This window comes from Ferdinandcohnia jepli (assembly GCF_047246645.1).
In the GTDB taxonomy this organism is placed as follows: domain Bacteria; phylum Bacillota; class Bacilli; order Bacillales; family Bacillaceae_L; genus Ferdinandcohnia.
Genome location: NZ_JBFOKR010000009.1, coordinates 1 through 57,671 on the forward strand (window position 1 = coordinate 1; position 57,671 = coordinate 57,671).

Consider the following 57,671-nt stretch of genomic DNA (forward strand, 5'->3'; position numbering starts at 1 on the left):
GCATGTATTAGGCACGCCGCCAGCGTTCATCCTGAGCCAGGATCAAACTCTCCGAAGAAAGTATTGATTGCTCAATAATTTGTTACTTGAATTAAACGTTGACGCTTGTATTGTGTTCAGTTTTCAAAGAACTTTTCGATGTCGAATTTTGTCGACTTCTTTATAGTAACATAATGTTCATTTTATTGTCAACATTTTTTTAAAATGCTGTACAACGCAGTTTGTAACTTGGTAGTTCCCTCCGTCAGAAGCGACATTGACTATAATAGCATCTATAAAACTATTAATCAATTGTTATTTTCTTCTAAATTCGCTTTAGTAATCCTAAGTATTGGATTCCACTCGGATTACTTCCTTCATTTAATACATTTTCTAATATGAAATAAAGCTTAAGGAGAGTATCCCTAAGCTTTTGCTAGATATTATTTTACTTCTGCAACTCCTGTTACAGTACCATCAATAACAGCTGAAGCTTTTACATCTTCATTTGCAAAATAGATATTCCCTTCAACTGTTGCTGTTTCATGTAGATTAAAGCCATTTGCGTCAACTACTACATCACCTTTAACCGTACCACCTTGAATACGTAAGTTTTCACTTTGAACGGTTAACTTTGGAACCGTTAGCGTGTATTTAGCTGTAATATTATGATCCTCATCTTGTGCATATAATCCTATTTTACGATAGATGTCACCACTAGCTTCTCCTTTATCTCTAAACTCACCTGCTATTACGACTTCACTATCAATTGTTACGTCTCCTAGTGTAGCAATAATCCATGTTCCATTTTCACTTACTGCATTTACGAATGCATCTGCATCATTTACTAGCGAAGCTGTTGTTACTACATCTGCTACTCCAGCAACTTCTGTTGTCCCAGTAACTTTTCCATCAATTACAGCTGAAGCTTTAACTTCTTCATTTGCAAAATAAAGATTACCATCGATAGTAGCTGACTCGTGAACATTAAATCCATTTGCTTCTATATATACATCACCTTTTACAGTACCACCTTGAATACGTAAGTTTTCACTTTGTACTGTTAATTTTGGAACAGTAAGTGTATATTGCGCAGTTATGTTGTGATCCTCATCTTGTGCATATAAAGCTATTTTGCGGTAGATGTCACCATCAGCTTCGCCTTTATCTCTAAACTCACCTGCTACTACAACATCTTCATCTATTGTAAGATCTCCTAGTGTTGCAATGATCCATGTTCCATTTTCACTTACTGCATTAATAAAAGCACCAGCTTCGTTAACTAAAGAAGCTGTTGTTACTACGTCTGTTGCAGTTTCCGCTGCAGTTGATGTTTCCTCTGGTTTTTCAGTTTCCTCTGCTCCACACGCTGCTAATAATGAAGCTGAAATTGCTAATGCTGCTAATGCTTTGATTTTCATGATCGTATCCTCCTGTTTGTGATTTCTTTCACAAAAAAATATTATCATATCGTTTAACAAAAGCGTATGGATATTCTGTGAAAAAGTGAGCAGCTTTTTAGTAAAAAATAGTGAACTTTTTCATATCTTATTGAATTTTTATCTCTCTATATTTCTCAATATGATTATTTGAAACTTTCTTGGGTAGATTATAACCGAGATTATAGGAAAGTGAGTTGATGATTTATGTCTAATCAAGGTCGCCAAAACAAGGAACAAACAAGGGAACAGATAGAAAAACATGACCATAAAAACGATGTAGAGATGGGTTCTGAATATCGAATCGGAAATGCGAAGCATCAAAGCCAAAAGAAAAGCGGAAGACAAACTAACAAAAAGTAATTCGTTAAAATGACACTATATTGCCCTAATATGGCTTTCACATTAGGGCCAAAATTAATAAAGAATCGTTTCATACATTAAAAAATACACACGGCATAATCATCATGCCCGTGTGTATTTTTTCTATTTTTATTCGAAACCTGCTGACATTACATCAGGGTTAGAACCTACTCTTTCGTTCTTGTTTAATCCACTTATTCTATCCATATCTTCTTGAGATAGTTCAAAATCAAAAATATCCGCATTTTCTTGTATTCTATGTTCTTTAATAGACTTTGGAATAGTTACAACTTCTGTTTGAAGATCCCAACGTAAAATAATTTGAGCAGCACTCTTGTTATATTTCTCTGCAATTTCATTAATAGTAGGTTCACTTAATAGTTGACCTTGTTTAAGTGGTGACCAGGCTTCTAGTTGTATTCCTTCTTTTTTACAAAATGCACGTAATTCTTCTTGAGCTAGATGAGGATGATATTCAACTTGATTAACCATTGGCTTTATTTCAGAGTTTTTCATCAAGTTTTCAAGATGATGTACATGGAAGTTACTAACACCGATTGCACGTACTCGACCGTCTCGATATAATTTTTCTAATGCACGCCACGTTTCAATGTATTTATCTTTTCCAGGCCAGTGAATTAAGTATAAATCTAAATAATCAAGACCTAGTTTATTTAAACTTGTCTCATATGCTTGAAGTGTAGTTTCATACCCTTGGTCAGCATTCCAAACCTTCGAAGTAACAAATAGTTCTTCTCTAGCAATGCCAGATTCTTTAATGGCTTGTCCTACACCTTCTTCATTTTGGTAAATAGCCGCTGTATCAATGCTCTTATAGCCATGTTTAATCGCGGCCTTAACTGCATCAATTACTTCTTGACCTTCTTTAACCTTAAAAACACCTAGACCGAACCATGGCATTACTACTCCATTATGTAATGTAGTTGTTTCTTGAAGACTCTTCACCATTTTTTATCCTCCTAAAAAATGAAAACTTTTACCAATATAGTTTCTCATACCAACTATTATTTTTCAAATTCTGAGTTTGAATTGAGTAACAAAACTTGCCCTTTAGAAAGCTATACATTTTTAAAAGAAATAGAAAAACATGTACTGAACTAGCACATGTTTTTTCTACTTCTTACATTGAGATTTCAGTTTGTCGCGTTTGATTTCTATATTTTATTAATAATGTACCTATTGTTAATGTAGCAAATATTAATCCAAATCCAATTAATATGGCCAAATTGAACATAGCATTTCCAAAATCATTTAGAGAAATTACTGATTTTAGCCCTTCTATAGAGTAAGTAAAAGGCAGGTAACTACTTAGGCTGCGTAATCCTTCAGGAAGCATTTCAATCGGTAAATTAGCACCTGTGATAGAAAGCTGTAAAACGACAAATGCTAACGCAATAAATCTCCCTATGTTTCCGCCAATTGCTGCTAAGAATAGCACTACACTAGCAAATATTATACTAACCACATTAGTAAATAAGATAAAACCTAAAGGATTAGTCACATTTAGTTTTAAAACAAACAACACAACAAGTAATAGTAAAAATGCCTGAGCAATAGCAAGTGATGCAAGTTTTAAAAATTTTACAGTAAACCATTGAATACTTGAAACCTGTTCTGGCCTTTTAAAATTGATGAATAGAGACATGATTAGGATTCCTACGAATAACCCTAGTGTAATAATATAAGGTGCAGTTGAGTCACGATAATACTCATAGCCATTTACTTTTTCGGCTACTAGTTCTACAGGTGACGAAAACATGTCTATGTTTTCCTGTTCAGTATTAAGACCGCTTGTCTTTTCTGCTCCATCTTTTAAACCTGTTGCAAGTTCTTCACTACCTTCATTCACCTTTTTAGCACCATCATTTAGTTGTGTTGTTCCCGCAGCTAAAGTTTTCCAACCTTGATTGACCTCTTGATTTCCGCTTGCTATTTGACTAGCTCCACTGTCAAGAGTGGTTACCCCATTTGTTAAGTCTGTCCAACCCGCTCGGACTTGTGAATTTCCATCAGCGATTTGTTTAGCACCAACCTCTAGTTTCAAAACACCATCAACAATTTGGTTTTGCCCGCTTACTAGCTGCTTTAACCCGTTATTTAACTTAACAATCCCTGGCGATACACTAGTTTCTAATCCATCAGCCACTTTATCAGCTCCGTCTGCCAAGCCAACTGATGAAGTTGATAATTTAGTTAAACCAGCTAATATTTCATTAGCTCCATCGACTATTTGCTGATAATACGGTCCCACTCTAACTGTAACATTCACATTCCGGTAAGACTCTAACCCATCTACTAGCTTTTGGGCACCTTCAGCTAATGCAGCTGCCCCATCCTTAACTGCGATGGTTCCATCCGCAACACTTCTACTTCCATCTACCAATCGTCCATTAATACCGTCTACTAAATCTTTGCTGCCTTTTTCAGCTGCTAATAGACCATCTAAAAGATCATTTGTACCTTTATTAAGACTTACTAAACCTTCATGTAATTCTTTTGATCCATCAGCTAGTTTTGAGATATCTCCTGATTTACCTTGTAGATTATCTAATAATAATGAAGTTCCTGCCTTTAGTTCCTTTGTTCCATCAGCAAGCCTTGAAATGTCAGACATTTTTTCTGTAACTGATTGGTTTAGTTCACTTGTTCCTGTGTGGAGTTGTGTTGTTCCATCTGCTAATTGTTCCGATCCTTCCGCAGCTTTTTCAAAACCTTCTGCCACTTCATCCAAACTATTAAATACTTGTGAAGTATATTGCGCAGTAATTGTGTTCGCCAACGTTTCTCGGATTTTTTCCGTAGCACTATTGGTAACTTGTGATGCTAAAAAGTTTAGACCTTCATTCTGAATATACTCTAATTCCAGCTTTTTCGGGTCTGCATCCATAACAGTTGTAACCCTCTGTGAGAAATCTTCTGGTATGACAACAACCATATAATAATCATTGTTTTGAAGTCCGCGCATGGCTTTACTTGAATCAACAAAATCCCACCCAAGCGATTCGCTTCCCTTTAAACTATCAACCAATTGGTTCCCAACATGTAATGGCTCTTCACCATTAATTGCCCCTTTATCATTGTTAACAACTGCTACCGGAAGATTTGATAAGTTATCATATGGGCTCCATTTTGGTGATAATAAGATTCCTCCGTAGACAAAAGGTACTAAAAGCGCAAGTATAATAGATGCTAAAATAGCTTTGTTAGCTGTTAACTTGGCGAATTCAGTAGAAATCAGCTTACGTAATCCCATGTATAAACACCTCCATAAAAAAGATTTTTAAAAATGAATACTTATTCATTACTGCTATAGTAATCATAATATTATGAATTATGAAACATATATAGCTAAATCTTTTAAAATGAGGTAATTTACTAATTTGGGAGTAATACTTTATTCACTAAAGAAGTAGGCATTTATAGACTTAGTAGTAGGTTAAATATATAAATAGAATTAGCGACAAACGGTTACGTAACTTACTTGAAACACCTCTATATTACTTAGTAGCATTAAAAAAAGTGATTCAGTTAAGTGAATCACTTTCTAATCAAACCAATAATCAGTTTTTCCATCTACAATTCGTTCAAGTTCCATTTCAAAATTCAGTTGCAAAGGTCCAGGTAACTTTGTTTGAACCTCTTGTATTTCAGTTACCTTTTCAGCCTCTTCTATGGTTTTTGGTTTTTCATCAAGCAATGTAAACCATTTTTCAAATTCTTCTATAAACACATAAAAATCACGTTCAAATCTTTCTGCCCAGTCTGCACCCTCATCACCAACTGTTTTTTGCATCATTCCCCAATCGTCCATTGCATTCTGAAGAGCAATTCGAACATTCTCAAAACTCATCTCTCTCCCCCTTACTTAAACCATCCCTTTTCCTTGGACTGTGTGATCGCCTCTATCCGATTTTTTACTTCTAACTTATCTAATATTGTAGATATATAGTTTCGGACAGTTCCAGCTTTAATTCTAAGTTCGTCTGCGATTTCTTTTGTATTTTTTCCATCTGCCACAAGCTCGAGAACCTCTAATTCACGCTCAGTTAACGGGTTTTCTTCAGAATAAAGGTCGTCCATTAATTCAGGAGCGTATACTCGTTTTCCACTCATAACAGTTCGAATGGAATCGGCCAATTCTTCACTTGGACTATCTTTTAACAGATATCCTCTTACGCCAGCTTTTAATGCACGCTGAAAATAACCAGTACGAGCAAAAGTTGTTAGAATGATAACTTTACAGTCCAAGCTCTTAATTTCTTCTGCTGCATCAAGGCCAGTCTTTCGTGGCATTTCAATGTCCATGATACAAATATCTGGTGTAAGCTTTTTAACTAAAGAAATAGCTTCCTCTCCGTCGCTCGCCTTGCCGACAACTTCCATATCATCTTCTAAATCAAGGAGTGAACCTAATGCACCGAGTACCATCCGTTGATCCTCTGCAATAACTATCCGTATCATAAAAGCCCCTCCACTTCTACTTGCTTTTTAACATTTGGTATTTTTATAAGTAGTGTAGTACCATCATCAGATAATATCTCTAAGCTGCCATTTACAAATTCTAATCTTTCTCTCATTCCTTGCAGGCCATGTCCATTTATGACAACTTTTTCAGGAATTATCCCAATACCATTATCCATAACTTTTACAATTATTTCATTATCAATTTGTTTTATATCTATATTACAACGTGTTGCCTTGCTATGTTTAACGACATTGTTCACTGCTTCCTTAATACACATACTAATGATATTTTCATGAAACAAAGAAACATCTGTAAATGGTTCATCCTGAGTAAATTCAAATTCAATTTCGGCTGCACGAAGGATTTCCTTAACACGGATGATTTCTTCTTTTACTCGTATCCCTCTCATTTGAGAAACCATTTTCCTTACTTCATTAAGTGCTGTTCTAGCCGTTTGTTGCACATCCTTTAATTCATTTCGGGCCTGTTCTGGGTCCTTTAGAATCAATTTTCTTGCCAAATCACTTTTGAGACCGATAAGTGATAATTTTTGTCCTAATGTATCGTGTAAGTCCCTTGCAATACGTTGACGTTCTTCCTGCTTTACGAGCTCTTCAATCCGGTTGTTTGCATGTTCAAGTTGAGCTTCTAACCGATCTTGTTTCTTCTTATTAAATATATTAAACGGCAGTAGAATCACACTAATCCAAATAATAATAATAAACGGCAGTTGCTTTAAAAAGAGGGCGTCCTGTAAAACAAGATTATAGTTAATTGAAAACGTAGTACTGATCAAATGAATGATATATAACGTTAAAAAGGCTGCACGATTTCGTATATTTCCATTATAATACGCTATATAAAATGCAAAATAAATAAATTGAAAAAGAATCGTCATGGTTAGTGAAATTGCTATAAGAATTGATGTCCACAGGTAAACCGGCCAACTTTTTGATGCAAATGCGAATCTTAGTGATATAAAAAATATAATTGTTAATGTAATTCCTATAATAATTTCGGGCGTCGAGGATGATTGAAAAATAAAATAGAAAGGTAATATACTAAAAACCGTCCATATATATGGTGAAATACCCGACCCCTTTTGAAACATTAAGTACCTTTTCATAGATAGATTCCTCTTTTTGCCTTAAGTTAATTTGTATCATATCATAATATGGTACAAACAGGTAATAATTAAAAATAATACCAGGTCGTTAAAAACCCAGCTTATTTTTCTAAGCTGGGGATTTTTTTCATACTCTTTTGTTCTGACACTAACTCTTTAATATCCTTGTAGCCAAGGAAAACCTTGTTTTGATCATCCCATAAACGGAATTTCAAGGACTTTAGACTTGTTTTCAGGGTAATTGTTGGCACATTTTGTAGAGGAGCTGTTTGGTTATGAACTTCCTCTAACTTATAATTGGGAACTCTTGGGCTAAGATGGTGCACATGGTGATAGCCGATGTTTCCAGTAAGCCATTGAAGTGGCTTTGGAAGTTTGTAAAACGAACTACCTTCAACTGCAGCTCTTACATATTCCCAATTTTCATCTTCTTCCCAATATGTGTCCTCAAACGTATGCTGGACATAGAACAACCAAACTCCAGCGGTTCCAGAGATCATGAAAATTGTTCCTTGTACAATAAGGAATGCCTGCCAACCAACCGCCCATGATACAAGAGCAGCAAGAACAACGATCCCTACATTTGTTAGATATGTGTTAAGGCGTTCTTTTGATTTAGCGCGTCTTTTATTAAATCGATTTTCAATAAGAAATACATAGATTGGTCCTAATACAAACATCACAAATGGATTTCTGTAGATACGGTATGCAAGTCTTTTCCAAATGGAAGCCTCTAAATATTCTTCAACCGTAAGAACCCAAATATCACCAGTACCACGCTTATCGAGATTTGAACTTGTTGCATGATGGATAGCATGATCATGCCCCCATTTACTATATGGGAATAAAGTTAACATCCCAAAAAATGTCCCAATAACTTTATTTGCAGTCCTATTCTTGAAAAAAGAATTGTGACAGCAATCATGAAAAATGATAAACATCCTTACAAGAAACCCTGCTGCTACCAAACTAATGATAAAGGTTAAAAGATAAGAAATTTCTAAAGCTTTATACGCAAGTACCCATAGAAGTAAAAACGGTAGCAATGTATTAATTAATTGCCAAATACTTGCCCTCAAATTAGATTTTTCAAAAGGAGCGACTTGTTTTCGTAAGCTTTTGTGATCTAGATTGTTCATTAAATCCCATTCCTTTCTTTAACTTTTAGGATAATACGTATATTTTTATCCTTATAAAGTGGAACTACAATCGCAACTTTTCAATAGGAACCAAGGACAATAAAACTCTGGTCTATTAAAGCTGCGTGGCACATAAATTGCCGGTTTTTTTACTACTACCATAATGTTAACGAAGTAAAAAAGAAAAAGGTAGACATGAGTGTCATGTGATTTATATGATAAATGTCATATGTGTTTGTGGATTTAGAAAATAGAAAGCAACTATTTTATTGGATTTATTGCTTTTTTACCTTTCTGAAGGGAAATTAATCTTTTTAAAATATATTTTCACATGGGTGATTGGAGCGCATAGCAAACCAGACTCCAAAAAATGCTGTACATTTGCTCCGTACGTTAATTATGTCGTCGAAGCATTGCTTGTCCTGTACAAGTCTGGTGAGACCGCTCGCTAAGCGAATGCCAGGAGCGGAAATCACCAAACTTTGTAATACGCACCGAAAGAAAAAGCAAATAACAACAAACTTTTAGAAGAGAAACTAAAAGAAATACACAGAAATTTAACATATCAAATAGAAAAATTAGGCATTTTTATGCTATACTTAAATAACAGAATATTTTTACTACTAGATCAACTTATATAAAGGAGGTAACTTATGTATCAATTAAAGGATAAAGAAATGCTCTTTATTTACACAGGTCCAGATGGATCAGGACGAAAAACACTGGCTAGAATGGTTGCTACTGCATTCGATATGGAAACCGTTCCCTCATTCACAACCCGAAGTCCCCGCCCTTTTGAAAACAACGGAGAAGATTACCACTTTATTAGCAAAGAAACATTTCAGCAAATGATTGAGCAGAATGAATTTTTGGAAAGCGTAGAAATTGATGGATATTTCTATGGTATACGTGAAATTGACATAGTAAACATATTTAAAAAACATAAGGTGGTCTATTTAACGTTAAATCCTGAAGGGGCAGAAGTATTAAAAAAGATGTATGAAGATAAGGCAGTTCGTATATTTGTTTTTGCTGATCGACATACTGTCCATGAACGCCAAAAACAACGCGGAGATAGTGAAGAAGATATTGCTCGCCACATGAAACATTATGATGAAACAATGGCATACAAAACTTCATGTGAACATGTATATGAAAACTACGATTTGCCACAGGTTTCTTATCAAATTAGTGAAATGATTGAAACATACTTAGATAGACAATTGATTGCGGATGATTATTAAAATCAAAAAGCACCGTTCACAAGAACGGTGCTTCCATTTTTTTATAGGCTATTAAATGCTTCAGTAAGTACAGGAACCACTTGCTTCTTACGAGAAACAACACCTTTTAACAAAGCAGTATTATTGTCAAGTGTAACATTATAAGCTCTTTCAACTGCATTTGCTTTAGAACCTACAGCTACACCTACAGAATCGTTATTTAATATATCAGTAACAACAAGTAAGAATAAATCTAAACCATTTTCATTAATTTGCTTATTCATTTCCTCTTCAAGCTCACCTTTTCTAGCAAGAAGTTCTTCTGTATCAACAACGTTAACCTGTGCAATTTGCACTTTGCTGCCATTCATTGAAAATTCCTTAGAATCTAACGAAATGAGTTGTACAGCTGATTTATCACTTACGTTTGCACCAGCTTTTAACATATCTAAGCCATATTTGTCGGCATCTACACCAGCAATTTCAGCTAACTCTCTAGCAGCAGTGATATCTTCTTCTGTGCATGTAGGTGATTTAAATAGAAGCGAATCAGAAATAATGGCTGATAGCATTAAACCAGCTGTTTCTTTTGAAATTTGAACATTATTTTCTTTATATAATTTATTGAGAATAGTTGCTGTACATCCAACTGGCTCAACACGGAAGTATAATGGGTCACTTGTCTCAAAGTTTGCAACACGGTGGTGGTCAATTACTTCTTTAATTTGTACATTTTCAAGACCGTCTGCACTTTGTTGACGTTCATTGTGATCAACTAAAATTACGGCTTTTGTTTCATTCCCAACGTTCTCAACTAAACGAGGTGCAGAAACCTTAAAATAATCCAACGCATATTGAGTTTCACCATTTACTTCACCTAAGCGAACTGGCTCAGTATCTAAGCCAAGTTGTTTTTTTAACTCTGCATAAGCAATTGCAGAACAAATTGTATCAGTATCTGGGTTCTTATGACCAAAAACAAGTACTTTTTCCATTTCAATTACTCCTTATTACTTAAAATTAGTATGTATCGTTAACTACTTTCTCATTTTACACAAGTTTGCTAAAGCAATAAACTATTTTATTCATTTTCACTTTCATCAAGGTGATCCTTACAAAACTCATGTACCATTGCTTCTTCATCTTCTTCAAGCTCAAAATCAAGCACCTTATTGTTTCCTTTTTCTAAAAAAGAATAAGAAGCAATTCTTGGCCCCTTGTTGTCTACAGCATAGATAACTTTAAGCTGAACACCGCTTTCTGTGAACAAATCGTCATCTTCTGGTATATCTAGGTTTAGAAAGAATTCATATCTATCGCCTTCTAAAATTCCTGTTGGGTCCTTTAATTTTTCAACTGTGTATTCAACAATTTCCATAACCTATAACCTTCCCTTCAATGTTCCAACTCTTTCCTATAGAACTCCGTAACTATTATACACATTGTTTCCTTTTTCGTGAAAATATTTCTAATTATTGAGTGGAAATGTTTATTTTATGAAACTTTTGGTAAGTTCAATTCTTATTTATATCCCATACCCACCAAAACTTCTTAAAACATACTCATTTACATACGTTTCAGATGCTATAAGCGTTAATTAATTTCTATAGGCAATAAATCAGTTTTATAAGCGTTATTTCATTTCTATAGGCGTTAGCTATAATTTGAGCTGCATTCCAAAATAAAAAGGTGACCCAATACCGATTGGGACACCCCTGACACTAGTTACCTTTTACCAAGGAAAACGTCTTTTTCTATCATCGTCTTGTACACCAAGTACATCACCACGGTCTCGGTCATGATCACGATCTCTTCTGCGGTCTTCTACACCAGCAACATCTCCAGAATGGTCTCTTTTACGTCTTCTGCGATCGTTTGCTTCGATTACAATTACTTCATCAGCGTTGATAATGACTGTATCCGCATTAATAACTCTACGTCTATTATTTTCTGACATATCCTCTTCACTCCCTTCTACTGTATACAATAAAATATGTAGAAGCATAATCAGTGATTGGATGAGTATAACAGTATATCCCCCTATTTTGTTCATATTTAAATTCATAGGACTACCTAAGAGATTAATATGATAGTATAGAATCCCATTTTAAAGGAGTTGTGATCAAATGACGGTCTTTAACAAAATTGCTTTATTTTTTGTCATTATATACTCCGTTATAATTCTGTTGAATACGTATCTGGGGGAGATAGAGCGTGTACAGTCTAATGTTGTGATCTTTGTCTTAAACGGGTTTGCATATATTGTGTCGGCCATAGAAATTGAAAAGGAAAAAATTCAACTTAAAGAAAAAGGCGAATCTACTGCATAGAACACAAAGACGACCACCTCACTGATGGAAGCGGTCGTCTCTTTATTTGATCGAAAGCATGTGGTTTTTTAAGTGAGCTGCAAATTCCTCTAAAAGTTGGACAGAGTTAATATCTGTTTCAAATAATGGAATATAGTATTTTTGCTGCTTAGTAAACTCCTTTTCAATCTGAGAAATATATTCTTTTTCGGTTTCCTTGCGTTTTCTCCAAAACTCCCCTTCAATATCCTGAGTTAGTACCTTATTGATAAACAGGGTGTTCACCTCTAAATGATGTTTTCCAAGTAGCTTAATCGCATTTGCTGTTTCTATTATAGGTAATCGTTCTGGATTAAGTATAAACAAGAACCCTGTCTGTTTGTTATCTAACAATATATTCCGTACCTTAGCAAATCGCTCCTTTCTTCGTTGTAGGACTTTAAAAATAGGATCCTCGATCGGTTCCCCATCATTCAACAGCTGTGTATATGTTTCGTTTCGCTTCTTACGACGATCCAACATTCCGTCAATCCATACACTCATTAATTCAGGTAATGTTAAAAGCCGAATGGTATGACCGGTTGGTGCCGTATCGAAAATAATTGTATCGTAATTTACTGCATCATCTAGAATAATAGAAACAATACGGTCAAACAAGGCTGCCTCTTCTGCGCCTGGAGAAGAACTTGCTGCATCAATCTGCCGGTTTACTTCCTCCTGCATATGAGAACTAACAACACCTTGTATATTCTCCTTCACAGTATTAATGTATTTTTTAGATTCTAAGGTTGGATCGATTTCTATTGCATCCAAACCTGGATAAACTTCAATAGCGTGGTTTTTTAACGATTTATGAAAAATATCACCAACATTATGTGCTGGATCAGTTGACACAAGCAGAGTTTTCTTTTTTTCCTGAGCATGTAAAAGAGCAAGTGCAGCTGCACTAGTGGACTTTCCTACTCCTCCCTTACCACCTACAAATAATACTCTTTTTTCTCCAATCATAACGTTACCTCCATTAACAACACCGTATTCCTGTCAGAGGAGACTTTTCCATCCCCATACGTAAATGCCATTCATGAAACTTCTCTATAATATAAGGATATAACTCTAATGTGTAATAGAATGCAGGATTTGGAAGGCCCAGTGTTTCAGATAAACATAATAGCAAAAACAAGTCATCCTCATCACGTAATTCTCTAGCAATCTCTGTACGATGGTTAACTGATAAGATTTCATCGTACAATTGCAGCAATTTCTTTAAAGATTCCATCCCTTTCATTTATGACACCCTCTTGAATTTCTATTTTCATAAGTGAAAAAGGAAACCCAGATATAACCGGGTTCCTTTACTAGGTAATTACATATTTGCATCCAAGTTTGGCGGTTTGTCTTTTTTATTTAATTCTCTAAATGCCGTTAATACAATCCAAATCGCAAATATTAAAATGATACTACCAAGAATAAAGAGCAGCATATTCGCATCCGTTGAACCTGCACCTGACCATTCGAAGACTACCTGTTGCACCATTGCCCAAACAGTCATTACTAGAAGGAAAACCATCGGAATAATAGTTACTAAGTAATTTCTACCTTGACGTTTTAACCAAACAGAGATTAAAAGTAGGCTGATCGCCGCAAGTAGTTGATTTGAAGTTCCGAATAATGGCCAAAGTACATATCCACCTGACCCGAAACCATTTGGTCCTTTCGGTAAAAGAACCAATGCAGCACTTGTAACAACTGCAACTGTAGTTGCAACGTTTGCTTTTTGAAGTGAAGGTACTTTGTATTCGGCACCTAACTCTGCAATGATATATCTCATCAAACGAACGGAAGAATCAAGTGTAGTAGCAGCAAAGCTAACTACAATTATTGCTATAATTGTTGCAGCAATATCTGCTGGAATCCCAATACCTGTTGCTAACTGAGCACCACCAGCAATGAAGTTTCCTAATCCACCTGAGTTTGCGGCAGCAAAACTATTGTATGCTTCCTTAAATTCACCAGCGTTCGCAAATAAAGTTACACAAGCAATAATTGAAATTAAAGCTAAGAAACCTTCTCCAACAGCACCAAAGTAACCAACGAATTTAGCGTCTGTCTCTTTATCTAACTGCTTTGAGGAAGTCCCCGAGGATACAAGGCCATGGAAACCAGAGATTGCTCCACAGGCAATTGTTATAAACATTAGAGGTAACCAGGATTTATCTGCAGCATCACCATTCATCATCGGAGCTGCAATTTCCGGGTTCAAAAATATTAAACCTAGATACATAATACCCAAACCAACAACTAATTGATGGGAATTTATATAATCTCTAGGTTGTAGTAGTTTCCAAACAGGAAGAGTAGAAGCAAAAAAGCAATATACCATTAAAATTATAATCCAAACAAAAAACGCCATTGATACACCATTTAACCCAAACAATGTCGTTGCTTCTGCTCCACCAAAATAGCTTACCAAATCAATCTGTAGTGCAGGTACTTTACTCGTTAGCACAGCAGAACCGTACATGACAATAAGAGCGACTATAGATGGGAACAACATACTTCCCTTCTTCTTATAAACGGCATATCCGATCCAAATTGCAAGTGGAATTTCAATAAACACCGGAATTACACTTGCTGGGAATTTAATAAATAGATTTGAAATAACCCAAGCAAATACTGCGTTTACCATCAACACAAGAATCAGAATAATAAATAAGAATAATAGCTTTGCTCGCTTACCGATTAACTTGTCGGCAAGTGTACCTACTGACTGTCCTTTATTTCTCACCGAAAGGACAAGCGTTCCAAAATCATGCACACCAGCAGCAAATACAGTACCTAATACTACCCATAACAAAGCTGGACCCCAGCCCCAATAAACCGCTATTGCCGGTCCAACGATAGGTGCAGCACCAGCAACTGAAGTAAAGTGATGTCCCCATAAAACCGTTTTCTTTGTTGGTACGAAGTCAACTCCATCATTAAACTCATGGGCAGGTGTTACAAAATTTGCATCTAGCCGATAGATTTTCTCTGCCACAAACTTCGCATAGTACCGATAACCCAAAATAAATACGACTGTTCCAAAGACAGCTAACCAAATTGCACTCAAGTAAATCCCTCCAATACTTTTTTATTAGTAGGTCTTAAACTTTGATGCTCTTTTTTATGTTAACCGCCATTTGTAAGCGTTGTCAATATAATTATCTAAAGAATCTATATATTCAAAAATCGACAAAAGAACAAAGGAAAAGGGACTTTTTCAGTCCCTATCATGTTAGCAAAGCTCTATCATTTGCAAGCTTTGAACCTCTAATTCTTTGAAATTCATTTAAAAGTTGATCAATTGTTAGATTTTTCTTTTCGTTTTCGTCTACTTCCAAGATAATTTGGCCCTTATCCATCATAATAAGACGGTTTCCTAAATCTAATGCTTGTTGCATATTATGTGTAACCATTAATGTTGTAAGATTATATTTTTCTACAATTTTTTTTGTTAATTGTGTTATTAATTCAGCACGGGCAGGATCGAGTGCAGCAGTATGCTCATCCAGTAACAAAATTGCTGGTTCGGTAAAAGTAGCCATTAATAAAGATAAAGCCTGTCTTTCCCCACCCGATAATAAACCTACCTTTGCTGATAATCGGTTCTCTAATCCTAAGTGAAGTGTCTCTAGTACTTCCTTAAAATAATCCTTACGTTTTTTCGTAACACCTTTTCGCAATGTTCTATTTTTATTACGAGAATAAGCCATTGCAAGGTTTTCCTCAATTGTCATATTAGGGGCTGTACCAGCCATTGGATCTTGAAACACTCTTCCAATTAATCTTGCACGTTTGTATTCTGATAAGAATGTAACGTCTTTTCCATCAATCGAAACTGTACCAGCATCTGGAATTAAAACACCGGAAATTACATTCATTAATGTAGACTTTCCTGCACCGTTACTTCCGATAACTGTCACGAAGTCTCCTTGCTGCAGCGTCAGATTTGTCCAATCAAGAGCTATCTTTTCATCAGGCGTTCCCTCATTAAATATTTTATGAATTTGATTTAACTGTAGCATTCGCCTCACCCTTTCGCTCAGAATGGACATGAACATTTACAATTTCACGTTGTCTTTTAGCTCTTCTTCTTTTATCACGTGTACCATCCAATATTTTTGGAAGTACGAGAGCAATTATTACAATAGAAGCAGTAATTAGCTTCATATCACCAGGCTGTAAGAAATCGACACGTAATGCCAGTGACACAACGATACGATAAATAATCGCTCCGCCAATTACCGCAAGAGTTGCTCTCGCAATTGTCTTTGTTCCAAATAAAGCCTCCCCGATAATAACAGAGGCTAAGCCGATTACAATCATACCAATCCCCATGCCAACATCAGCAAATCCACCTTGTTGCGCAATTAAAGCACCTGAAAAAGCTACTAACGCATTTGATAAACCCAGTCCAAGTATTGTCATAATATTTGTGTTCGCAGAAAAACTGCGAATCATTCGTTTATTGTCTCCTGTAGCTCTAACAGCAAGGCCAATTTCTGTCCGGAGAAACAAGTCTACTAAAATCTTAATAATAAATGTAACAACAATCATAAATAGTAAAATACCCCATGTTGTTGGTGGGCTATCCCCTAATCCTATTGTTGATAACAGTGAGTTAAAGAATGTATCAATACCAGTTGAAGATGATACATTTGATACATGAGTAAATGATGTATCAATACCTAATAGAGAGACTGTTGATTTCCCCATAATTCTCAGATTGATTGAATATAGGGCAATCATCATTAATATTCCGGATAGTAAAGCATTTATTTTTCCAACCGTGTGAATTAAGCCAGTAATACTACCTGCAACAAACCCAGCAACCAATGCGAGCAAGGTCGCAATAAAAGGATTTGTTCCTCCAGCAATTAAAATACCAGAAACAGCAGCTCCGGTTACGAAGCTGCCGTCTACTGTTAAGTCTGGAAAATCAAGTACACGGAATGACAGGTAAACACCAATTGCCATAATGGCATAGATGATTCCTGATTCAAATGCCCCAAAAACCGCTGTAAACATGTTGAATCATCCTCTCTTATTCTCCTTCGTAGATGTCAGCAATTTCTTCCCATTCAGGTTTAATTTCTAATCCTTGTGCTTCTGCTGCCTGTTTATTAATTACAAGTTGTAAACTATTTGGAAGCTCAACTGGGATTTCGGAAGGCTTTTTCTCACCTTTTAATATTTTTGCTGCCATAAGACCAGATTGATATCCAAGATCAAAATAATCAAAACCACTTGCAGCAATTGCTCCAGCTTTCATTGAATCTAGCTCCCCAACAAATAGCGGAATTTTATTATTGTTCGCAACAGAAATAATTGCATCTAATGCTTGAACAGCTGTATTGTCTGTAGGAATATAGATTGCATCAACTCGATCTACAAGTGATTCTGCCGCTTGCTTAACCTCTGATGTATTCGAAACAGAAACCTCAACAAGCTCTGCTCCACCACTTTCGGCAAGTTCTTTCACTTTTTCAACTTGAACAACTGAATTTTGCTCTCCAGAATTATAGATAACGCCAATCTTTTTAGCCCCTAATTCTTTCGTAATAAAATTTATAGTTGTACTAGTTGCTTCTGGGTGATTGTCAGTGGTTCCTGTAATATTAGGACCTGGCTTATTAAAATCCTCGACTAGCTTTGCTCCTACTGGATCAGTTACAGATGTAAAGATAATTGGAATCTCCTTTGTTGCGTTTAGTGCAGCCATTGCACTTGGAGTTGCATTGGCAAATATGAGATCTACTTTATCACCAACGAAATTTTGTGCGATTGTAGCGGTATTACTTTGCTCACCTTGCGCATTTTGGAAATCGTACTTCACGTTTTCCCCCTCTTTAAATCCTTCATCTTCTAGTGCCTTCTTAAATCCTTCAGTTGCAGCATCTAAAGATGTATGAGGAGCATATTGTGTAAGCCCAATAACATATTGCTTTTTATCCCCGCTATCTGCATTATTATTGGCTGCTCCACTACTACAACCTGCTAATGCAAGAAAACCAGCTAGTAAAACTCCCATCACTTTACTTGATTTTTTCATTCATATCCCCCCGGACTCTATTTTTCTTTAACTAGTTCTAGCTATTCTTTACAATGCTAGCATCAGTTTGTACACATACACTTTAAAGCATAAAAGCTTAAAAGCGTTAGTGTATGTAATTAATCGTTATATTATCATCTACATTGATTTACGTCAATTGATTTTTCAGAAAAATTAAGCATCTGAACAATAGAAAACACGATTACACCCAAGAAGGGATTCTAAAACCGTTTAAGTCATGTATTAAAAGTACAAAAAAAGATAGATAAGTTTCACCTTATCTATCTGTACAAAAACTATCTGTATCTTTCCTCTTTAAATGGGTTCGCCGTCATTGAGTACCCTAGTTCCTCCCAAAAACCTGCAGAATCTTCGGTCATGAATTCAATCCCTGTTGCCCATTTTGTACCTTTCCATAGGTAGAAGGAAGCAGGAGGTATAAAGCGTAATGGATACCCATGTTTAGGAGAGATATCTCTCCAATCTTGTCCCTCTTCTTTCCACCGGAATACAAATAATGCGTCATTCCCTAACAAATCATCCAACGGCAAATTCGCAGAGTAGCCGTATGGATCACCATTATAATACCCATAAATTTTAATGTACTTCGCTTCCTTTGAAACATCTACAAGCGTAAGCAGTTCTCTAAGCGGAATACCTTCGAATGTTGTTCCAAATTTTGACCATGTTGTTACACAATGCATATCTATCGTAGAAATTGCTTTTGGCAAGCTCATGATTTGTTGATATGTAACCGTTCTTTCTTCTTTTACTTCTCCGAACAGCTTGAAACTCCATGTTTCTTCATCAAACTTATAAATATCCCCTTGATGTAAAATCGGCCAGGAATCAGTTTCAAATTGGCCTGGAGGTAATTCATTTACCATATCTATCATCACCTATTCCCAAAAATGTAATTTTTACTAATACAAGCAATTATACATAATAGTATATACATGTTTATGAGCATTATAGTAATATGTAAACTCATGGGTTGCTTTTTTTATCTTTACATATTGAAATCCAACTAACTATTTATAGCAACGAATTCACAAAATTAATGAGGTGTTTTTTCTTTGAAGCAATCAGAACAATGGTCTTCAAAATTAAGTTTTATTTTAGCCGCAGCAGGTTCTGCTATTGGCCTAGGAGCTATATGGAAGTTCCCGTATGTGGCAGGAACAAGTGGCGGTGGCATTTTCTTTTTTATATTTCTTATATTTACATTACTTATAGGGTTACCACTCTTATTAGCCGAATTTATTATTGGTCGGAAAACTCAAAAGGATGCGATTCAATCTTTTAAAGAATTAGCACCAAATACTTCTTGGCACTTTATTGGGCGGCTGGGTATCGTTACTAACTATATCTTATTATCATTTTATAGCGTTGTTGGTGGATGGATCATCATTTATCTTTTAAATGGCATTATCGGTAATTTAAACGGACTAACTGAAGCCGAGTACGGAGAGCTATTTGGAGAAACGATTGCAAATCCAATCCTTGTGGTTGGGGCCCAATTTCTGTTTATTCTTATTACTATTATTGTTGTTGCACAAGGTGTACAAGCAGGAATTGAAAAAGCAAGTAAATGGATGATGCCTGCTCTATTCATTATTTTTATCTTTATTATCATGCGATCAGTTACACTTAAAGGCGCATCTAAAGGAATTGTATTCTTTTTAAAACCTGATTTTTCTAGCATAACTTCAGAAACTATATTATTTGCTCTAGGGCAGTCCTTTTTTGCATTAAGTGTTGGCGCATCTGTTATGATAACGTACAGTTCCTACCTATCTAAAAAGGAAAATTTAGTTCAGTCTGCATTTTCAATTGTATTTTTAAATATTCTTGTTGCTTTATTGGCAGGATTGGCAATTTTTCCAGCTGTTTTCTCATTTGGTCTTGAACCAAATGCAGGTCCAGTACTTTTATTTAATGTACTACCAACTGTCTTTAGTAAGATGCCTTTTGGAATGCTATTTTTGATTGCCTTCTTACTTTTATTCTTATTCGCAACGTTAACTTCAGCTTTTTCAATGCTTGAAATTATTGTGGCTACCCTTTCAAAAGGTGACCAAGAAAAACGAAAACGTTTTGCGTGGATTGCTGGTTTATGTATTTTCTTAATTGGAATACCTTCTGCTCTTTCGTACGGAATATTAAGTGAAGTTAACTTGTTTGGCAAATCAATTTTTGATTTAGCAGATTACTTAGTAAGTAATATCTTGCTACCAATAGGCGCGTTCCTTATATCACTATTTGTTTCATTTAAGATTCCACGTAAGGCCTTATTTGATGAACTTAGACTGGGAAGCAATTTATCGATAACTCTATTTCATGCGTGGTTTGTGTTAATTCGGTATGTAGTGCCTGTTGTCATTGTGATTGTTTTCTTGGATACAGTTGGTATCATTTAATATAAAACCCACGGAGATAAACCGTGGGTTATTTTCACTTTAATAAAGTCTTTTGGTATAGCTTTCTTCTAGACCCTTTTTAATGGATTCAACGCTCGTATTTGGAAGCTTGGCATGCTCAAATATAATCTGTGCAGCATAAGGTAATGTTTCTTTGTCTTCCCAGGTGTCAGGACTCCAAAGTTCAGAACGTTTAAATGCTTTAGCACAATGAATAAAACACTCCTGAATCTCTACTACAATTCCTAAAAGCGGTTTTTTCCCTTTAATAATCATTTTTTCTAAAATGTCATCATCTCTTACAAGTGTAGCCTTTCCATTTACTCTTAAGGTTTCCTCTAATCCAGGTATTAAGAACAGCAATCCTATTTGGGGGTTTGTTAGAATATTTCTCATTGTGTCCATTCTTTTATTTCCTTGTCTTTCAGGAATAACTAGGTGTTTTTCGTCTAAAACATGGACAAAACCTCGTTGATCTCCTTTTGGAGAAGCGTCACAGTTTCCATATTCATCTGCAGACGAAATGATTAAAAATGGTGATTTAGTAATAAAGTTTATGCAGTTATGATCAAGAAAAGAGATTGATTTGTTACGTACTAACTCATTTGGAAAACCAACTATATCGCGCAATTCCTGCTCCGTTTTTAACTCTTTTTGAAAACGTAAACGATTACCCATTTTCCCCACCCCTGTTATATTTCTTGAAATGCTCCAACTCCCAGTCTACCATATTTATCCACAGGAATATTGCATGAGGGAAACTCAGCGAATACCGAGAGACTATAGATGACAGCAAGCCGTAACTGTGCTTATGCGTTTAGGAAAATATTATTTACTCCTTTAAGCTAAAAAAACGCCCCGTATCACGGAGCGTTAATTCTGTTATACAGTTTTTGTTGTTGCTGTTTTAACTGCCTTTACTTCGTACAATCCACCTTCAGAATCAATGATATACTCTGGTTTAGGTTGTCCTAACTTTGCTTTATGACCAGCGATATGAGCATCACTTTTTTCCCATTGCTTCCATTTTTCTTCAGATTCCCATCTTGTTGTGATGACAACTTCTTCATCGCCTCTTCTTACTTTTTTCACCATAATTGTTTGGTCTATAAAACCTTCTTGTTCTGCAACAAGTCCTCTTTTACCGAAGTTTTCTACAACCTTATCTGAACTGCCTTCTGTAACCACCATTTTTCTCATTTGAACAAACATATCTACATCTCCAATCGTTACCACGTTGCTTTTTATTTTAGTGATAATGATTATCAGTGTCAACAAATTTTATCTTATTAACTTTTGTCTAAGCTTCCCTCTTCATCCTTTTCAACGACGATTATTCTCATGATTCGTTTTTCATCCATTTCTTCCACTCTAAAAATATAATTTTCATAAACAATTTCAGGATACGAATCTGTTGAAGGAATATAACCCAACTGACCAATTATAAAACCACTTAATGTATCAAATTCATCAGTTGGTAACGAAATCTTTAAAATATCTTCCACTTCGTATAGATTGATCGTCCCAACCATTGAGTAGGTTTTATCATCAAGTTGAGTAACTTCTTCATCAGCAATCGTATATTCATCATATTCATCAAAAATATTACCAACAATTTCTTCAATCAAATCTTCAATTGTGACGATGCCGTCTGTACCACCGTATTCATCAATAACAATCGCCATATGGATATTATTTTTCTGCATTTCCTTGAAGAGTTCGTTCGTATGTTTAGATTCTAATACAAAATAAGGGTCACGGAGTAATTCCTTTAGATTAAATGTATTATCTTCACAATTCTCAACAAACTGTATTAATTCTTTTGTATGTAAGATACCCACAATTTTGTCGATACTTTCATCATAAACAGGAAAGCGCGTATATTTTTCATCCATAACTAATTTTATAATTTCCTGAAGAGAATACTCTAGTGGAACTGCAACAATGTTTGTTCGATGTGTCATAATATCGGAAACAGTCTTATTATCAAATTCAAAGATATTATTTATCATCATCTTTTCAGATTCTTGAATAGTTCCTCGTTCTTTACCAACGTCGACCATCATCCGTATTTCCTCTTCCGTAACATTTTCATCCTCGGCATTCGGATCAACACCAAATAAACGAACGATTCCATTTGTTGATAGAGTCAAAAGCTTTACAAACGGAGCAGTTAATTTTGATAAGATAGTCAATGGCGTAACCGCGATCATAGAAATCGCTTCAGCTTTTTGTAAAGCAAGTCGTTTAGGAACTAATTCTCCAATAACAAGTGTGAAATACGATAATACTAATGTGATAACTACGACCGAAATTGAGTTAATCAAGCCTAAAGGTATTGGAACCCCCATGTCTATTAACCATTCAGATAAGTATCCTGCAAATGTTCCTGCTGCAAATGCACTGGCTAGAAACCCGGCAAGTGTAATACCAATTTGAATGGTTGCAAGAAAGTTGCTAGGATTTGACAATAACTTATGAAGCATCTTTGCTTTTTTATCACCACTGTCGGCCATCATTTTGACTTTGTTATCATTTAAAGAAACCAATGCCATTTCAGATGCTGCAAAAAAGGCATTTAGTAACATCAACAATAGTAATACAATAATTTCAAAAACCACTGATACTTACCCCCTAAAATATTATATAAATTAACTATACCGTTTTTTAAGAATTGAGAGAAATTTTACCTATTGATTTTCACCATTTTTCTTTAAAGTCCCCTTATCATTTATTCATTATGCTAATACCTTAATTAGAGCGAAGGAGTTACCAACTTCATCGGTAACTCCTCCACTATCAAACGCCCTCTTGGACTCCATCATCTTTTTTCTTTGACAACAACCAACCACCTAAAGCGATTAAAAGTAAAATCACATAAAATGTAATTTTCCATTCTGGAGACTTAGCAAACCCTTCTGGCAGGATTGCCAGTTCCGGGTGGGATAATGTATAAACAGAGAGTTTAACTCCCACCCAACCAACGATGAGGAATGCTGCAATTTCTAAGCCAGGTCGCGAATTTAACAGCTTAACAAAGACATTAGCGGCAAAACGCATAATAATTAATCCAATTAAGCCCCCGGCAAATATGACTAAAAACTTTCCACCATCCAAACCTCCAATATTAGGTAGGCTTGTATTCGGTAGCGTTACAGCAAGAGCAACTGCTGCAAGAATAGAATCAATTGCAAAAGCAATATCAGCTAGTTCAACTTTAAAAACCGTTCCCCAAAAGCCTGATTTTTTCTTTTCCTTTTTATGCTTCTGCTCTTCCTTTTTAATATATATTTTTCGGATGATATGATTTGCTGCTATAAACAACAGATATAGTGCTCCAATCGCTTGTACCTGCCATACATTAACAAGAAATGATATAGCAAAAAGCGATGCAAATCTAAATACAAACGCACCTGCAAGTCCGTAAAACAATGCCCGCTTTCGTTGATCCTCTGGTAAATGTTTTACCATAATTGCTAACACTAGAGCATTGTCAGCTGCTAATAACCCTTCCAGTCCAATTAATAATAATAATACCCACCCGTATTCCACTAATATTGATAATTCCATCGATTATCCCCCAACTCTTATATTTTTAGTTAATACTTTTCTTGCCTATCCTCCTATCTAACAGAAAAAAGCCTTTACCATAAGTCGGTAAAGGCTTAAAAACAAAAAGACCTTTACCAATTAGTTATGGTAAAGGTCTTGCTAACAACGTAAGGTTGCCAACAAAGCCGAGAGATAAAACTCCGAAATGACGACTTCGTTGTAAAAGCTACTCCCCTTTAGGGATATTTAACTGTAAATATACTATATTTCATTCTTGAAGTTCAGTCAATCAATTATTTATCTTAAAGCTTTTAAAAATTAAAATTTTATTATTGACAATATGTTTTTCAGGTTCTATAATTTATCTTAAAGTTATTTATCTTGAATTTAAGATAAATGAACACAAACTACTTTTTGGGGGATTTAAAATGACAAAAGCTAAATGGGCAGTAGACGCATCTCATAGCAGTATTGATTTTTCTGTAAAACATATGATGATTGCAAAAGTAAAAGGTTCTTTCCAAAACTTTGAAGCTTCTATTGAAGCAGATCCAACTGATTTAACAACAGCTGATATTGAATTTAAAGTAGACCTTGCAAGTGTTGACACAAAGAATGCTGACCGTGACAACCACCTTCGTTCAGCTGATTTCTTTGACGTAGAAAATCATCCTTCAATGACATTTAAATCAACAACTATTGTGAAAACAGATGATGGTGAATACGATGTTACTGGTGATTTAACAGTCCGTGGTACAACTAAACAAGAAACTTTCAAGGTTGTATTTGAAGGTCAAGGGAAGGATCCATGGGGTAATGAGAAAGTTGGATTTAGTGCTGAAGGAAGCATTAACCGCAGTGATTATGGTTTAGTATGGAATGCTGCTTTAGAAACTGGTGGAGTATTAGTTGGAGATCAAGTTAAAATCTCACTGGAAGTTGAAGCTCAAAAAGCTGAATAAAACCATTCAAGAAGGCCTGGTATTCCAGGTCTTCTACTATTTTATAGAAAGAATAACAGGTAATAAAATTATAACAATACCCACTATCACAAACACAATACCAAATATCATAGCAAGTAAATTAGGATCTCCTGTTACACCATTCCATAAGACAAGATTGACTAAGAAAAGAGCTTTCTTTTTATATATAATAACACCCATCAAAACTAAAAAAAGACCGATTAGGATTGTTAATAAAGTCTCCACCTTACCACCACCTTACCTAAAATGGCTATCGTACACATTTATGGATATAGTATAATTACGATTAACCGACGAAAAGGTTTCAGTTAGTTACTGTATAACATACATATTACAGAAACGTTGGAAAAAGTAATATACTTTTATCTACACAGTAAGGAGAAGCCTAATGATAAAACAAATTGCAACAGTTGCAGTCTATGTAGAAGACCAACAGAAGGCAAAGACATTTTGGTCAGACAAGGTAGGATTTGGTGTTATCGCAAATCACCCAATGGGTCCAAATGCATTTTGGTTAGAAGTAGCACCACAGGGAGCAGAGTCCCGTTTAGTTATTTATCCGAAGTCAATGATGCAAGGATCAGAAAACATGAAAGCATCCATCGTATTCCAGTGTGAAGATATCAAAAGTACATATCAAACATTAAAAGCAAACGGTGTTGAGTTCTTAGGTGAACCACATGAAATGCAATGGGGTACTTTTGTCTCATTTAGGGATGAAGAAGGAAATGAGTTTCTTTTGAGACAATAATATGAAAAAGCAGGTTCCGAATTCATTTTGGAACCTACTCTCCTTTATCCTTCCCTATAGTAAACCCTTCAAAAAACCTTCCACCATATGGCTCTAATACCTGGTCTACTAATTTAATTACCAGCTCTTTTTCACCATTTTGATAATAAGTATCGAACCCATAAACAAACTTTTCTGCAAACAAAGGATCATATTGTTTTAATGAACGCACAATCCATTTGGATGTCCCAATCCATTGGCGATTTGTTCGTAGTACAAACTCACTGACTAACTCAGCTAAGGTATTGGCAATAAAAAGTTCTTCGGCTCTGTTCTGACTACCTATAAAGTCGTCCAGTGCATCCGTAATAAAATATCTCTTTGTATCTATTATCTTTTGCGACCAGGCTTCAGGTCCCCTTTCTAATAATAGGTTTGCCTCAGTCTTAATAGATTGAATGATTCCTTGATCTTTGAGAACAATCCCCTCTGCAATCATTCTAGGCAAAGACGGCCTAGCTCTTTTATAGTCACTTATAAAATATCCCTTGTAAGATACTAAGTTATGTGCAAATAATTCAACTGGCCAATTTGAGAAATAGAAAGACTCCCTGAAGGAAGATTTTAATTGATTATCAAATATTAAAATATCTAAATCTGATGTATTTGTTGCTTCACCACGAATTACACTTCCTGCTAATATAGCACCCTGGCAGTCTGGGAAACGTTCTTGAATTAAGAGATGTGCTGTTTCTATGGGCTTACGGCCATTTGTAGACAAATCTTACAAACCTCCTTAAATGTGCTCTCATAACCTTATGAATTACCTCAGGGTGCGACCGGACTATCTTGTGGGCGTTCATTACCCCGATGAGTTACCTCGCGTTGTGTTCAGAATATCATCTGGATACTCATAACCCGATGAAAATATAACCAACGAACTATCTTTGTATAATCAATTAATCATTCTAGGACGCATTACTTTTTTCCTTTTTTTGTCTTTATATATATTCGTTCCAATTACCCCAAATATAATTAGGACAGATCCGACAATATGAAACATATAAATCTTTTCATTCAAGATAAGCACCCCAGCGACTATCGAAACAACAGTAGACAAATTAGAAAAAACGCTCATTTGGGAAGCACTAATTTTAGAGAGAATATAATTCGAAACAAAAGATGTTACCAATGATGCAAGTAAACCCAAGAAGAATATTGCAACCACAAATTCTATATTTGACCACGGCTCGAGCATTAATTCAATTGAGTTAGTTGTACTATGTTTTACAAGTGCTGCTATGTTAAAGAAAACAAAACCAATTCCTAACATAAAGAATGTTAACTCTGCTGGTTTGAACGTCTTTACAAGGGAACGTGCCAGTACAGTGTAACCAGATAATGATATACATGAAAGTAATAATAGTAGAATACCAGAATAATTGGTTAGTGAAACTGTGCTTCCCTTCATAACGAAGATATAGATTACACCAAATACTGAAGCAAAAATAGAAAGTTTTTGTAAGATTGTTGTTTGCTCTTTCAAGAACAATGAAGCAAATAGCATTGTAATTATAGGTATTGTTGCAAACAAAATTCCTGCTTCAGAAGATGGTACAGTTTCAAGACCAAATGCCTGAAATGTAAAAAAGGCTGATGGATAAAACAATGTTAACGGAATGATTTTGTAAAAAGATTTTATCTTCAAATCTACCTTTACAAATTTAAATAAGATTAAAAACAATAATGTTAGAAAAGCAATCGTAAAACGGAAAGCCAAGGTATCCAACGGTGTAGAAATTGTTACTGCTGTTTTGGTAAATAAAAATGAGAGTCCTACAATCAACGCATTTATTAATGCCCCTGCATAAGCTAAGTAGTTTCCACTTTTCATATTCTCACATTCCTTCTGATTTGTTCTATCTTGATACTACTCTTATTACGAAGTGCGAGTAACAGGCATTAGATGGACTATTTTCTACGACTTTTGAATGAGATTTTCGTATAGTAAACTATTTGGAGTAAGAAACTAACCTTACAAATACGTATTCGAAAGATGTGTTAAATCGTGTTTAAAACTATTACGGAGCAGGAATGGGTTTACAATTATGCAAAGAGTAAGGAAAATCCACTACCTGTTGTTTTAGGAACAAACGGTACTTGGACTGGTAATGGTAAACCCATGATCATCCTAATTGGTTTTACAATGGAGGATGTTTTGGTACTTGGAGATATGTACGGAGTATCACACCATCCTGTAAGGAAAATGAAAAGTCATGATATTACCTACTTTGCTATTAACATTATTGAAAAAAAGAAAGTTAAGGAAATTATCAATGAATGGAAAGATCCCGCATGATGTAAAGATAGAATGAGAAGTATTACAACAGATAAGACCAAATCACAAAATGATTTGGTCTTTACCTGTTCTTAGTATTCATATAACAATGTCACAATTTTATCTTCAATCGGTTTACCGTATGAATCATCCATTAAGTTATTTAGAAGTATTGAGAAAATTAATTGCTCGCCGTTTCTTGTCTCTATGTAGCCTGAAAGTGCACTTACTGTTCGAATTGTTCCCGTTTTGGCTTTTACTTTACCAGCCATATCTGGAGATTTCATACGATACCTAAGTGATCCACCTACCATACGTTCACTATTACCTGCAACGGGTAATGCATTTAGAAATACTGGAAACCAACTTTGCTTTTGCGCAGAAAATAGCAATTTCGATATGTCATTAGCGGAAACAAGATTTACATGTGAGATTCCTGAACCGTCTCTAATGAGCATACTTTTTGGATTAACACCCATTTTACCAAGTTGCTCTTCTACTACTTTAATCCCTTTTTCCCAGCTACCCTCATTTTTGTGTATCCTCCCCATCTCTTTAACTAGTGTTTCACCATGACCGTTATTACTTAGTTTCATAAAAGGTACAACTAATTCTCGTAATGGGATTGACTGGTCTTGTGCAATTGTTCTTGCAGATTCCGGAGTATTTCCTATTCCATCAGCACCAATAACATGTATACCTTCCTTTGCTAATGATTGTTTAAATAAATCTAATGCATAACCCGTGGGTTCCCAAATTGCAATCCATTCCGAAACACTGCTAGCCTTAACTGGTATTGAACCTTCTATTGTAATTTCATTTGTTCCATGCTCACGAATAATGGTTATATCCTTTTTACCTTTTTCTTCAACTGTTTTTACTTTATTTGTGATTTTTACATAATTTGTAGCAGGCTTAACTGAGACAGTTGCTGCTTCTCCTACCTCTTTGCTCGGACCTACTTCCACAATGACTGTCCCTGAATCATAATCTTTATTAGGTGATGCTGTTAATCCTGAAACTGCTGAACCATAGTAATATGTTTCATCACTCCATGTTAAGTCAATTGAATAGCGTTCTTCATCATACCATGTGTCATCGGCCACAATGTTGCCAAAGACTACTTCTATACCTGACTTTTTGAGCTTTTTAGCAAGTAAATCAAAATCTGACTGTAATAAAGTAGGGTCTCCCTTTCCTTTTAAATATAAATTTCCTTCTAGACGATTCCCCTTAAGTTTCCCGTCTGTCAGCACCTCTGTTGAAAATCGATAGTTCTCTCCCAAGGATTGAAGTGCAGCGGCTGAAGTTAATAGCTTCAAATTCGATGCTGGACGCAACCGAACATTACCAGCATGTTCAAATATTACCTCCCCTGTTTTTGCAGAACGAACACTAATTCCAGCAATTGCACCTTGCAAATTAGGTTCGGTTTGAACCAACTGTTGCAATTGCTGTATGACTTTATTTCCATTTGAAACTGCCTCAACCGATTCGCTTTTACCATCTACTGAAGGTATGGTAGCAATTAGTAATATGAAAATAAGAAGTTTACCTATTGTTTTAATCCTTCTCACCCCTATATCGAACAAGTTCTAATTATTACCATATTTTACACAAAAATAGGAACTATATGAACACAAAAATAAAAAACATCCTGGAAGGATGTTTTTAAAAGAAAACGATATAGATAACTAACGCTAATACAATACGATAAATTGCAAAAGGTAATAATTTAATTTTATCTATTAATTTTAAGAAGAAACGAATTGAAATTAATGCAAAAACAAATGCACTGATGAATCCTACAATAAAGAACGGTAAGGCATTCATATCAAAGTACTCTAGATTCTTTAAAAAAGAAATCCCACTAGCACCCGCCATAATTGGAACCGCCATTATGAATGTAAAGTCTGCGGCTGCACGATGGCTTAAACCAGTTAATACACCACCAGAAATAGTCGCACCAGAACGTGAAAAGCCCGGCCATAATGATAGACATTGTATCAAGCCTACAGTAAATGCCTGCTTATACGTAATTTGGTCTACAGTTTGTGTATTAGGATGTTTTGCACTATAACGATCTGCAATGATCATTAAAATGGCACCTACAACTAGCCCAATTAAAACTGTTTCAGTGCGAAATAAATATTCATCAATTGCATCCTCAAATAACACACCTAAAATACCCGCTGGTAATAGACCTACAATAATATGTGTTAAACGTAAATGTCCTTGACCTACAGCAACAATTTTCTTTTTACGATTTAAACCTAGTAAATCAATGAAACGGTCCTTAAAAACTACAATTACCGCTAAAATGGATCCTAACTGAATCACAACTTTAAACGTATTTGCAGCATACTTCCCCAAAAACTCTTGAGATTGTAACCACATATCATCAACAATAATCATGTGTCCAGTTGATGACACTGGAGCAAATTCTGTTAAACCCTCTACCAAACCTAATATAATTGCTTTTATAAGTGTAAGAATTTCCATTCTATGAAGGACTCCTTTGTTATTTTTACGGCTCTATCTTCAGACAAACCCACAAACATTTATTATCTTGTTTTTGATCTACGCTTTGAGAAGAATAAAATAAGAAACCCGATACCTGCTATTGCAATAAGTGCGTACGTAATATTCGAGTAAATGTCCATATAATGAACAATTTCTTCCCATGATTCACCTACGGCAGCTCCTATAGATACTAGTAAAACATTCCAGATTAATGTACCTAGAGTTGTAAATAGTAAAAACAAACCAAATTTCATATTTGACATACCGGCTGGAATCGAAATTAAGCTTCTAATTAATGGGATCATCCGACAGAAGAAAACTGTCCAATACCCGTATTTATCAAACCAGGCATCTGCCTTATGAATATCCTCTTTGGTAACTCGTAAGATATGTCCCCATCGTTCAACTATTTTTTCTAATCTTTCCACATCAAGAAGCAAGCCTACTCCATATAAAATAACTGCTCCTACTACAGATCCAAGAGTGGCTGCTATAATTACCCCGGTAACCGTCATATTTGTCCAGGTTGTCATAAACCCTCCAAATGTAAGGATTACCTCAGAAGGAATAGGTGGGAATACATTTTCTAATGCAATCATTAGAAATACTCCGAAATACCCAAATTGCTCCATAAATTCTATTATCCAATTATTTTCCATTGTTACCTCCAAGTAAAGAAACTACTATTGCTTAAGAACTCCACTATAAAGTTATTTTTGTGAAACTCACATGACTTTCATTTAACATAGCATTTCCTATTGTAATCTATGTTTGTCCTAGTTTAAAGTATACCTTTTATTTATTTCAAATTTAAATTAATGGAGTTCAAGTATAACCGGGCAATGGTCACTGCCCATTACATGAGAATGAATCTGTGAATCTTTGACACGGTCCTTTATTTTCTCAGATATGATAAAGTAATCAATACGCCATCCGATATTCTTTGCACGGACATTTCTCATATAACTCCACCATGTATATTTATCTATTTCTTCAGGGTATAGATATCTAAATGAATCAATAAACCCGGAGTTCAACAGTTCAGTCATTTTACTTCGTTCTTCGTCTGTAAAACCTGAATTCCCTTTGTTTGACTTTGCATTTTTTAAATCAATTTCAGAGTGAGCTACATTTAAATCACCACAAAGAATGACAGGTTTCTTTGAATCTAATTGAATGAGATATTCACGAATCTCCTCTTCCCACTGCAAGCGAAATGGAAGTCTTGCTAAATCTCTTTGAGAGTTTGGAGTATACACATTCACTAAGTAAAAATCTTCATATTCTAATGTAATAATTCGTCCTTCTGCCTCTTCATCACTTTCTCCAACTCCGTATGAAACAGAAAGTGGCTTAACCTTTGTGAAAACTGCAGTCCCGGAATACCCTTTCTTAACAGCGTAGTTCCAATACTGATGATAACCAACTAGGTCCAGTGAAATCTGTCCCTCTTGTAATTTCGTTTCTTGCACACAGAAAATATCTGCATCGATTTCCTTAAAATATTCTAAATAGCCTTTAGTAACACAGGCTCTTAAACCATTTACATTCCATGAAACAAGTTTCATAACGTTCAAGCTTCCCCTTTTTTCTATTTCTATTTGTTACTCCTCATACATCATTTTCTTTGTCATTCCACCATCTACTACCATGTTTATACCTGTAACGAAATTATTTTTTCTATCTGTTAAGTACAAGCACGCATTTGCAATATCGCTCGGCTTTCCTACTCGCTTCGAAAAATGTTGATGATGATCTATCTCTCGTAAATCCTCGTAATCTCCAGTTTCAATCCAACCAGGAGAGATGGCATTAACCGTAATATGATGCTCTGCAAATGAAGCAGCTAGTGCATGGGTAATTGCAACAATTCCACCCTTTGTAGCAGCATACCCTTCTGAATATGGTTCTGACATGATTGCCCTTGTTGAAGCAATATTTACAATAGACCCACCATTCTTACTGTCACTCATATATTTAGCTACTTCTCTTGAACACAAAAAGACACTTCGTAAATTGGTATTGATAATGTCATCCCATTCTTCCACTTTTACATCAAATGGAGACTTAAATAAGCCTTTTCCTGCATTGTTTATTAAAATATCAATTTTACCATAGGTTTGAAATGTTTTGTCCATTAATTGAATAATATCATGTTCAATACGTACATCTGTTTCTATGAATAATGCATCCCCTTGTAGGTTTTGAATATGCTGAACTACTTCATTACCAGTAACTGCATCGATATCCGCTACAACCACCTTAGCACCTTCTTGTGCAAATGCTGTTGCAATTCCTTTGCCTATTCCATTTGCAGCTCCCGTTACTATAACTACTTGTGATTGAAAACTCATTACTACCACCAACCTAATCATATTTATGTAAATCAACATTATCTTAATTAGTCCATTTCTCATTATAATCTACATCAAAAATCTTGCAAAACATGAATGGGAAAATAAAACAACGAATATGGAAGGATGGCCATGTTACAATGTCGTAGAGGAGTGTGGAGTATGACTACTAATTATAAACTTTTACTATTAATCTGTTGTTTCTTTACTCTACCTATTCTTGTAAGCTTAGATCCTATTACACTTAATTCTTCCTATAACGCTAAATATGAATCTCCTGAAGGAATTCAGTTTTTAAGTTATACTGAGAATTGGGATGAATTCAAACTAGAGGGATTATATAAAGAATTGATAAAAAATAAACATGGAGAAGAAATCCAACTTTTACAAGAAGTTCGGATAATAGGTGGCCCGTCTCCAACTGATTCTAGAATAACAGGAAACTATCATCCACTTTTAAATAGCATTACACTCTATAACGGAAATTCAAACACCGATGTATCTTCTTATTCGGATACACTTGCACATGAATATGGACACCATTTTGCATATTACTATTTTCCATCTCATCATTTTTCATTTTCAAAATGGGCCGAGTTGAGAGGTTTAAAAGAATCCCCGGTTCGTTGGGATTCGTTTTGGAATTATTCACTTACTGCTCACCAGTGGCACTCGCAGGAGATTTTTGCTGAAGATTATGTATTACTCTATGGTGCAGTTAATGAAGATCTGAATGTAAGGGATATTTATAATAGCAATGAAGCATTTTATTTGAGTACACAACATGAGAATCAAAATATCCCAAATGTGCTTGATAACGATGCACTACATCAATACCTAGAAAATGAGACTGGAGTAAAGATTGATGAATCCCGGAAGTTAAAAACACCTAGTATTAAGGACGTTACAAATACCGACTTAGTTTATTCTATTTCTGAGAAAACTAATGTTGCCTATCGCTTGAATCTAACATTCTATTATAATGATGAGGAAATAGATTATAACGAACTCAAAACGGTTACATCTGATTATACGGGGAATACAATCTCCTTCAACTTAGATGAAATACTTACATCTACCCCGATTAACACGAATTCAGTTAGTGCTAGCATTGATGTCATTGACTTGAATACAGCTTTCGGTTTTTCATCTAATGAAGTTACAATTAATATACAAAATAACGTACTGCAGTCTATTAACTAAAGGGCCACAATTAAGATTTGTGACCCTTCATCTTTTACTACTATTCATTTTTACCCAGCTTTAATGCAACACGTTCAACTCTAGGATCTTTACGTAAGACTCCTACTTCCCTAAGAACTGTCATCATGAACTCAAAATGAGCATGTCCCTTACTAGTGATAATATTATGATCTACACAAACATCAGCATCTATATAAGTACCAGAAGAAAAGTACTTTGAAAACCTTTCTTTTGCAACTTCTACACATGTAAATTTCCCTTTAATTAATCCAGCTCCAGCTACAATTGCAGAAGAAGCACAACTAGCTGCTACTACACCTTTATAAGTTTGTAAAAAATTCATAAGAGGTTTATTATCAATTAAGTCTTCGGTCACATTCCCACCAGGAAAAAGCAATAGATCATACTCATTCGGTTTAGAGCCAATTAGCGATTTAGAATAGATTCCGACCCCACCATCTGTAGAAATCTCCCCTCCTTCGATTGATAGAGTTTCAATTTCGTAGCCTGCATTTTTTAAAAATTTATGTAATAGTGCTACCTGCCACATCGCAAAATCATCATATACGATAAATCCCACTTTACTCAACAAATAATCCCCTTTGCTAAATATTTTGATAATTTTACAAAACGTTCCAATTATGATCCTATCATGAAATTGTGACTTCTTCTATCTTTGAATAGAAAACATATACATTTCATTATATAATATCGTTAGAGGCTTTATGAAAGGCGGTAATGACCATCCCAACACCTAGTATGGAAGATTATTTAGAAAAAATATATTTGTCAATTCAACAAAAAGGCTATGCTCGAAGCGTTGATATCGCTTCTTCATTAAATGTCTTACCTTCATCAGTGACAAAAATGATGCAAAAACTCGATGAAGAAGGCTATGGTATATATGAGAAATATAGAGGTTTCGTCCTTACTGATAGAGGAACTAACGTAGCTAAAAAACTTGTTGAAAAGCATGAAATGCTTGAAGATTTCCTAAAAATGATTGGCGTACATAACAAAAACATCTACGAAGAAGTGGAGAAGCTTGAACACTATATAAGCAAGGAAACTTCACTTTGTTTATCAACTTTGTTGGACTTTTTTGAAGACAATCCTTCTGTTAAGGAAGATTATATTAACTACCGAAAGACAAAGTTATAACTAAAAAGGTTTATGAAAAGAGCTTGAATCCAAGCTCTTTTTTTCTAGGAAGTAAAAGTTAGATATCATTTTCCATATAAGTAATTAGTTCTTGAAAATACTCCATAGGTAAGGCTTGTGTATCACTGTGCAATTGACTCTTTATAACAGCCACAACCTTCAACTGAGGCAGTACGACAATATATTGACCGTATATTCCATTCGCATAGTAAAAATGAATAGGATTGTGATCATGATTACTTTTGAAAGTCCAAACTTGATAACCATATCCATATGTGCCTTTTTCGGTTGTCTCAAGCTCCTTATATGTTGACTGCATTTGGTTAACCCACTTAGTAGAAACAATCTGATTTTTACCGTACCGTCCATTGTCAAGAAGTAATGTCCCGACTTTTAACATATCATCCATATTAAGCGAAACACTGAATCCTCCCCCATTTATTCCTTGTGGATCTTTAACCCATAAGTATTTTTGAATCTTTAATGGCCCAAATAAATATTCGTCAGCAAATGCTTCAGTAGATTTTCCCGTTATTTTTGAAAGAATTGCACTCAATACATGGGAATCTCCTGAATTATATTGAAATGTGGTTCCTGGTTCAAAAACAAGCGGTTGAGCAAGTATAGTTGACACCCAATTGTTTGACCCTTGAAAGTTTGTAACCTTAAGACCTGAGGTCATGGTTAACAAATGGAATAGACTAATATCTCTTTTCTTATCTTTGAGATCCGGGAAAAAAGTATAAATTGGTGTATGAATGCTTTCTATGTATTTTCTATCGATAGCAATTCCGATTAACAATGAAACAATTGTCTTGGTAATAGAATATACTTTTGATGTTTTATTATAAATTTTGTTGTTTTTAAGGTATTCGAAAACTTTCTGATGCTCCTTAGATATTAAAAACCCCTCTACTTTAATTTTTTTTACTTTTTTTTCTAAAGTAAGTAATAGTTGCTTTTCCATAAAGCTCTGTCCCCTTACAATATCAATCTATTTCAATAAATTTCATGTATATCCAAAAATAGTAATTCATTTTACCATACTTTCAACCTTCTGTTTATACTTTTTTATATAAACAGAAAGTTGAAAGTTTCGCATAAATCGAAACCTTCTAATTTAGATATACGTATATTTTATTATTAATGTAAGGAGTTGGTTCGGTTGAAAGATATAAAGTGTCAGCGTTGTAATGGTGTGGAATTTAGAGAAGGAACTGATTTTATGGCGATAAAGCCATTGGATAAGAAATTCTCAACTGGTTCTAATAAGATTTATACTTTTTGCTTGAATTGTGGTGAAGTTGTTTCAATCAGAATTGAAAATCCAAGTAAATTCAAATAATATAAAACCCGAAAAAAATTCGGCCAAATCATCAACTGATTTGGCCCTGGTGTTTATTTTTTCTTTTGTGTTCTTGATGGGACTTCATTCTCTTCGGCAAATTCTGTTTGATAACTTGGTCGCAGATGCTGACTGGATTGTTTTTCGTCATTTTTTCGGAATACCTTATTTTCCATATATGCATGAAACAATGCTTCACTTAAAGCAATAAATACGGATGCAAAGAGGGATGCAGTAATTAATGCTGATGTTCTCTCAAGAAACAGATAACCTAGTGCCCAAAGAGAAAAGAAGGCAAGTCCAAAATCAGCAATAGTGGCAACTAAATTCCCCATTCTCGGTAAAATAAATAAGTCGCCGATTACATATGCTAGGCCTGTTAAAAGTAAGCTAATAAATAAAAGCTCCCCGATTGTAGCATCTCCAAAAATACTTAATATTGATAATACTACAATTGAAGTGATGATAAACTTTATTCCAATTGCCTTTAAATGATTCATTCCCATAATCTCCTTCTTTTTCTATTTACATTAGGTTTTGATGAAAGAGTAAGGAATATAAACGGTAATATACGGTAAAGTGCCTTTTATTCATAGGAAAACGTAAAAAAGCCCCCCACTCAGGAGGCCCTACATTACTTGTTGTTTTAATTGACTTGTAAATAAATTATGATAATAGCCCTTCTGTTGTAAGAGTTCATTGTGTGTGCCTTTTTCCATAACTTCACCGTCATTAAGAACAATAATTTGATCGGCCTTTTCAATTGTATTTAATCTGTGAGCGATTATGAAGCTTGTTCTACCTTTCATCAACCGTTGCAAAGCCTCTTGAATCCTCATTTCCGTAACCGTATCAATACTACTTGTCGCTTCATCCAAAATTAAGATAGACGGATTAGCTAGTATGGCCCTTGCAATGGAAAGAAGCTGTTTTTGACCTTGGCTTATACCACTTCCATCTTGCTTAAGGATTGAATTATATTGATTAGGCATTTTCATAATGAAGGAATGTGCATTTGCAAGCTTGGCAGCTTCAATGACTTCCTCATCTGTAGCGTCTAGCCTCCCATATCGAATGTTCTCAAGAATTGATGCCTGAAATAAATACGAATCCTGTAACACAAAACCCATATTTTTCCGAAGGCTTTCTCTCCTAATAGTTGAACTATCAATTCCATCAATAAAAATTGTACCACCATCAGGGTCATAAAACCTTGATAATAAATTGATTATTGTTGTTTTACCAGCCCCGGTGGAACCGACAAAAGCTACAGATTGACCTGCTTCTACAATGAAACTTACATCATTAATGGTATTACCGCCTTTTTCATATGAGAATGAAACATTCCGGTATTCTACATCACCATTAAAATCCCTTATGTCGGATGAAAGCTTTTCATCCTTTGCTTCAACTTCTTCGTCCAGGATATCAAAGACACGCTCTGCACCGGCAATTGCAGAAAGTAACGTATTAAATTGATTAGCAAGGTCATTAAGTGGCCTTGTAAACTGTCTGGAATACTCAGCAAAGATTACTATTACACCTATTGTAATATGTCCATTAAGAGCGAGTATCCCCCCAACTCCCGCAATAATTGCGAAACTTACGTTATTAAGTACGTTCATTAATTTAGGAATGAATCCAGAGTATGCTTGAGCTAAATATCCGGCTCCCCTTAATCTTGCACTCTTATCGAGGAATTCGTTTATTACTTTTTCCTCTTGTGAAAAAGTTTTAACGATTCGTTGCCCTGAGATAATTTCTTCAATGTAGCCATTAAGGTCTCCTAAATACCGCTGTTGTTCTTTAAATAACTTTCCAGTTCGATTGGTAATCCATTTTAAACCTAAAAACATTAATGGAATAATAATCAATGTAATCAGCGTTAGCAATGGACTTAACCAAAGCATAATTGTAACTGTACCAATTAGTGTTAGTAAGCTTGAAAAAATTTGAATGACAGAACTATTTAGTGTTGAACTTACATTTTCAATATCATTTGTGACACGACTCATTAATTCTCCATGTTGACGCTTATCGAAGAAATGAATTGGTAGCCGATGAAGCTGATTAAAGAGCTCTGTTCTCATTGAGAATACAGTATTTTGAGCAATTCCTACCATCCAGTAGTTTTGATACCATAGTGATACTGAATGGAGAATGTAAATAACGAGTAAAGCCATCAATAAAAGCAATATCCCCTGATGATCCTTCGTTACGATGTATTGGTCAATTCCTATCCCAAGTAGATACGGCCCAAGAAGTCCTAATCCCGAGCTAATGACAACCATTGCTAGTACAGCATATAATAGCTTGCTATTTACGGCTAGGTAGGACCAAATTCTTTTAATTGTTCCAACGCGATTTTTGGCTTGCGACTTTTGTTCTCGGTTCTTACGGAAAGGATTACGAATTCGCATGGACATGTTTATGAGCCTCCTCCCCGAATTGAGTTTCAAATACCTTTTGGTAAAACTCTGAAGACTCTAACAGTTCTTCATGACTCCCCATACCTAATACTTTTCCATCTTCTAAAAGTAAAATCGTATCTGCAGCCATGGCAGTATAGATTTTGGCTGTGATTATAAATGTTGTACATGTATACTTTTTCAACTCAGCTAATAGTTTTGCTTCAGTTGATAAATCTAATGCACTGGTACTATCATCAAGCAAAAGAATCCGTGGATTTCGAACAAGAGCCCTTGCAATTGAAATCCTTTGCTTTTGTCCTCCTGAAAGATTGACACCCTTTTGTCCGATAACGGTGTCATATTGTAATGGCAGCTTTGCTATCGTGTCATGTATTTGTGCTCGCTTTGCAGCAACAATAATTTCTTCCATAGAAGCTTGTTCATTTCCCCAATGGATATTTTCCTTAATTGTACCCGTAAACAACAACGCTTCCTGTGGAACAAACCCAATTTGTTTACGTAGTTCATCAATTTTTAGGGTTCTCACATCAATATCATCGATAAGGACGTTTCCGCTTGACACGTCATATAATCTTGGAATTAGTTGGAATAATGACGATTTACCTGATCCAGTAGCACCAAGTATCGCCACTGTTTTACCTGCCTCAACTGTAAAGTTAATATCCTGTAATACTTTTATAGCTGTTCCTGGATATTGAAAGTCGACATCTCGAAACTCAACAGTACCTTTCGCTCTTTGGATAACGTTAACGTTATCGATTGATTCAACTAAATCAATATCTGTATCTAATACTTCAACAAGACGCTGAGAAGACGCCCTTGCTCGAGAAAAGTGCATAATAATCCATGAGAAAACAGAAAGGGCACCCGTAATCCTTGTTGCGTAATTTATTACCGCAACTACTTCACCAACCTGCGCATCACCTGTATTAACATCAATACTTCCAAACCACAATATTGCAAGAATGCTACCATTCATGAGTAATAACAACACGGGCATAGTTAGTTCTATTAGGCGTAATGAAGTGACTGTTTTCTCCTTCAGTTTTTCATTTGCATGAAAGAAGCGACTAGTTTCATGCTTCCATCTGACAAATGCCTTAATAAGTCTCATACCGGATAAATTTTCACGCATTACCCCATTCACAGAATCTAGCTTTTCTTGAACTGTTTGAAATAACTTTCTTGCTCTTGTCATTACAAAAATAAGGAAACCAACTAAAAGTGGTATCGTTACAATTAACATTAGCGCTAACTTTACATTTACTAATAGTGCCATTATCATTCCAAAGACAATTAGTAAAGGAGCACGCAACATGATGCGTAAACTCATAAATACTGTATTCTGAAGCTGAGTTACATCATTTGTCATCCTTGTGATTAAAGATGCGGTTTCAAATTTCTGCAGATTTGCGAAGGAAAACGCTTGGATTTTCCCAAACAATGCCTTTCTCACATCAAACGCAAAGCTTTGACTGGTATGAGATGCAAAAAATGAATTGGTGATCCCTGATAAAAAGGCTATCAAGGAGATCCCTACCATAAAACTTCCCCATTTAATAACAACAGATAAATCATTTTTTAATATGCCATCATCAATAATTTTAGCCATTAGTAACGGTTGCCAAAGTTCAACTGCAAGTTCAACAAGCGTTAAAAATAGTGCGACTCCGATCGGTAGTCGATACGGTTTTAAAAACGTCATCATTCGTAACATAAGAAGCCCCCAAAGTATCTAAAAACAATTTTACTAAATTCCTTCGCTTTCCGAATTATTATTATAATGACTATAATACAACAACTATTCTTTAAATTCACTTAAATTATGAAACTTTTATATTATCTTTTACTGAATAATTGTTATTTTTCCCTAAATTGTAGTTAAAATAGAAAAAACCATCTCCTTAAGATAGAAAATGGTTTTAATATACTCTATTTTACCGAAAGTTCCTGCCACTTAGCTAATAGTTCCTGCTCTTTCTCCCTGGTAATTCCAGCTAACGTTACTTGACCGTTTTTTTCTTTTAGATTCCACTCGATTGTGTCCTTTATTGTATCCTTAAGTGGTCTAAATGTTAATCCGTGACCATTTGCCTTGGAATTATCAACCCTCAGCATGCCTCTCATATCAGGTTGATCTGGGACCGTTGGTAACCAAAATGGCATATTCACCCAAGGACCTACTCCATTTTCAAGTAAAAATACTTCACTTATAGGATGTATAGTAACATCCTTCTTAGCGAACTCCTTACAGCTTTCAAATAGGTCAGCAAAGCTTATCTCCTCATTAGGACCGACAGCATTGTATGTGCCTGTTGCGTTTTGCTCGATCAATTGTAGTGTAAATATCGCTAAATCACGAACATCAATCCATTGAACTGGCTGGTCAAAGCTATCAGGCACTACAATATCCCCACCATCATAAAAGCGCATCGGCCAATATGTGAAACGATCGGTTGGATCATCTGGACCAACGATTAAGCCTGGACGAATATTCAAATGCTGTTTAGGTAGGCTATCCGAAACAACTTTTTCACAAAGTGCCTTCAGAGGTCCATAGGTTTCACCTGTGACTTCTTCAATCGACTCATCGGCTAGTGTACCCACTGAATCCGTTTCTGTAATCCCTGGCTTTCTAAAATCTTCGAATACTGAGATTGTAGAAATAAAAGTGTATTGTTTAGTCTGGTTTTTTAAAAGTTCGACTGAATCCTTTACAAGCCTTGGTATGTATCCTGAAGTATCGATAACGGCATCCCATTCTCTACCCTTAAGTCCCTCTAGATTTCCATCACGATCCCCAATAATTGTCTCCACTTCTGGAAATAACCCTGGATTGTTTTTCCCACGATTAAACAATGTAACCTCATGTCCCCGATTTAAAGCTTCAATTACAATATGTTTTCCTAAAAATTTAGTCCCACCAAGTATTAATATTTTCATCTGATAACCCCCTTCTAAAATGACTAGTCGGTTTTAACATAAGTAAACCATAATAGTACGCTACTTTCCATTATTTATGTTCGACAAATAAAGATACCTATAGAAAAAACACCAAAAGCTACATGCTTTTGATGTTTTGTTGTTTATGTTGATGAATATACATTTTCTGACTTACAAAGAAACTAATTATGATGGCAATTGTCAAAGCGACTAACATATATAAAACCAAATCATGCATCCCCGCTTCAACGTTTTCTTGACGAGTAATCAGCATTCCCATAATACTTGCACCAAATGTTGTGCCAATATTTCGGGAGAAGAAATGCAGACTAGTAGATAACCCTTTTTGATGTATTTCTGCTAATTCTTGAGAACCAATCGTTCCAATTGTCACGACTAAGCCAAATGCGAATCCTTGGATCGTTAAAAGTGTGAAGATATACCAGAAGCTCGTATCTTTTCCTATAAAAAACGAAAGGATTGCTGAAACCATAAGTAATCCATTCCCTAAGAAGATGGTATTTTTATATCCATATTTGATAACCAAGTTGCCAGACGGAACACTTGCAAATAGCCATCCCATACTCATGCCAAATAAGACCAAGCCACTAACAATGATCGATGCCCCCTGTACCTCCTGCATAAATAAAGGTACATAGTTTGAAAACGCAAAAATACTAACGAAAATAAGAAAACCATTTACGTTCAACCATACTAAACTTTTATTTTCAAGTATTTCAATCGGTATAAACCGTTTCGTTGACTTTTTCTCTGCCAAATAAAATGCCACTAAAAATAACACACCGATTGTGTTATAGAGTACTAGATTTTCAGTAGTAACAGTATTCATTAAGAACGCTAAGATACCCCCGGTAAACAGAAAGGCACTTGTAAAATTGAGTGGATCCTTTGCTTTTGTAATGCTTTCTTTATATGGAATAAGTAATAACAGTACAATTACACCTATTGGGATATTAATATAAAAAATCCATCTCCACGAGAGCGTTTCTACGAAGAATCCTCCGATGAGCGGAGCAATAACAGCAGCAATTCCCCACATCGCCGAGAAGAAACCTTGGATCTTTCCGCGCTTTTCAATGGAATAAAGGTCACCTGCAATGATCATGGTAAGGGGGCCGACACCACCTGCACCTAAGCCTTGAATTGCACGATAAATAATTAACTCAATCATGGAATCAGCCATTCCACAAAGTAATGAACCTATTGAGAATAGAATAATAGATATACTAAATATCTTCTTTCTACCATAAATATCTGCGAGCTTTCCGAATATAGGCAGAGAAACAGTAGAAAATAATACATAGATAGAAAACATCCAACCGTAATACTCATAACCGCCAAGTGTATTGGCAATATTCGGTGCAGTCGTTTGAAGAATAGTAGTATCCATCGCACTTATAAGCATTGCAAGGACAATACTTATTAAGACAAATGATCTTGATTTCATAAATGTCTTCCCCTTTGAGTCTCGAATTATTCTATTATACTATAGGAAATGGATAAGAATAGCTATACTTTCCTTGGAAAGATTTTGATTCGCAGTCTTTTTTCACCTATAATAAGTAACATTCTATTCTAAATGAGGTATTCATATGATTCGTATTACTGCGGTCTCAATGGAAAATGAAATTCTAACTGACATTCCCATCAAAAGAATCAATGAACTTAAATGTAAATGGTTCTGGATTGATTTTAATAAACCTACTGAAAGTGAGTTAGAAGAATTAACAACTACCTTACGATTTCACCCTCTTGCAATAGAGGATTGCATTCATATCTTACAAAGACCTAAGTTAGATTTTTATGAGTCAAATACATTTTTTGTTACACATAGTCTCCATCAAGAAACAATGGAAAAAGAGGAAATTAATATGTTTCTAAGTGAAAAATATATTGTTACCTTTCATCTAGCAGAATCAATTGAGGTAGATGAAGTATGGGGAAAATTTCATGATACAGAGGAACCGGATATATGGGAACCCTCGCTCGTGTTATACTACATTATTGATAAGCTAGTAGATAATTACTTCCCCATTATTTATCAACTTGAAGATAAATTAAATGAGATAGAGGACAATTCGAGCCATAAATCGATGGAGGAGCTTTTAGATGAATTATTTGATACACGCCATAATTTACTTACATTACGACATACAGTAATGCCCATGCGTGACTTAGTTTATCGAATGATAAATTCACATCGACTTGAAAATATTAAGCATCGGCTTGAGTATTTCTATGACATACACGACCACCTGTTGCGGCTCACTGAAAAATTAGATGCAAATCGAGAGTTAACAGCAGATATTCGTGATAGCTATTTATCTTTAAACTCACATCAAACAAACAAAGTAATGCGAATTTTAACCGTAATCACTACTATTTTCATGCCACTAACCTTTATCGCTGGAATATATGGAATGAATTTCGCTCATATGCCTGAACTTACATACAAATATGGATATTTTGTGGTACAGGGTATTATGTTTGTGATTGGAATCGGAATGTTTTTGTGGTTTAAGCAGAAGGGTTGGTTTAAATAGGCTTGTTTTGATAGTAAAACCGTCGGCTATAGTGCTCCTATATTCGTTATTTTTATTTTATGGCAGTAATTCGTTTCTATCGTCGTTATTTTCTTTCTATAGCGATAAATCAATTCTATAAGCGATAATTCAATTCTATAGTCGTTAGACTGTTTCACATTAGAAAACTCGGCGAATGCCGAGCCTTTAGGCGACAGCAGAGCCGTAGTTGCACTTATGCAGATAGGAAAGAATTTTATACTTTCCTATCTGCCATAAAAAGGTGCCCCAACCAACTCGAGGCACCTCCCAATCCTATTCAACCTCTGGTAACACAATGGAAGATGGATGTTTTCGGTCATGTAAGATCGTAACGATTCCACCCAACTGGTTAAGTAGTTGTGGAATTGGTGACATGGAATGTGGAAAATCACTTGGTCCAACAGCTACACGAAGTTTATGTCCCTTTTTAATAACAGCATTGGTTGGGAAGATTTCAACATTCAGTTCCATTGGTACCCCTGGAATAACTTTCTCGACCGATTCTTTCGTGAACGGATGATATGGTTGAACCAGCTCACCATCTAAATAGCGGCTCTTCTCAGAATCAGTTTTACGGAATGATGCAGCCAGCCAGCCAGCCGTTATTTCTGTGGATGTTCCATCAGGTGCTACGTCAGTAACTCTAACTGAAACTATAGCCTCTCTTACGGTTGTAGACACAAACAATTTTGCTGCAAGTGGCCCACTAAAAATAAAATCTTCTTCCATTGCTTCCGTTGTAAAGGTTATCTCTGATAGTTCTGTTATCGATTATCCTTACTACAAGGCGTTGAACTTAGTGCCCCTGCTAACCATTGATTTGAACTACCAGAACAGATTCCGTTTACTTGGTGTTGTAGCATGTAGTCCTTTTTCTCAAACAGACCAGGCTCTTCCTGATTTAGTTTTCCATTTTGATGCAAGTACCATTTGCTTGCTTTTGTATTAGGATTTGGATAATCTGATTGAACGACAAATTGATTTGCTCCAAGCAAAAATTGCGTTACATCTGGAATCTTATTTACTTTTGTGTTGATACCCTTTAGATAATGATCAAACCAGCGTAACGCAATTTGATCAAGAGTCGGAACTCCATCTTTCGGTAATCCAGAACCAAAGTCTCCATGTGTCCAATTTCCCATTAATAGCTTTGTCGGTACTCTACCTTTTAGCTTTTCATAGATCATTGGCTCTCCACGTTGGAAAATGTCATGCAACCCTCCTGTAACAAAGGTTGGAACTTGAATTTTATCTGTCACATAGATTGGTGATCGTAAATGTGCGGCTGGGCCATCATATGCCCATTCTCCGCCCGTTACCAGGGAAGTTAATGTTGTAGACGGGAACGATAGTGTACTGCCAACATGGCCTAATAGAGTAGTTGTTGCCGTGATTGGTTCGCTCAGAGTATATGTAGGTGGTAATATTCCTGTTGTTGTAACCAAACCTAGCCAAAGTGGGATAAAACCGGTGTTCATCATACCGCCGGACATTAAGATATCACGATACACATCACCCATCGGTACAATCGGAAAGATCGCTTTTAGGCTTGGCGGCTGCTGGGCTGCAGTAAAAAGCTGATTAATAGCCATATATGAGGCTCCCCATAAACCTACATTCCCATCACTCCACGGCTGCTTTGCACTCCACTCAACAAGCTCGTAGCCGTCACGTTGCTCAGCCTCTCCAAATGAATCCCAAGTTCCCTGAGACCCACCTGTACCTCGAACATCAACAACTACATGTACATAGCCTCGTTCGACTAAATATTGATTGTGCTCCCCTAGTGGACCATTTTTATTATAAGGAGTCTGGGTTAAAATAACAGGAAACTTTCCATCCGCATTTGGACGATGCACATTAGCTACAAGCTTCGTACCGTCACGCATAACGATAAATACATCCCGCTCTGTAACTACATCATAGCTTTTTTCTCTGTCATACGCGTCCCACTGTTTTCTAGTTTTCTGCATTTCTACTTCAGCAGAAACCGAGTTAGACATACCAGGATAAAAAATACTTGTTACTAAAATAAAAACAAGGCTTACTATCAGTTGTTTTTTCATCTGACACCTCCAATATTCCCCTTTTATGTAAGCGTATCCATTTTTCTGTTTAAAAAATATAGATTAGTAGTAGTAAATTAGCTACTGCATTAGACCTAAAATTCACTATAGAAAATCAATGATTAATAAAAAACTTTCTGAAAATACTATCAATAGTTCACTATTTTAGTATATAATACAAAATATTAGGGTTACGAAATAAAAGGACCTATTTTGAGAGGAGAATTGAAATGACTACAGTTAAAGAGAAACTATTAACTCGTTCTGAAGTTCCAGTTGAACAAACCTGGAATCTTGATGATTTGTTTCAAACAGTTGAAGCTTGGGAAGCAGAATTAGCTGGAATTCAAGCTGATGTTTCCACAGTAACAAAGTATAAAGGTTTACTAGGAGAAGGAGCAGAAACTCTATTAGACTGCTTACTAGCTCGTGAAGAGTTGCAAAAACGAATCGTACTCGTTGCTACATACGCAAGTCTACGTTTTTCTGAGGATGCGACTAATCCAGACAATCAAGGAAATGCTGCTCGCGTTTCGTCTGCACTTTCTGAAATTGGGGCTGCATTATCATTTATTGAGTCTGAAATCCTTACACTACCAGAGGGTACTATCGAACAATACATAAAAGAAGAGCAAGGTTTAGAAGTATTCCAGAATAATTTATCTCTTATACTAGAGAAAAAACCACATACGCTTTCACCTGAAACAGAGGAAGCTTTAGCTGCATTAGGTGAAGTTCATGATGCTCCATATATGATTTACCAACGAAGCAAGGCTTCAGATATGAAATTCTCATCTTTTAAGGATGAGGAAGGTAATGAGTTACCATTGTCATTTGCTTTATTTGAAGATCGCTACGAGCTTTCAGAGAATACAACTGTGCGCCGTAATGCATACGAAGCTTTCTCTGAATCATTGAAACAATACCAAAATACGTTTGCTGCAGCATATGGAACAGAAGTTAAAAAGCAAGTTGCGCTATCAAAACTTCGTAACTATGAATCTGTTACGGATATGCTTCTACATCCACAGCAAGTGACAAAAGAGATGTATAATAATCAATTAGATATTATTCAAAACGAGCTTGCTCCTCATATGCGTAAGCTTGCTAAATTAAGACAAAGAGTTCTCGGATTAGATACATTACGTTTTTGTGATTTAAAAGCACCTCTTGATCCAGAATTTAATCCTAAAACAACATATGAAGAAGCGTCAAAAACAATTCTTGAAGCATTACAAGTAATGGGTCCAGAGTATAGTGCCATTATGGAAAAAGGATTAACTGAACGTTGGGTTGACCTACCAGCTAACGTAGGAAAGTCTACTGGTGCTTTTTGCTCAAGTCCTTACGGTTCTCACCCGTACATCCTTATCACTTGGACTGACACAATGAGAGGTGCATTTATACTAGCTCATGAACTTGGACATGCTGGGCATTTCTATTTAGCAAATAGTCATCAACGAGTTGGTAATACTCGCCCTTCTACTTACTTTATAGAAGCACCTTCAACTATAAATGAACTATTATTAGCAGAGCATCTACTCTCAAAAACTGATGATAAGCGAATGAAACGATGGGTAATTCTTCAGCTATTAGGGACCTATTATCATAACTTTGTAACTCATTTACTTGAAGGTGAATATCAGCGTAGAGTATACGCATTAGCAGAACAAGGAAATCCAATCACTGCTCCTGCATTAAGCTCAATTAAACATGAAGTATTAACTTCGTTCTGGGGAGATGCAGTTGAAATTGATGAAGCTGCCAGCTTAACCTGGATGCGCCAGCCTCACTACTATATGGGCTTATATCCTTATACGTATTCCGCTGGATTAACAGTATCAACAGCTGTTGCTAAGTTAATAAAAGAAGAAGGTCAACCTGTTGTAGACCGTTGGTTAGACGTACTTAAAGCTGGTGGAACCATGAAACCACTTGAGTTAATGAAATATGCTGGTGTTGATATGTCTCAGCCAGACGCAATTCGCACTGCTGTAGCATATGTTGGCGGATTAGTTGATGAATTAGAAGCTTTATATCAGTAAGAAATAAATTTATTAGACAAAAGTAAAAACCTTAGCTTAGTTTCGTACTAGGCTAAGGTTTTATTGTAAGTCAGAACTACCCTTTTCTTTTTCTAACACCTTCATAATTCTCTAGAAAATCCAGAGACTCTCCATATTTACTCGCGACAAAATCCTTTTCGGAGGAACTTAGTTGTTGGTAAATACTTCGTAACGTAATCATTTCTCCGTCATTTAGAGCAATTTGATGTTCAAATAACTTATTTGCCATATCAAATAACCGTAAAGCATCGATAAAATTACTATTTATGCTCATGTCTACACCTCTACTACAAATCATTACCCACTATTTATCTAATTTTAATTTCGCTAACGCATCTGCTAGCGCTGTATTGATTGGCTCTTCTTTATCTTGATTTTTCAAGTATTTTGAAACGTCCCTTTTAGAAACCTTACCTGCTTTGTTTTTTTGTCTTCTTTCATTAAAAGCGGACATCTTTTCTCTGTGACCACATTTACAAACAAATAATTGCCCCTCTCCTTCTCCTCGAAGTTCAAGTTTTTTATGGCAATTTGGACATCTAGCGTTGGTAACTTTCGAGATATTCTTGCGGTGCCCACAATCACGGTCCTGACAAACTAACATTTTGCCTTTCTTTCCATTTACCTCTAGCATAAGTTTTCCGCAATCAGGACATTTTGTTCCTGTTATATTGTCATGCTTAAATTTAGAATCACTATACTTTATTTCAGATACAACTGTCTTTGTGTACTTTTTAATATCCGAAATAAAGTCATTTTTGTTTAGTTTACCTTTTGAAATTTGTTCTAACTTTTGCTCCCATTCAGCAGATAGTACAGGAGATTTTATATCCTCAGGTACTAAATCTAGTAGCTGTTTACCTTTATTAGTAATGTGAATATCCTGACCTCTTTTTTCAATTAGAAAGCTATTAAAAAGTTTTTCAATAATATCAGCTCTTGTTGCAACAGTTCCTAGTCCACCTGTTTTACCAATTGTGTCAATTAATTCCTTGCTCTCACCTGCCATGTATTTTGCTGGGTTTTCCATCGCAGATAATAATGTTCCTTCGTTAAAAAACTTTGGCGGCTGGGTTTCTCTTGAAATCTCATTAATTGAATTAATCGTCAGGTTCATACCTGGTTTGATGGAAGCAGGTATTTGACTATCATTCTGATCATCTTCTTCATCATTCGTAGTTATTACTTCTTTCCAACCTAGAGAAGTTACTGTAATTCCTTTTGCTACAAATAATTCATTACTAATACTAGCAAATACAACTTTTTGTTCGTAGGTATAAGCAGGTAAAAATACTGATAAAAAGCGTTTTACAATTAAATCATATAGTTTTTCTTCTTTTGAAGATAATGCTTGTAGATTCGCACGTTCTTCAGTCGGTATGATGGCATGATGATCAGTAACCTTACTGTTATCTACAAACGATTTATTCGTCTTTATACCGCTCTTTATTATCTTTGATGCCAGTTTTACGTAAGGCTGTGTCATACATGCCTCAATTCGGTCCTTAAGGGTTTCAACTATATCTGTAGACAAGAATCTTGAATCTGTTCTCGGATACGTTACAAGTTTATGCTGTTCATAAAGTTTTTGTAATACATTTAATGTTTCCTTAGCCGAAAAACCAAATCGCTTATTCGCATCACGTTGTAGTTCTGTTAAATCATAAAGCTGTGGTGCGTAGCTCTTTTTCTGTGAAGTCTGAACATCCTTAATCTCTATGTTTTGATTCGATAGTTTACGTATTATTACAGTTGCGTCATTTTTATTAAAAACACGGTGTTCCTTCGAATTTTTGTGCTGCCACTTGAAAGAGATGTCCCCGGCATGAACATGAATTTCCGAATATGGTTTTGGGATAAACTGTTTGATTTCTTCCTCTCTTTTAGCAATGATTGCTAAAGTAGGGGTTTGTACACGTCCACATGATAATTGAGCGTTAAATTTCGTTGTTAATGCTCGAGTAGCATTAATTCCAACTAGCCAATCCGCCTCTGCACGGGCTACAGCCGAAAAATATAGATTTTCAAATTCCTTGCCATTTTTTAAGCTTGCAAATCCCTGTTTTATCGCTTTATCAGTAACAGATGAAATCCATAATCGTTTAATAGGCTTACGTGTATGGGACTTTTCAATAATCCACCTTGCCACAAGCTCTCCTTCACGACCCGCATCTGTCGCAATAATAATGTCTTTGACATCCTTACGTTGAAGCTGTGCTTTTACTGCACTATATTGTTTCCCTGTTTGTTTAATAACGACAAGGTGTAATGGTGATGGAATTATAGGTAAGTCTTCTAATTTCCATGATTTATACTGTTCACCGTATTTTTCAGGATCTGCTAATGTAACAAGATGCCCCAAGGCCCATGTTACAATATATTTTTCATTTTCAAAATAGCCATTTCCCTTCTTCTGACAACCAAGTACTCTAGCTATGTCTCTTCCAACAGATGGTTTTTCTGCAAGCACGAGTGATTTCATTGCAATACCTCCAATTCATTCATTTATTATACAGGTATTTTAAGGGTATTACACTTTTTATGGTGCTGGAATTCTTATAATTAATGCCAAAATAAAAAATACCCAGCTATCGCTGAGTTGATTTAGCCTTCTCTATTCACTGGCAAAACGATTTTAAACACCGTAGCATCTTGAATTGATGAACATGAAATAGTTCCCCGGTGCTTTTCAATAATTTTTTTACAAACAAAAAGACCAATTCCTGTTCCAAATTCTTTTGTAGTATAAAAAGGTTCAAAAATTGTAACTAACGATTCTTCTGGAATCATCGGACCGTTATTTGTAATCGAAATTACAATTCGATCATTTATTAATTTCCCCTTTATCCATATTTTACGATCATAAGGGGTTGTTTTTAATGCATCTATCGAGTTCATCAGGATATTTAATAATACCTGTCTAATTTCGTCTTTATTAGCAATGACTTTTAAATCACTTTCTACCTTTATATCTACTTCAACATCTCCATCTAGTATACTTGCATATATAAACTCTGTGATTTCAGTAAACATATCTAAAAGTGAAATATCATTTTCATCACGCTCAATTAATTCCTTTTTAGAAACATGAAGAAATTGAGATATCTTATAATTAAGCTGATTTAATTCATGACTTATGATATCTAGATACTTTATATCGGGGTGATCTGTGCCAATTAATTTTACGAAACCGATTACAGCAGTTAGCGGATTTCGGAACTCATGTACAAATGTGGATGCCATTTGTCCGAGAATTGTTAATCGGTCTTGATGACTTTGATCAATATACTGGATTTTATCCTGTAACTGCTTATCCTTTAATTCAGTATACTTTGATACTGCATAATACGAAAATTGATCAAACACTCGATTGACCTCTTCAAATACATATTCCAAGTCATCTCGGTTAATATTTGATTTATATATGTATTTAAGAATCTCACTTCTTCCTAAATTAACATTGTATACGAATTCACCAATATTAATATTTGCTTCCACTCTCTCTGCAGCTATCCTATAGGCAAACTTTTTTAGTTCTTCATCACCGATGGGTTCGATAATAGAATTTTTGACAATCTCAAACATACTTAACCCATTAAGAATAACCTTATCCTTGTGTAGATCTTCGCCCGATATAACAATATGATCTTTCCAAGACTTTAAAAACACTGATAAATTACTTTCAAGATAATACACAAGTTCACCTATAACTAAATTCAAATTATGTCACCTCTTAGAGTAAGAAATCAACTATAAAATACTATTATCCTAATAATATTCTACTATTCTTTCAAATCTCCTTTAAAATATTTTCGAATTTTTAAAAATTTCATCTTGGAAATTGAAATGTAAAATAGAAAAAATAGACAAGTTTCGATGAGGGTCAAGCATACACTAGAGTAAGACAAGTTAAAGGGGGTTGTGAAGTGTGAGGTTTATCTTTATAAAACGGAGTTGGGTAGTTGGGTCCTTCATATTTGGGGTTATTATTTTAGGCGGCTGGTTTTGGCTACAACCACAAATCATTCCTACTATCTCTACTGTTACTGCAGAGGATGAGAATGTTGTGATACATATTACAACAGGTGAACTAAATTCAAAAACAGAAGATGGTAAAGAGATTGAATCGTATTTTTGGAATCCTGGAACGGTCTATGTACCACAAGGTAAAAATGTTACTTTCAAGATCTACGGTGTAAACGGAAGCGAACATTCCTTTTATATTGAGGGTACTGACATTAAAGGTACTGTAAAAAGAGGAGAAGAGCTTTCTGTTAAAACTAGCTTTAAAGAAGAAGGTATGTACCGCATTATTTGTTTAAATCACGGTGATATTAAAAATAACGGCCCAATGATAGGATACATTGTGGTTGATTAATAGAAATTGTTTGAGCCTTGTGGGAAGACAGCACTATTCCGTGAGGCTTTTATTTATTTTAGTAATACAATATTAATGGGGATGATCTACTAGAATCATCCCCTCTGTTCTTATATTTTCCTCACAACAATAACCGGTGAGGTTTTTCGAATCATGCAATCCTCTATATCCGATTGGGCTAGTAAACCTAATGTAATCGCAGCTTCGATTTTTTGTTGGTCAGGTTGTTTTACAGTTTGTATACAATCCACTAACTTCAAATCTTCTAATCTCTTTACCATTTTTTCATCATGAAAACCTTCCGAACATCGAATTTGTCTTTGGATTTTATAGTTTCCGACGACAGATTCTCCCTTTTCATTTTTTCCGATTGTTTCATCAAAATAAACGTTAATGACTTTCTTCATTTCTTTTAGTTCTTTTTCAATTTGTTTAGCCTGTTCACTTAACATAACATATCTAGCCATTAGCTCCTCAGGTATTTCTGAAAAACTATTTGTACCTTCTTGGTTCTGAATCATGATAATTCCCCCAGTTACTAGTTTACTTAATCATATGTTGTAAAATAGGAGAACATTCTTTCTTCTTTTTTAGATAATTATTTTAATAAATGTTCCTATATGTTTCCTGAAAGATACAAAGTTTGGTGATTTCCGCTCCTGACACTCGCTTTCCACGGGCGGACCGTGAGCCTCCTCTACGAAATGCGTAAGCGGCTTGGTAGAAACGAGGAAATTGGCCGCCAATAACGCCACGTCCTGTGGCTTTGCCGGCACTAGCACATCCTGTGCGTCGGAGACTCCGACATAAGAGGCGTATTTTGCCTCTGACGGAGGAGTTGAAATTTCTCGAGTTTCTAGCTGCTGAAGCTGGACAAGTCGCTAGGCTCCTGCGGGGTCTCACTTGACTTGCACAGGACAAGGAATTCTCCGGCAGCATATGCATCGCACGAAGAAAATGCGTAGCATTTTCGAGGAGTCTCGTGCCATGCGCTACAATCACCCTGTAATTCATTATTTTGCTCAAGATAAACTCCATTAGGCATTATAAAAGCAGCAAATTTGCTAATTTTTCTGAAACATACGAAATCCAGCTATCTCATAAAATAGCTGGATTTTTCTTGTTATAACTTTAAAATTTCCTTTGTTAATATATCTAATGGTTCGAGCAGGAGACTTAACAAAGTGGTCGTTAGTAAATGAATTGGAAGTAAAGTTTTTGATAGAATTGAGGTAAGTAATTTTGTAAGGTCTTCTGCTTGTTTATTTACTATCTTTAATCTGTCTAACTGTTCTTTTGATACCGTCTCCTTTGTGATTAATTCATCTTTGAGTTTTTGTAATTCGGTTATATTCTTTTGGACTTTTTCTTTAAGTGAAGTGTCCTTTGTCTTACTTAAGGTTGCAAGCAGTTCCTCTAAAACCGTGATTGTATCATCAATTAAGACTAATGCTTCATCTAATAATGGATCAACGATAGGATCAAGAGGCTCAATTGGTATATCTTTTATTGGCTCAACTATCTTTGGAGGTAATTCTTTAATCGGTTCTATTATTTTGCCTGGCGCCTCTAATACTGGATCAATGATTTTACCTGGAATATCTAAGACTGGATCCAACACCTTACCTGGAACCTCCAATACTGGGTCAAGTACTTTCCCTGGCCCATCCAGTATCGGATCAAGTACTTCCTTAATTGGATCAGTGATTTCATCAGGTATAAGCGGGTCTGTTACATCCAAAACTGGATCTAAGACTTCACCTACTGGATTTGTAGGAGCGGTTGTTTCTCCTCCATCTTCTGCTCCTGTATCACAAGATAAAGGTCGTTTTTCATCCATAATATTTTGTATTTCATCCTTGATAATGTTTGCACCTTTTTTATGTAGATCCGTTAAAACTGATGCAAGATGTGGTTTTTTTATGGATGAATGCCCATTGACCGTCGTAAGTGATAAATTCTTCATGTCCATATACGAACTTGTCATATACTCTGAAACTAATGTTACATTCTTTAGACCAACTTCTGGATAAGAAACCCCAAATGCTACACAAGCACCTTGAAAATCTATTCCTGTGGCATCAACTATAAGGTTCTGTGCTTTTATTGGACCAGTAGCCTTTATGATGGTTGAGACAGGTCCACTTGGAGTATTAAATTCCTTAACTAACGTCATTCCATGTATTTTTGCTTCCTTATACTCAAAACGAATAACTGGTTGACCTTGATTGTTTAGTGTGATTTTTGAAACCATCGTGTTTCCTTCAATAAGATCTGCCTTAACAATAAAACCGGTTAATGAGGTCTCATTTGCAGAGGCATGATTACTTAAGAATGTCGTGAAACTTAAAAGTAGCATTGCTATAATGGCAATTTTCGATATTTTACACTTTACTACCCTCATCATTTGAATTTCCCCTTTTCCTTGTAATTAGCTGAAGGGTAACAACAGATAGATAGTTTTTTATTACTTTCATGCATCCTTATAAAACGAACTCACTCTCCGGTTGAGTCGTCTCAATTGGAAGTTCCTTTTTTGTTTCATTTTGAACAGGGACATTTTGCCATGCTATACAAAGGGAGCCGCCAATAATGCCGAGTATTGTTCCAACAAACATTCCCCCAAGTGCTCCCATTACTGAGAGAACGGATACAAAGATAATGAATGCTCCCAGAATAGTAGAGGCATTTGGATAAATATAAACCATAATACTTAAAAGTATTAAAATCCCCCCAAATAGAAGACCTACATACGCCATGCTACCAGGTAAGAAGGCGATCTTGGCTAGGTGCATTGGTATCCATAAAATTAAGAGAGAGGACAGTAAAGAGATTGTTGCGCCCCAAAAAGGCCTTCTTGATCTCCAACCATTTTTTTTATTATTTTTCGCCAATTGTAATCACCTCGTAAATTCTACTTATCTATCGTTTCAACAGTTAGTCTCATGCCATCCATTGTAATTGTTTTCTGGAAAAGGTAGTGAGTTTTAAGTTTTGCATTCTCCAAGATGATTTTATCTGACTCTTGTCTAAATTGATCTTGCCAATTGGTGCTTGTTTGCTCTCTTAATACAAGACCATTAAATTTTGCATTAGCTAAGATTTCAGTTGCATCATGCTGCAGACCTGTAATTTGAACAGGCTTTGATGCTGTAATTTTAACCTTAATCCACTTTTCACCGAGCTTGAATTCCTTTGACAGGATTAATCCGTCAATTGTTAATTTGTCTATAATATTTGTACCTTGAGGGACAGAGCTGGCACTACTTGTATCTCCTAGTTTCGGATAAAATACATACCCGTCACCTTCTAGACGGTCAAACTCAACGTAAAAGTCTCCTACCCCAGCGATTGGCACAGCGTACCCTGTACCAGTAAACCCGAACAAAAAGCCGATCAAACCTAAAAATACAAAACCAGATGTTAATGATAGGAAAAACCTTTTCTTATTTGTTTTACCTACCACTTCATTTTCTTGTATGCTCTCTCTCATACCTTCACCCCATTACTTTTTTTACTAATTTTACAACAATCTGAAAATTAAGCCAATTACTACTTACATCGGGTTTCAATCCTTAATGTAAGCACTACCCCTACATTTGTCGGGTTGTTTTCGAAAAATATGAATATATATAATTACTACCTATTACTTTAGTAGTAATTTAAGCAAATATAAATTAGGGCTTTCTAGTTATCTATTCCGTTTTAGAAGAGAAACAGTAGTCCAATGAAAACGGATACAATATAATGGAATATATATCCATTACTTTTGGAGGGATTCAGGTGCAACTTTCATTAAAAGCAAATATGGAATCAATTTTGCTTAAAGGCCTTCATATTCTATGGTCAAACAAAGATGCAATTACAAGAGAATGGCGTCGACTCCTTCAAAAGGATGAGGCTATCCTTGAACAAAGTCTTTATGCGAAAAAACTTGTTGTTCAAATAGAGAAAGCACTTATTGACAGTTGCGCACCAACAATTACAACTTTCTTTAAGAATTTAAGTCCTATTAAGGTTCCTTTATCACCCTATGAATCAAATCAGTTCATTATGTTTCTTACCTATCTTGAAAACATTGTACACAAGATTACAAGAACGACTATGAACTCAACCTACCATGAGTACCAAGCCATCCATTATCTTTTTTCCAAAATTAGCAAAGAACTTCTAGCAAATTCGAAAAATGAAAGTGAGACAGATGAAAATGTTCGTTTATCTGACCTAACTTTGCAGCAGCTTCTTTCAACATTGCAAATGAAAATAGAGGCTACCCAGAATCAAAATCCATTAACAGATTATGAAAATGAGGCTGTTTTATTATTCAATCAATGGATCTTAAGGTCTACAAATTTTAACAATGCTGTGGAGAATATTGCATCAGGATTTGTAAATTGTCTTCCATTTAATCGTTGTGCTTTATTTTCTCATGAAAGA

Annotated in this window: 59 protein-coding genes (1 of these 59 running past the window's edge); 14 read left to right on the forward strand and 45 right to left on the reverse strand. The window is 35.4% G+C overall.

Features of this window, described 5'->3' with window-relative positions:
• Window positions 1-422 precede the first annotated feature (422 nt).
• The gene (locus AB3M96_RS10615; protein WP_412967584.1) at window positions 423-1,400 is read right to left on the reverse strand and encodes a polymer-forming cytoskeletal protein; all 978 of its coding nucleotides are present in this window, start codon (window positions 1,398-1,400) and stop codon (window positions 423-425) included.
• 225 nt (window positions 1,401-1,625) lie between these two features.
• On the opposite strand from AB3M96_RS10615, the gene AB3M96_RS10620 reads away from it, so the two are divergent.
• On the forward strand, window positions 1,626-1,781 hold the full coding sequence (locus tag AB3M96_RS10620) for a hypothetical protein (RefSeq protein WP_412967585.1): 156 nt from the start codon (window positions 1,626-1,628) through the stop codon (window positions 1,779-1,781).
• A gap of 129 nt (window positions 1,782-1,910) precedes the next feature.
• Here the strand turns inward: AB3M96_RS10620 and AB3M96_RS10625 are convergent, their stop codons facing one another.
• From AB3M96_RS10625 to desA, 6 genes are all read right to left on the reverse strand, one after another.
• Window positions 1,911-2,750 (reverse strand): aldo/keto reductase, encoded by an 840-nt coding sequence (locus tag AB3M96_RS10625; RefSeq protein WP_412967586.1) that lies wholly within the window; start codon window positions 2,748-2,750, stop codon window positions 1,911-1,913.
• 172 nt (window positions 2,751-2,922) lie between these two features.
• Window positions 2,923-5,055, reverse strand: a complete 2,133-nt coding sequence (locus tag AB3M96_RS10630; RefSeq protein ID WP_412967587.1) for a YhgE/Pip family protein — start codon at window positions 5,053-5,055, stop codon at window positions 2,923-2,925.
• 291 nt (window positions 5,056-5,346) lie between these two features.
• Window positions 5,347-5,652 (reverse strand): hypothetical protein, encoded by a 306-nt coding sequence (locus AB3M96_RS10635; protein WP_412967588.1) that lies wholly within the window; start codon window positions 5,650-5,652, stop codon window positions 5,347-5,349.
• Between the two features lie 11 nt (window positions 5,653-5,663).
• On the reverse strand, window positions 5,664-6,263 hold the full coding sequence (locus AB3M96_RS10640) for a response regulator (RefSeq protein WP_412967589.1): 600 nt from the start codon (window positions 6,261-6,263) through the stop codon (window positions 5,664-5,666).
• Window positions 6,260-7,393, reverse strand: a complete 1,134-nt coding sequence (locus tag AB3M96_RS10645; RefSeq protein WP_412967590.1) for a sensor histidine kinase — start codon at window positions 7,391-7,393, stop codon at window positions 6,260-6,262. The genes AB3M96_RS10640 and AB3M96_RS10645 overlap by 4 nt, the downstream gene beginning before the upstream one ends.
• A gap of 101 nt (window positions 7,394-7,494) precedes the next feature.
• Entirely contained in the window at window positions 7,495-8,532 is a 1,038-nt protein-coding gene (gene desA / locus AB3M96_RS10650; protein ID WP_412967591.1) for a Delta(5) desaturase DesA, read from the reverse strand.
• Between the two features lie 653 nt (window positions 8,533-9,185).
• Here desA and AB3M96_RS10655 point away from each other — a divergent pair.
• Window positions 9,186-9,776, forward strand: coding sequence for a guanylate kinase (locus tag AB3M96_RS10655; RefSeq protein ID WP_412967592.1), 591 nt, complete (start codon window positions 9,186-9,188; stop codon window positions 9,774-9,776).
• A gap of 41 nt (window positions 9,777-9,817) precedes the next feature.
• Here the strand turns inward: AB3M96_RS10655 and AB3M96_RS10660 are convergent, their stop codons facing one another.
• The 3 genes from AB3M96_RS10660 to AB3M96_RS10670 form a co-directional block, all read right to left on the reverse strand.
• Window positions 9,818-10,750: a manganese-dependent inorganic pyrophosphatase gene (locus AB3M96_RS10660; protein WP_412967593.1), complete on the reverse strand. Its 933-nt coding sequence runs from the start codon at window positions 10,748-10,750 to the stop codon at window positions 9,818-9,820.
• An 86-nt stretch (window positions 10,751-10,836) separates the two neighbouring features.
• On the reverse strand, window positions 10,837-11,133 hold the full coding sequence (locus tag AB3M96_RS10665; protein ID WP_412967594.1) for a DUF6509 family protein: 297 nt from the start codon (window positions 11,131-11,133) through the stop codon (window positions 10,837-10,839).
• A 354-nt stretch (window positions 11,134-11,487) separates the two neighbouring features.
• Window positions 11,488-11,712 carry a hypothetical protein gene (locus AB3M96_RS10670; protein WP_412967595.1) on the reverse strand — a complete coding sequence of 75 codons (225 nt, stop codon included), beginning with the start codon at window positions 11,710-11,712 and terminating at the stop codon, window positions 11,488-11,490.
• A 169-nt stretch (window positions 11,713-11,881) separates the two neighbouring features.
• On the opposite strand from AB3M96_RS10670, the gene AB3M96_RS10675 reads away from it, so the two are divergent.
• Window positions 11,882-12,085, forward strand: coding sequence for a hypothetical protein (locus AB3M96_RS10675; protein ID WP_412967596.1), 204 nt, complete (start codon window positions 11,882-11,884; stop codon window positions 12,083-12,085).
• 42 nt (window positions 12,086-12,127) lie between these two features.
• Here AB3M96_RS10675 and AB3M96_RS10680 read toward each other — a convergent pair whose 3' ends face one another.
• The 7 genes from AB3M96_RS10680 to AB3M96_RS10710 all read right to left on the reverse strand — a co-directional run bounded on the left by AB3M96_RS10680 (window position 12,128) and on the right by AB3M96_RS10710 (window position 19,042).
• Window positions 12,128-13,072 carry an ArsA family ATPase gene (locus tag AB3M96_RS10680; RefSeq protein ID WP_412967597.1) on the reverse strand — a complete coding sequence of 315 codons (945 nt, stop codon included), beginning with the start codon at window positions 13,070-13,072 and terminating at the stop codon, window positions 12,128-12,130.
• Window positions 13,073-13,085: 13 nt separating this feature from the next.
• Window positions 13,086-13,349: a cory-CC-star protein gene (locus tag AB3M96_RS10685; protein WP_412967598.1), complete on the reverse strand. Its 264-nt coding sequence runs from the start codon at window positions 13,347-13,349 to the stop codon at window positions 13,086-13,088.
• A gap of 78 nt (window positions 13,350-13,427) precedes the next feature.
• On the reverse strand, window positions 13,428-15,173 hold the full coding sequence (locus tag AB3M96_RS10690) for a carbon starvation CstA family protein (RefSeq protein ID WP_412967599.1): 1,746 nt from the start codon (window positions 15,171-15,173) through the stop codon (window positions 13,428-13,430).
• Window positions 15,174-15,333: 160 nt separating this feature from the next.
• Window positions 15,334-16,128, reverse strand: a complete 795-nt coding sequence (locus AB3M96_RS10695; protein ID WP_412967600.1) for an ABC transporter ATP-binding protein — start codon at window positions 16,126-16,128, stop codon at window positions 15,334-15,336.
• On the reverse strand, window positions 16,103-17,131 hold the full coding sequence (locus tag AB3M96_RS10700) for an ABC transporter permease (RefSeq protein WP_412967601.1): 1,029 nt from the start codon (window positions 17,129-17,131) through the stop codon (window positions 16,103-16,105). The genes AB3M96_RS10695 and AB3M96_RS10700 overlap by 26 nt, the downstream gene beginning before the upstream one ends.
• Before the next feature lie 16 nt (window positions 17,132-17,147).
• Window positions 17,148-18,155 carry an ABC transporter substrate-binding protein gene (locus AB3M96_RS10705; RefSeq protein ID WP_412967602.1) on the reverse strand — a complete coding sequence of 336 codons (1,008 nt, stop codon included), beginning with the start codon at window positions 18,153-18,155 and terminating at the stop codon, window positions 17,148-17,150.
• A gap of 296 nt (window positions 18,156-18,451) precedes the next feature.
• Window positions 18,452-19,042 carry a molybdopterin-dependent oxidoreductase gene (locus tag AB3M96_RS10710; RefSeq protein ID WP_412967603.1) on the reverse strand — a complete coding sequence of 197 codons (591 nt, stop codon included), beginning with the start codon at window positions 19,040-19,042 and terminating at the stop codon, window positions 18,452-18,454.
• Window positions 19,043-19,231: 189 nt separating this feature from the next.
• Between AB3M96_RS10710 and AB3M96_RS10715 the strand changes: the two genes are divergently transcribed.
• Window positions 19,232-20,575, forward strand: a complete 1,344-nt coding sequence (locus AB3M96_RS10715) for a sodium-dependent transporter (protein WP_412967604.1) — start codon at window positions 19,232-19,234, stop codon at window positions 20,573-20,575.
• A gap of 39 nt (window positions 20,576-20,614) precedes the next feature.
• Here the strand turns inward: AB3M96_RS10715 and AB3M96_RS10720 are convergent, their stop codons facing one another.
• From AB3M96_RS10720 to AB3M96_RS10735, 4 genes are all read right to left on the reverse strand, one after another.
• Window positions 20,615-21,253 carry a pyridoxamine 5'-phosphate oxidase family protein gene (locus tag AB3M96_RS10720; protein ID WP_412967605.1) on the reverse strand — a complete coding sequence of 213 codons (639 nt, stop codon included), beginning with the start codon at window positions 21,251-21,253 and terminating at the stop codon, window positions 20,615-20,617.
• Between the two features lie 204 nt (window positions 21,254-21,457).
• Window positions 21,458-21,787 (reverse strand): antibiotic biosynthesis monooxygenase, encoded by a 330-nt coding sequence (locus AB3M96_RS10725; RefSeq protein WP_412967806.1) that lies wholly within the window; start codon window positions 21,785-21,787, stop codon window positions 21,458-21,460.
• 77 nt (window positions 21,788-21,864) lie between these two features.
• Window positions 21,865-23,196, reverse strand: coding sequence for a hemolysin family protein (locus tag AB3M96_RS10730; protein WP_412967606.1), 1,332 nt, complete (start codon window positions 23,194-23,196; stop codon window positions 21,865-21,867).
• 178 nt (window positions 23,197-23,374) lie between these two features.
• Complete coding sequence (locus tag AB3M96_RS10735; protein ID WP_412967607.1) at window positions 23,375-24,145, reverse strand: TerC family protein; 771 nt, start codon at window positions 24,143-24,145, stop codon at window positions 23,375-23,377.
• 410 nt (window positions 24,146-24,555) lie between these two features.
• Here AB3M96_RS10735 and AB3M96_RS10740 point away from each other — a divergent pair, with 410 nt between their 5' ends.
• Window positions 24,556-25,089: a YceI family protein gene (locus AB3M96_RS10740; protein WP_412967608.1), complete on the forward strand. Its 534-nt coding sequence runs from the start codon at window positions 24,556-24,558 to the stop codon at window positions 25,087-25,089.
• Between the two features lie 36 nt (window positions 25,090-25,125).
• On the opposite strand, the gene AB3M96_RS10745 is transcribed toward AB3M96_RS10740, so the two are convergent.
• Window positions 25,126-25,335, reverse strand: a complete 210-nt coding sequence (locus AB3M96_RS10745; RefSeq protein WP_412967609.1) for a hypothetical protein — start codon at window positions 25,333-25,335, stop codon at window positions 25,126-25,128.
• 163 nt (window positions 25,336-25,498) lie between these two features.
• Between AB3M96_RS10745 and AB3M96_RS10750 the strand changes: the two genes are divergently transcribed.
• Complete coding sequence (locus AB3M96_RS10750) at window positions 25,499-25,861, forward strand: VOC family protein (protein WP_412967610.1); 363 nt, start codon at window positions 25,499-25,501, stop codon at window positions 25,859-25,861.
• A 34-nt stretch (window positions 25,862-25,895) separates the two neighbouring features.
• Here the strand turns inward: AB3M96_RS10750 and AB3M96_RS10755 are convergent, their stop codons facing one another.
• Both AB3M96_RS10755 and AB3M96_RS10760 read right to left on the reverse strand, forming a co-directional pair.
• Entirely contained in the window at window positions 25,896-26,621 is a 726-nt protein-coding gene (locus tag AB3M96_RS10755) for a nucleotidyltransferase domain-containing protein (RefSeq protein ID WP_412967611.1), read from the reverse strand.
• 174 nt (window positions 26,622-26,795) lie between these two features.
• Entirely contained in the window at window positions 26,796-27,734 is a 939-nt protein-coding gene (locus AB3M96_RS10760) for a DMT family transporter (RefSeq protein ID WP_412967612.1), read from the reverse strand.
• 174 nt (window positions 27,735-27,908) lie between these two features.
• Between AB3M96_RS10760 and AB3M96_RS10765 the strand changes: the two genes are divergently transcribed.
• Window positions 27,909-28,199 carry a hypothetical protein gene (locus AB3M96_RS10765; protein ID WP_412967613.1) on the forward strand — a complete coding sequence of 97 codons (291 nt, stop codon included), beginning with the start codon at window positions 27,909-27,911 and terminating at the stop codon, window positions 28,197-28,199.
• Between the two features lie 71 nt (window positions 28,200-28,270).
• On the opposite strand, the gene dacB is transcribed toward AB3M96_RS10765, so the two are convergent.
• From dacB to AB3M96_RS10790, 5 genes are all read right to left on the reverse strand, one after another.
• Window positions 28,271-29,755, reverse strand: a complete 1,485-nt coding sequence (gene dacB / locus AB3M96_RS10770) for a D-alanyl-D-alanine carboxypeptidase/D-alanyl-D-alanine endopeptidase (protein WP_412967614.1) — start codon at window positions 29,753-29,755, stop codon at window positions 28,271-28,273.
• Between the two features lie 94 nt (window positions 29,756-29,849).
• A complete protein-coding gene (locus AB3M96_RS10775) occupies window positions 29,850-30,680 on the reverse strand; it encodes an undecaprenyl-diphosphate phosphatase (RefSeq protein WP_412967615.1) in 831 nt (276 codons plus the stop codon).
• 62 nt (window positions 30,681-30,742) lie between these two features.
• Entirely contained in the window at window positions 30,743-31,360 is a 618-nt protein-coding gene (locus tag AB3M96_RS10780; protein WP_412967616.1) for a DedA family protein, read from the reverse strand.
• Window positions 31,361-31,516: 156 nt separating this feature from the next.
• Window positions 31,517-32,269: an exodeoxyribonuclease III gene (locus tag AB3M96_RS10785; RefSeq protein ID WP_412967617.1), complete on the reverse strand. Its 753-nt coding sequence runs from the start codon at window positions 32,267-32,269 to the stop codon at window positions 31,517-31,519.
• A 36-nt stretch (window positions 32,270-32,305) separates the two neighbouring features.
• Window positions 32,306-33,055 (reverse strand): glucose 1-dehydrogenase, encoded by a 750-nt coding sequence (locus AB3M96_RS10790; protein ID WP_412967618.1) that lies wholly within the window; start codon window positions 33,053-33,055, stop codon window positions 32,306-32,308.
• A gap of 162 nt (window positions 33,056-33,217) precedes the next feature.
• On the opposite strand from AB3M96_RS10790, the gene AB3M96_RS10795 reads away from it, so the two are divergent.
• Window positions 33,218-34,258, forward strand: coding sequence for a hypothetical protein (locus AB3M96_RS10795; RefSeq protein ID WP_412967619.1), 1,041 nt, complete (start codon window positions 33,218-33,220; stop codon window positions 34,256-34,258).
• 40 nt (window positions 34,259-34,298) lie between these two features.
• On the opposite strand, the gene AB3M96_RS10800 is transcribed toward AB3M96_RS10795, so the two are convergent.
• Window positions 34,299-34,838 (reverse strand): DJ-1/PfpI family protein, encoded by a 540-nt coding sequence (locus AB3M96_RS10800; RefSeq protein ID WP_412967807.1) that lies wholly within the window; start codon window positions 34,836-34,838, stop codon window positions 34,299-34,301.
• Between the two features lie 164 nt (window positions 34,839-35,002).
• Here AB3M96_RS10800 and mntR point away from each other — a divergent pair, with 164 nt between their 5' ends.
• Window positions 35,003-35,419: a transcriptional regulator MntR gene (gene mntR / locus AB3M96_RS10805; RefSeq protein WP_412967808.1), complete on the forward strand. Its 417-nt coding sequence runs from the start codon at window positions 35,003-35,005 to the stop codon at window positions 35,417-35,419.
• A 58-nt stretch (window positions 35,420-35,477) separates the two neighbouring features.
• Here mntR and AB3M96_RS10810 read toward each other — a convergent pair whose 3' ends face one another.
• Entirely contained in the window at window positions 35,478-36,386 is a 909-nt protein-coding gene (locus AB3M96_RS10810) for a serine hydrolase domain-containing protein (protein WP_412967620.1), read from the reverse strand.
• Between the two features lie 198 nt (window positions 36,387-36,584).
• Between AB3M96_RS10810 and AB3M96_RS10815 the strand changes: the two genes are divergently transcribed.
• Entirely contained in the window at window positions 36,585-36,764 is a 180-nt protein-coding gene (locus AB3M96_RS10815) for a hypothetical protein (RefSeq protein WP_412967621.1), read from the forward strand.
• Between the two features lie 53 nt (window positions 36,765-36,817).
• Here the strand turns inward: AB3M96_RS10815 and AB3M96_RS10820 are convergent, their stop codons facing one another.
• From AB3M96_RS10820 to AB3M96_RS10840, 5 genes are all read right to left on the reverse strand, one after another.
• Complete coding sequence (locus AB3M96_RS10820; RefSeq protein ID WP_412967622.1) at window positions 36,818-37,264, reverse strand: YndM family protein; 447 nt, start codon at window positions 37,262-37,264, stop codon at window positions 36,818-36,820.
• A 129-nt stretch (window positions 37,265-37,393) separates the two neighbouring features.
• Window positions 37,394-39,190 (reverse strand): ABC transporter ATP-binding protein, encoded by a 1,797-nt coding sequence (locus AB3M96_RS10825; protein ID WP_412967623.1) that lies wholly within the window; start codon window positions 39,188-39,190, stop codon window positions 37,394-37,396.
• Entirely contained in the window at window positions 39,171-40,913 is a 1,743-nt protein-coding gene (locus AB3M96_RS10830) for an ABC transporter ATP-binding protein (protein WP_412967624.1), read from the reverse strand. The genes AB3M96_RS10825 and AB3M96_RS10830 overlap by 20 nt, the downstream gene beginning before the upstream one ends.
• A gap of 215 nt (window positions 40,914-41,128) precedes the next feature.
• The gene (locus tag AB3M96_RS10835; RefSeq protein WP_412967625.1) at window positions 41,129-42,139 is read right to left on the reverse strand and encodes an NAD-dependent epimerase/dehydratase family protein; all 1,011 of its coding nucleotides are present in this window, start codon (window positions 42,137-42,139) and stop codon (window positions 41,129-41,131) included.
• Window positions 42,140-42,257: 118 nt separating this feature from the next.
• Entirely contained in the window at window positions 42,258-43,607 is a 1,350-nt protein-coding gene (locus AB3M96_RS10840; RefSeq protein WP_412967626.1) for an MDR family MFS transporter, read from the reverse strand.
• Between the two features lie 145 nt (window positions 43,608-43,752).
• Between AB3M96_RS10840 and corA the strand changes: the two genes are divergently transcribed.
• Window positions 43,753-44,703 (forward strand): magnesium/cobalt transporter CorA, encoded by a 951-nt coding sequence (corA, locus tag AB3M96_RS10845; RefSeq protein WP_412967627.1) that lies wholly within the window; start codon window positions 43,753-43,755, stop codon window positions 44,701-44,703.
• A 294-nt stretch (window positions 44,704-44,997) separates the two neighbouring features.
• Here the strand turns inward: corA and AB3M96_RS10850 are convergent, their stop codons facing one another.
• Both AB3M96_RS10850 and AB3M96_RS10855 read right to left on the reverse strand, forming a co-directional pair.
• Window positions 44,998-45,492, reverse strand: a complete 495-nt coding sequence (locus tag AB3M96_RS10850; RefSeq protein WP_412967809.1) for a CocE/NonD family hydrolase C-terminal non-catalytic domain-containing protein — start codon at window positions 45,490-45,492, stop codon at window positions 44,998-45,000.
• Window positions 45,489-46,790 carry a CocE/NonD family hydrolase gene (locus AB3M96_RS10855; protein WP_412967628.1) on the reverse strand — a complete coding sequence of 434 codons (1,302 nt, stop codon included), beginning with the start codon at window positions 46,788-46,790 and terminating at the stop codon, window positions 45,489-45,491. The genes AB3M96_RS10850 and AB3M96_RS10855 overlap by 4 nt, the downstream gene beginning before the upstream one ends.
• A 230-nt stretch (window positions 46,791-47,020) precedes the next feature.
• On the opposite strand from AB3M96_RS10855, the gene pepF reads away from it, so the two are divergent.
• Window positions 47,021-48,835, forward strand: a complete 1,815-nt coding sequence (pepF, locus tag AB3M96_RS10860; RefSeq protein ID WP_412967629.1) for an oligoendopeptidase F — start codon at window positions 47,021-47,023, stop codon at window positions 48,833-48,835.
• A 76-nt stretch (window positions 48,836-48,911) separates the two neighbouring features.
• On the opposite strand, the gene AB3M96_RS10865 is transcribed toward pepF, so the two are convergent.
• The 3 genes from AB3M96_RS10865 to AB3M96_RS10875 form a co-directional block, all read right to left on the reverse strand.
• A complete protein-coding gene (locus AB3M96_RS10865) occupies window positions 48,912-49,130 on the reverse strand; it encodes a hypothetical protein (protein WP_412967630.1) in 219 nt (72 codons plus the stop codon).
• 30 nt (window positions 49,131-49,160) lie between these two features.
• Window positions 49,161-51,338, reverse strand: a complete 2,178-nt coding sequence (locus AB3M96_RS10870) for a DNA topoisomerase III (RefSeq protein ID WP_412967631.1) — start codon at window positions 51,336-51,338, stop codon at window positions 49,161-49,163.
• A 122-nt stretch (window positions 51,339-51,460) separates the two neighbouring features.
• A complete protein-coding gene (locus tag AB3M96_RS10875; protein ID WP_412967632.1) occupies window positions 51,461-52,576 on the reverse strand; it encodes a histidine kinase N-terminal domain-containing protein in 1,116 nt (371 codons plus the stop codon).
• A gap of 208 nt (window positions 52,577-52,784) precedes the next feature.
• Here AB3M96_RS10875 and AB3M96_RS10880 point away from each other — a divergent pair, with 208 nt between their 5' ends.
• The gene (locus tag AB3M96_RS10880; protein ID WP_412967633.1) at window positions 52,785-53,234 is read left to right on the forward strand and encodes a cupredoxin domain-containing protein; all 450 of its coding nucleotides are present in this window, start codon (window positions 52,785-52,787) and stop codon (window positions 53,232-53,234) included.
• A gap of 110 nt (window positions 53,235-53,344) precedes the next feature.
• Here the strand turns inward: AB3M96_RS10880 and AB3M96_RS10885 are convergent, their stop codons facing one another.
• The 4 genes from AB3M96_RS10885 to AB3M96_RS10900 form a co-directional block, all read right to left on the reverse strand.
• The gene (locus tag AB3M96_RS10885) at window positions 53,345-53,755 is read right to left on the reverse strand and encodes a hypothetical protein (protein ID WP_412967634.1); all 411 of its coding nucleotides are present in this window, start codon (window positions 53,753-53,755) and stop codon (window positions 53,345-53,347) included.
• Between the two features lie 602 nt (window positions 53,756-54,357).
• Complete coding sequence (locus tag AB3M96_RS10890) at window positions 54,358-55,641, reverse strand: DUF6230 family protein (RefSeq protein WP_412967635.1); 1,284 nt, start codon at window positions 55,639-55,641, stop codon at window positions 54,358-54,360.
• A gap of 76 nt (window positions 55,642-55,717) precedes the next feature.
• A complete protein-coding gene (locus tag AB3M96_RS10895; protein ID WP_412967636.1) occupies window positions 55,718-56,128 on the reverse strand; it encodes a DUF6114 domain-containing protein in 411 nt (136 codons plus the stop codon).
• 20 nt (window positions 56,129-56,148) lie between these two features.
• The gene (locus AB3M96_RS10900) at window positions 56,149-56,727 is read right to left on the reverse strand and encodes a DUF6230 family protein (RefSeq protein ID WP_412967637.1); all 579 of its coding nucleotides are present in this window, start codon (window positions 56,725-56,727) and stop codon (window positions 56,149-56,151) included.
• 290 nt (window positions 56,728-57,017) lie between these two features.
• On the opposite strand from AB3M96_RS10900, the gene AB3M96_RS10905 reads away from it, so the two are divergent.
• On the forward strand, window positions 57,018-57,671 hold the 5' portion of the coding sequence (locus AB3M96_RS10905) for a response regulator transcription factor (protein WP_412967638.1). Its footprint extends 576 nt past the window's final position; only the first 654 of its 1,230 coding nucleotides appear in the window; its start codon is at window positions 57,018-57,020; its stop codon lies beyond the right edge, outside the window.

Excerpts from the sequence above, each read along its gene's own strand:
- AB3M96_RS10615 (WP_412967584.1), bottom strand. The coding sequence starts at position 1,400 with ATGAAAATCAAAGCATTAGCAGCATTAGCAATTTCAGCTTCATTATTA.
- AB3M96_RS10620 (WP_412967585.1), top strand. The coding sequence starts at position 1,626 with ATGTCTAATCAAGGTCGCCAAAACAAGGAACAAACAAGGGAACAGATA.
- AB3M96_RS10625 (WP_412967586.1), bottom strand. The coding sequence starts at position 2,750 with ATGGTGAAGAGTCTTCAAGAAACAACTACATTACATAATGGAGTAGTA.
- AB3M96_RS10630 (WP_412967587.1), bottom strand. The coding sequence starts at position 5,055 with ATGGGATTACGTAAGCTGATTTCTACTGAATTCGCCAAGTTAACAGCT.
- AB3M96_RS10635 (WP_412967588.1), bottom strand. The coding sequence starts at position 5,652 with ATGAGTTTTGAGAATGTTCGAATTGCTCTTCAGAATGCAATGGACGAT.
- AB3M96_RS10640 (WP_412967589.1), bottom strand. The coding sequence starts at position 6,263 with ATGATACGGATAGTTATTGCAGAGGATCAACGGATGGTACTCGGTGCA.
- AB3M96_RS10645 (WP_412967590.1), bottom strand. The coding sequence starts at position 7,393 with ATGAAAAGGTACTTAATGTTTCAAAAGGGGTCGGGTATTTCACCATAT.
- desA (WP_412967591.1), bottom strand. The coding sequence starts at position 8,532 with ATGAACAATCTAGATCACAAAAGCTTACGAAAACAAGTCGCTCCTTTT.
- AB3M96_RS10655 (WP_412967592.1), top strand. The coding sequence starts at position 9,186 with ATGTATCAATTAAAGGATAAAGAAATGCTCTTTATTTACACAGGTCCA.
- AB3M96_RS10660 (WP_412967593.1), bottom strand. The coding sequence starts at position 10,750 with ATGGAAAAAGTACTTGTTTTTGGTCATAAGAACCCAGATACTGATACA.
- AB3M96_RS10665 (WP_412967594.1), bottom strand. The coding sequence starts at position 11,133 with ATGGAAATTGTTGAATACACAGTTGAAAAATTAAAGGACCCAACAGGA.
- AB3M96_RS10670 (WP_412967595.1), bottom strand. The coding sequence starts at position 11,712 with ATGTCAGAAAATAATAGACGTAGAGTTATTAATGCGGATACAGTCATT.
- AB3M96_RS10675 (WP_412967596.1), top strand. The coding sequence starts at position 11,882 with ATGACGGTCTTTAACAAAATTGCTTTATTTTTTGTCATTATATACTCC.
- AB3M96_RS10680 (WP_412967597.1), bottom strand. The coding sequence starts at position 13,072 with ATGATTGGAGAAAAAAGAGTATTATTTGTAGGTGGTAAGGGAGGAGTA.
- AB3M96_RS10685 (WP_412967598.1), bottom strand. The coding sequence starts at position 13,349 with ATGAAAGGGATGGAATCTTTAAAGAAATTGCTGCAATTGTACGATGAA.
- AB3M96_RS10695 (WP_412967600.1), bottom strand. The coding sequence starts at position 16,128 with ATGCTACAGTTAAATCAAATTCATAAAATATTTAATGAGGGAACGCCT.
- AB3M96_RS10700 (WP_412967601.1), bottom strand. The coding sequence starts at position 17,131 with ATGTTTACAGCGGTTTTTGGGGCATTTGAATCAGGAATCATCTATGCC.
- AB3M96_RS10705 (WP_412967602.1), bottom strand. The coding sequence starts at position 18,155 with ATGAAAAAATCAAGTAAAGTGATGGGAGTTTTACTAGCTGGTTTTCTT.
- AB3M96_RS10710 (WP_412967603.1), bottom strand. The coding sequence starts at position 19,042 with ATGGTAAATGAATTACCTCCAGGCCAATTTGAAACTGATTCCTGGCCG.
- AB3M96_RS10720 (WP_412967605.1), bottom strand. The coding sequence starts at position 21,253 with ATGGGTAATCGTTTACGTTTTCAAAAAGAGTTAAAAACGGAGCAGGAA.
- AB3M96_RS10725 (WP_412967806.1), bottom strand. The coding sequence starts at position 21,787 with ATGTTTGTTCAAATGAGAAAAATGGTGGTTACAGAAGGCAGTTCAGAT.
- AB3M96_RS10735 (WP_412967607.1), bottom strand. The coding sequence starts at position 24,145 with ATGGAATTATCAATATTAGTGGAATACGGGTGGGTATTATTATTATTA.
- AB3M96_RS10740 (WP_412967608.1), top strand. The coding sequence starts at position 24,556 with ATGACAAAAGCTAAATGGGCAGTAGACGCATCTCATAGCAGTATTGAT.
- AB3M96_RS10750 (WP_412967610.1), top strand. The coding sequence starts at position 25,499 with ATGATAAAACAAATTGCAACAGTTGCAGTCTATGTAGAAGACCAACAG.
- AB3M96_RS10760 (WP_412967612.1), bottom strand. The coding sequence starts at position 27,734 with ATGAAAAGTGGAAACTACTTAGCTTATGCAGGGGCATTAATAAATGCG.
- AB3M96_RS10775 (WP_412967615.1), bottom strand. The coding sequence starts at position 30,680 with ATGGAAATTCTTACACTTATAAAAGCAATTATATTAGGTTTGGTAGAG.
- AB3M96_RS10780 (WP_412967616.1), bottom strand. The coding sequence starts at position 31,360 with ATGGAAAATAATTGGATAATAGAATTTATGGAGCAATTTGGGTATTTC.
- AB3M96_RS10785 (WP_412967617.1), bottom strand. The coding sequence starts at position 32,269 with ATGAAACTTGTTTCATGGAATGTAAATGGTTTAAGAGCCTGTGTTACT.
- AB3M96_RS10790 (WP_412967618.1), bottom strand. The coding sequence starts at position 33,055 with ATGAGTTTTCAATCACAAGTAGTTATAGTAACGGGAGCTGCAAATGGA.
- AB3M96_RS10795 (WP_412967619.1), top strand. The coding sequence starts at position 33,218 with ATGACTACTAATTATAAACTTTTACTATTAATCTGTTGTTTCTTTACT.
- AB3M96_RS10810 (WP_412967620.1), bottom strand. The coding sequence starts at position 36,386 with ATGGAAAAGCAACTATTACTTACTTTAGAAAAAAAAGTAAAAAAAATT.
- AB3M96_RS10820 (WP_412967622.1), bottom strand. The coding sequence starts at position 37,264 with ATGAATCATTTAAAGGCAATTGGAATAAAGTTTATCATCACTTCAATT.
- AB3M96_RS10825 (WP_412967623.1), bottom strand. The coding sequence starts at position 39,190 with ATGTCCATGCGAATTCGTAATCCTTTCCGTAAGAACCGAGAACAAAAG.
- AB3M96_RS10830 (WP_412967624.1), bottom strand. The coding sequence starts at position 40,913 with ATGTTACGAATGATGACGTTTTTAAAACCGTATCGACTACCGATCGGA.
- AB3M96_RS10835 (WP_412967625.1), bottom strand. The coding sequence starts at position 42,139 with ATGAAAATATTAATACTTGGTGGGACTAAATTTTTAGGAAAACATATT.
- AB3M96_RS10840 (WP_412967626.1), bottom strand. The coding sequence starts at position 43,607 with ATGAAATCAAGATCATTTGTCTTAATAAGTATTGTCCTTGCAATGCTT.
- corA (WP_412967627.1), top strand. The coding sequence starts at position 43,753 with ATGATTCGTATTACTGCGGTCTCAATGGAAAATGAAATTCTAACTGAC.
- AB3M96_RS10855 (WP_412967628.1), bottom strand. The coding sequence starts at position 46,790 with ATGAAAAAACAACTGATAGTAAGCCTTGTTTTTATTTTAGTAACAAGT.
- pepF (WP_412967629.1), top strand. The coding sequence starts at position 47,021 with ATGACTACAGTTAAAGAGAAACTATTAACTCGTTCTGAAGTTCCAGTT.
- AB3M96_RS10865 (WP_412967630.1), bottom strand. The coding sequence starts at position 49,130 with ATGAGCATAAATAGTAATTTTATCGATGCTTTACGGTTATTTGATATG.
- AB3M96_RS10870 (WP_412967631.1), bottom strand. The coding sequence starts at position 51,338 with ATGAAATCACTCGTGCTTGCAGAAAAACCATCTGTTGGAAGAGACATA.
- AB3M96_RS10885 (WP_412967634.1), bottom strand. The coding sequence starts at position 53,755 with ATGATTCAGAACCAAGAAGGTACAAATAGTTTTTCAGAAATACCTGAG.
- AB3M96_RS10890 (WP_412967635.1), bottom strand. The coding sequence starts at position 55,641 with ATGATGAGGGTAGTAAAGTGTAAAATATCGAAAATTGCCATTATAGCA.
- AB3M96_RS10900 (WP_412967637.1), bottom strand. The coding sequence starts at position 56,727 with ATGAGAGAGAGCATACAAGAAAATGAAGTGGTAGGTAAAACAAATAAG.